Origin of the sequence: Nesterenkonia maliinae (assembly GCF_051262655.1) — a bacterium.
GTDB lineage: Bacteria > Actinomycetota > Actinomycetes > Actinomycetales > Micrococcaceae > Nesterenkonia.
This window is the reverse complement of sequence record NZ_JBIMEY010000001.1, coordinates 909,750-967,420: the sequence shown is the minus strand read 5'-3', so window position 1 is coordinate 967,420 and position 57,671 is coordinate 909,750. Positions and strand designations below refer to the sequence as shown.

At 64.1% G+C, this 57,671-nt stretch carries 49 protein-coding genes and 1 pseudogene (2 of these 50 cut by a window edge); 37 read left to right on the top strand and 13 right to left on the bottom strand.

Annotated features, from left to right (window positions below; all coding sequences use genetic code 11):
• The 11 genes from ACHAA4_RS04395 to dapF form a co-directional block, all read left to right on the top strand.
• Window positions 1-1,151: the 3' portion of an FtsK/SpoIIIE family DNA translocase gene (locus ACHAA4_RS04395; protein ID WP_435772944.1), read on the top strand. 2,191 nt of this gene lie to the left of the window's left edge; only the last 1,151 of its 3,342 coding nucleotides appear in the window; its start codon lies off the left edge, out of view; the stop codon is at window positions 1,149-1,151.
• Window positions 1,152-1,158: 7 nt separating this feature from the next.
• Window positions 1,159-1,848 carry a CDP-diacylglycerol--glycerol-3-phosphate 3-phosphatidyltransferase gene (pgsA, locus tag ACHAA4_RS04390; RefSeq protein ID WP_435772943.1) on the top strand — a complete coding sequence of 230 codons (690 nt, stop codon included), beginning with the start codon at window positions 1,159-1,161 and terminating at the stop codon, window positions 1,846-1,848.
• Window positions 1,841-2,494, top strand: a complete 654-nt coding sequence (locus tag ACHAA4_RS04385; protein ID WP_435772942.1) for a CinA family protein — start codon at window positions 1,841-1,843, stop codon at window positions 2,492-2,494. The genes pgsA and ACHAA4_RS04385 overlap by 8 nt, the downstream gene beginning before the upstream one ends.
• A gap of 96 nt (window positions 2,495-2,590) precedes the next feature.
• Window positions 2,591-3,037, top strand: coding sequence for a helix-turn-helix domain-containing protein (locus ACHAA4_RS04380; RefSeq protein WP_435772941.1), 447 nt, complete (start codon window positions 2,591-2,593; stop codon window positions 3,035-3,037).
• Window positions 3,038-3,238: 201 nt separating this feature from the next.
• Complete coding sequence (locus tag ACHAA4_RS04375) at window positions 3,239-3,769, top strand: MarR family winged helix-turn-helix transcriptional regulator (protein WP_435772940.1); 531 nt, start codon at window positions 3,239-3,241, stop codon at window positions 3,767-3,769.
• Complete coding sequence (locus ACHAA4_RS04370) at window positions 3,766-3,984, top strand: DUF3046 domain-containing protein (protein WP_435772939.1); 219 nt, start codon at window positions 3,766-3,768, stop codon at window positions 3,982-3,984. Before ACHAA4_RS04375 ends, ACHAA4_RS04370 begins: the two co-directional genes overlap by 4 nt.
• 328 nt (window positions 3,985-4,312) lie before the next feature.
• Entirely contained in the window at window positions 4,313-5,356 is a 1,044-nt protein-coding gene (gene recA, locus ACHAA4_RS04365) for a recombinase RecA (RefSeq protein WP_435772938.1), read from the top strand.
• Window positions 5,357-5,368: 12 nt separating this feature from the next.
• Window positions 5,369-6,469, top strand: coding sequence for a RecX family transcriptional regulator (locus ACHAA4_RS04360; protein ID WP_435772937.1), 1,101 nt, complete (start codon window positions 5,369-5,371; stop codon window positions 6,467-6,469).
• Between the two features lie 11 nt (window positions 6,470-6,480).
• Window positions 6,481-8,055, top strand: a complete 1,575-nt coding sequence (miaB, locus tag ACHAA4_RS04355) for a tRNA (N6-isopentenyl adenosine(37)-C2)-methylthiotransferase MiaB (protein WP_435772936.1) — start codon at window positions 6,481-6,483, stop codon at window positions 8,053-8,055.
• Window positions 8,055-9,026 carry a tRNA (adenosine(37)-N6)-dimethylallyltransferase MiaA gene (miaA, locus tag ACHAA4_RS04350; protein WP_435772935.1) on the top strand — a complete coding sequence of 324 codons (972 nt, stop codon included), beginning with the start codon at window positions 8,055-8,057 and terminating at the stop codon, window positions 9,024-9,026. Before miaB ends, miaA begins: the two co-directional genes overlap by 1 nt.
• A 75-nt stretch (window positions 9,027-9,101) precedes the next feature.
• Window positions 9,102-10,091 carry a diaminopimelate epimerase gene (dapF, locus tag ACHAA4_RS04345; RefSeq protein WP_435772934.1) on the top strand — a complete coding sequence of 330 codons (990 nt, stop codon included), beginning with the start codon at window positions 9,102-9,104 and terminating at the stop codon, window positions 10,089-10,091.
• 61 nt (window positions 10,092-10,152) lie between these two features.
• Here dapF and ACHAA4_RS04340 read toward each other — a convergent pair whose 3' ends face one another.
• Entirely contained in the window at window positions 10,153-10,770 is a 618-nt protein-coding gene (locus ACHAA4_RS04340; RefSeq protein WP_435772933.1) for a class I SAM-dependent methyltransferase, read from the bottom strand.
• 324 nt (window positions 10,771-11,094) lie between these two features.
• Here ACHAA4_RS04340 and hflX point away from each other — a divergent pair, with 324 nt between their 5' ends.
• From hflX to ACHAA4_RS04325, 3 genes are all read left to right on the top strand, one after another.
• The gene (gene hflX, locus ACHAA4_RS04335) at window positions 11,095-12,720 is read left to right on the top strand and encodes a GTPase HflX (RefSeq protein WP_435772932.1); all 1,626 of its coding nucleotides are present in this window, start codon (window positions 11,095-11,097) and stop codon (window positions 12,718-12,720) included.
• Between the two features lie 2 nt (window positions 12,721-12,722).
• The gene (locus ACHAA4_RS04330) at window positions 12,723-14,750 is read left to right on the top strand and encodes an ATP-dependent DNA helicase (protein ID WP_435772931.1); all 2,028 of its coding nucleotides are present in this window, start codon (window positions 12,723-12,725) and stop codon (window positions 14,748-14,750) included.
• Between the two features lie 130 nt (window positions 14,751-14,880).
• Entirely contained in the window at window positions 14,881-16,221 is a 1,341-nt protein-coding gene (locus ACHAA4_RS04325) for a CapA family protein (protein ID WP_435772930.1), read from the top strand.
• Window positions 16,222-16,245: 24 nt separating this feature from the next.
• Here ACHAA4_RS04325 and lexA read toward each other — a convergent pair whose 3' ends face one another.
• The gene (lexA, locus tag ACHAA4_RS04320) at window positions 16,246-16,965 is read right to left on the bottom strand and encodes a transcriptional repressor LexA (RefSeq protein ID WP_435772929.1); all 720 of its coding nucleotides are present in this window, start codon (window positions 16,963-16,965) and stop codon (window positions 16,246-16,248) included.
• A 235-nt stretch (window positions 16,966-17,200) separates the two neighbouring features.
• On the opposite strand from lexA, the gene ACHAA4_RS04315 reads away from it, so the two are divergent.
• From ACHAA4_RS04315 to ACHAA4_RS04290, 6 genes are all read left to right on the top strand, one after another.
• Complete coding sequence (locus tag ACHAA4_RS04315) at window positions 17,201-17,566, top strand: LysM peptidoglycan-binding domain-containing protein (RefSeq protein WP_435772928.1); 366 nt, start codon at window positions 17,201-17,203, stop codon at window positions 17,564-17,566.
• An 88-nt stretch (window positions 17,567-17,654) separates the two neighbouring features.
• Window positions 17,655-18,794: a histidinol-phosphate transaminase gene (locus tag ACHAA4_RS04310; protein ID WP_435772927.1), complete on the top strand. Its 1,140-nt coding sequence runs from the start codon at window positions 17,655-17,657 to the stop codon at window positions 18,792-18,794.
• 38 nt (window positions 18,795-18,832) lie between these two features.
• Window positions 18,833-19,450 carry an imidazoleglycerol-phosphate dehydratase HisB gene (gene hisB, locus ACHAA4_RS04305; protein ID WP_179442016.1) on the top strand — a complete coding sequence of 206 codons (618 nt, stop codon included), beginning with the start codon at window positions 18,833-18,835 and terminating at the stop codon, window positions 19,448-19,450.
• On the top strand, window positions 19,447-20,088 hold the full coding sequence (gene hisH, locus ACHAA4_RS04300) for an imidazole glycerol phosphate synthase subunit HisH (RefSeq protein WP_435772926.1): 642 nt from the start codon (window positions 19,447-19,449) through the stop codon (window positions 20,086-20,088). Before hisB ends, hisH begins: the two co-directional genes overlap by 4 nt.
• Window positions 20,089-20,205: 117 nt before the next feature.
• Complete coding sequence (gene priA / locus ACHAA4_RS04295) at window positions 20,206-20,967, top strand: bifunctional 1-(5-phosphoribosyl)-5-((5-phosphoribosylamino)methylideneamino)imidazole-4-carboxamide isomerase/phosphoribosylanthranilate isomerase PriA (RefSeq protein WP_435772925.1); 762 nt, start codon at window positions 20,206-20,208, stop codon at window positions 20,965-20,967.
• Window positions 20,964-21,866, top strand: coding sequence for an SseB family protein (locus ACHAA4_RS04290; RefSeq protein WP_435772924.1), 903 nt, complete (start codon window positions 20,964-20,966; stop codon window positions 21,864-21,866). Before priA ends, ACHAA4_RS04290 begins: the two co-directional genes overlap by 4 nt.
• A gap of 44 nt (window positions 21,867-21,910) precedes the next feature.
• Here ACHAA4_RS04290 and ACHAA4_RS04285 read toward each other — a convergent pair whose 3' ends face one another.
• From ACHAA4_RS04285 to ACHAA4_RS04275, 3 genes are all read right to left on the bottom strand, one after another.
• On the bottom strand, window positions 21,911-22,393 hold the full coding sequence (locus tag ACHAA4_RS04285) for a MarR family winged helix-turn-helix transcriptional regulator (protein WP_435772923.1): 483 nt from the start codon (window positions 22,391-22,393) through the stop codon (window positions 21,911-21,913).
• 166 nt (window positions 22,394-22,559) lie between these two features.
• The gene (locus ACHAA4_RS04280; protein WP_435772922.1) at window positions 22,560-23,210 is read right to left on the bottom strand and encodes a PepSY domain-containing protein; all 651 of its coding nucleotides are present in this window, start codon (window positions 23,208-23,210) and stop codon (window positions 22,560-22,562) included.
• A 342-nt stretch (window positions 23,211-23,552) separates the two neighbouring features.
• Window positions 23,553-27,458, bottom strand: a complete 3,906-nt coding sequence (locus tag ACHAA4_RS04275) for an FtsK/SpoIIIE domain-containing protein (protein WP_435772921.1) — start codon at window positions 27,456-27,458, stop codon at window positions 23,553-23,555.
• A 309-nt stretch (window positions 27,459-27,767) separates the two neighbouring features.
• On the opposite strand from ACHAA4_RS04275, the gene ACHAA4_RS04270 reads away from it, so the two are divergent.
• Window positions 27,768-28,079 carry a hypothetical protein gene (locus ACHAA4_RS04270; RefSeq protein WP_435772920.1) on the top strand — a complete coding sequence of 104 codons (312 nt, stop codon included), beginning with the start codon at window positions 27,768-27,770 and terminating at the stop codon, window positions 28,077-28,079.
• On the opposite strand, the gene ACHAA4_RS04265 is transcribed toward ACHAA4_RS04270, so the two are convergent.
• Entirely contained in the window at window positions 28,053-29,168 is a 1,116-nt protein-coding gene (locus ACHAA4_RS04265; RefSeq protein WP_435772919.1) for a tyrosine-type recombinase/integrase, read from the bottom strand. The two genes, ACHAA4_RS04270 and ACHAA4_RS04265, sit on opposite strands and share 27 nt — an antisense overlap.
• Complete coding sequence (locus ACHAA4_RS04260) at window positions 29,155-29,727, bottom strand: helix-turn-helix domain-containing protein (RefSeq protein WP_435772918.1); 573 nt, start codon at window positions 29,725-29,727, stop codon at window positions 29,155-29,157. The genes ACHAA4_RS04265 and ACHAA4_RS04260 overlap by 14 nt, the downstream gene beginning before the upstream one ends.
• A gap of 76 nt (window positions 29,728-29,803) precedes the next feature.
• On the opposite strand from ACHAA4_RS04260, the gene ACHAA4_RS04255 reads away from it, so the two are divergent.
• The 9 genes from ACHAA4_RS04255 (at window position 29,804) to ACHAA4_RS04215 (ending at window position 34,314) form a co-directional block, all read left to right on the top strand.
• The gene (locus tag ACHAA4_RS04255) at window positions 29,804-30,001 is read left to right on the top strand and encodes a helix-turn-helix transcriptional regulator (RefSeq protein ID WP_435772917.1); all 198 of its coding nucleotides are present in this window, start codon (window positions 29,804-29,806) and stop codon (window positions 29,999-30,001) included.
• Between the two features lie 95 nt (window positions 30,002-30,096).
• Entirely contained in the window at window positions 30,097-30,432 is a 336-nt protein-coding gene (locus ACHAA4_RS04250; protein ID WP_435772916.1) for a hypothetical protein, read from the top strand.
• Complete coding sequence (locus ACHAA4_RS04245) at window positions 30,432-30,671, top strand: hypothetical protein (protein ID WP_435772915.1); 240 nt, start codon at window positions 30,432-30,434, stop codon at window positions 30,669-30,671. Before ACHAA4_RS04250 ends, ACHAA4_RS04245 begins: the two co-directional genes overlap by 1 nt.
• Window positions 30,668-30,931, top strand: coding sequence for a DUF3039 domain-containing protein (locus ACHAA4_RS04240; RefSeq protein ID WP_435772914.1), 264 nt, complete (start codon window positions 30,668-30,670; stop codon window positions 30,929-30,931). Before ACHAA4_RS04245 ends, ACHAA4_RS04240 begins: the two co-directional genes overlap by 4 nt.
• Window positions 30,931-31,623, top strand: coding sequence for a hypothetical protein (locus ACHAA4_RS04235; protein ID WP_435772913.1), 693 nt, complete (start codon window positions 30,931-30,933; stop codon window positions 31,621-31,623). The genes ACHAA4_RS04240 and ACHAA4_RS04235 overlap by 1 nt, the downstream gene beginning before the upstream one ends.
• A 304-nt stretch (window positions 31,624-31,927) precedes the next feature.
• Window positions 31,928-32,095: a hypothetical protein gene (locus ACHAA4_RS04230; protein ID WP_435772912.1), complete on the top strand. Its 168-nt coding sequence runs from the start codon at window positions 31,928-31,930 to the stop codon at window positions 32,093-32,095.
• Window positions 32,096-32,105: 10 nt separating this feature from the next.
• Window positions 32,106-32,441 carry a hypothetical protein gene (locus tag ACHAA4_RS04225; protein WP_435772911.1) on the top strand — a complete coding sequence of 112 codons (336 nt, stop codon included), beginning with the start codon at window positions 32,106-32,108 and terminating at the stop codon, window positions 32,439-32,441.
• A gap of 8 nt (window positions 32,442-32,449) precedes the next feature.
• Window positions 32,450-33,193 (top strand): hypothetical protein, encoded by a 744-nt coding sequence (locus tag ACHAA4_RS04220; RefSeq protein WP_435772910.1) that lies wholly within the window; start codon window positions 32,450-32,452, stop codon window positions 33,191-33,193.
• Between the two features lie 740 nt (window positions 33,194-33,933).
• Window positions 33,934-34,314: a hypothetical protein gene (locus ACHAA4_RS04215; RefSeq protein ID WP_435772909.1), complete on the top strand. Its 381-nt coding sequence runs from the start codon at window positions 33,934-33,936 to the stop codon at window positions 34,312-34,314.
• Here ACHAA4_RS04215 and ACHAA4_RS04210 read toward each other — a convergent pair.
• Entirely contained in the window at window positions 34,309-34,743 is a 435-nt protein-coding gene (locus ACHAA4_RS04210; protein WP_435772908.1) for an HIRAN domain-containing protein, read from the bottom strand. The genes ACHAA4_RS04215 and ACHAA4_RS04210 overlap by 6 nt on opposite strands.
• 418 nt (window positions 34,744-35,161) lie before the next feature.
• On the opposite strand from ACHAA4_RS04210, the gene ACHAA4_RS04205 reads away from it, so the two are divergent.
• The 7 genes and pseudogenes from ACHAA4_RS04205 to ACHAA4_RS04175 all read left to right on the top strand — a co-directional run bounded on the left by ACHAA4_RS04205 (window position 35,162) and on the right by ACHAA4_RS04175 (window position 46,750).
• Window positions 35,162-38,347 (top strand): phage tail tape measure protein, encoded by a 3,186-nt coding sequence (locus ACHAA4_RS04205; protein ID WP_435772907.1) that lies wholly within the window; start codon window positions 35,162-35,164, stop codon window positions 38,345-38,347.
• Window positions 38,348-38,485: 138 nt separating this feature from the next.
• Window positions 38,486-39,460, top strand: a pseudogene (locus ACHAA4_RS04200) (TadA family conjugal transfer-associated ATPase); the annotation flags it as partial.
• Window positions 39,461-39,669: 209 nt separating this feature from the next.
• Complete coding sequence (locus ACHAA4_RS04195; RefSeq protein ID WP_435772906.1) at window positions 39,670-40,317, top strand: type II secretion system F family protein; 648 nt, start codon at window positions 39,670-39,672, stop codon at window positions 40,315-40,317.
• Window positions 40,314-41,258 (top strand): type II secretion system F family protein, encoded by a 945-nt coding sequence (locus tag ACHAA4_RS04190; protein ID WP_435772905.1) that lies wholly within the window; start codon window positions 40,314-40,316, stop codon window positions 41,256-41,258. The genes ACHAA4_RS04195 and ACHAA4_RS04190 overlap by 4 nt, the downstream gene beginning before the upstream one ends.
• Window positions 41,259-41,454: 196 nt before the next feature.
• Window positions 41,455-42,858 (top strand): tyrosine-type recombinase/integrase, encoded by a 1,404-nt coding sequence (locus tag ACHAA4_RS04185; RefSeq protein WP_435772904.1) that lies wholly within the window; start codon window positions 41,455-41,457, stop codon window positions 42,856-42,858.
• Between the two features lie 446 nt (window positions 42,859-43,304).
• A complete protein-coding gene (locus tag ACHAA4_RS04180) occupies window positions 43,305-44,678 on the top strand; it encodes a hypothetical protein (RefSeq protein ID WP_435772903.1) in 1,374 nt (457 codons plus the stop codon).
• 5 nt (window positions 44,679-44,683) lie between these two features.
• Window positions 44,684-46,750 (top strand): hypothetical protein, encoded by a 2,067-nt coding sequence (locus ACHAA4_RS04175; RefSeq protein ID WP_435772902.1) that lies wholly within the window; start codon window positions 44,684-44,686, stop codon window positions 46,748-46,750.
• 711 nt (window positions 46,751-47,461) lie between these two features.
• On the opposite strand, the gene ACHAA4_RS04170 is transcribed toward ACHAA4_RS04175, so the two are convergent.
• The 5 genes from ACHAA4_RS04170 to ACHAA4_RS04150 form a co-directional block, all read right to left on the bottom strand.
• Window positions 47,462-48,427, bottom strand: coding sequence for a toll/interleukin-1 receptor domain-containing protein (locus ACHAA4_RS04170; protein WP_435772901.1), 966 nt, complete (start codon window positions 48,425-48,427; stop codon window positions 47,462-47,464).
• Between the two features lie 189 nt (window positions 48,428-48,616).
• Window positions 48,617-53,602 (bottom strand): P-loop NTPase family protein, encoded by a 4,986-nt coding sequence (locus tag ACHAA4_RS04165; RefSeq protein ID WP_435772900.1) that lies wholly within the window; start codon window positions 53,600-53,602, stop codon window positions 48,617-48,619.
• 305 nt (window positions 53,603-53,907) lie between these two features.
• Window positions 53,908-54,204, bottom strand: coding sequence for a hypothetical protein (locus tag ACHAA4_RS04160; protein WP_435772899.1), 297 nt, complete (start codon window positions 54,202-54,204; stop codon window positions 53,908-53,910).
• A 481-nt stretch (window positions 54,205-54,685) separates the two neighbouring features.
• A complete protein-coding gene (locus ACHAA4_RS04155) occupies window positions 54,686-57,625 on the bottom strand; it encodes a type I restriction endonuclease subunit R (RefSeq protein ID WP_435772898.1) in 2,940 nt (979 codons plus the stop codon).
• A protein-coding gene (locus ACHAA4_RS04150) for a restriction endonuclease subunit S (protein ID WP_435772897.1) crosses the window boundary here: on the bottom strand, window positions 57,625-57,671 show its 3' end. The gene runs 1,228 nt beyond the window's last position; 47 of the gene's 1,275 nt are visible here — the last part of the coding sequence; its start codon lies off the right edge, out of view — the gene reads right to left on this strand; the stop codon is at window positions 57,625-57,627. Before ACHAA4_RS04150 ends, ACHAA4_RS04155 begins: the two co-directional genes overlap by 1 nt.

The window sequence follows — 57,671 nt, the reverse complement described above, 5'->3', positions numbered from 1 at the left end:
GCGACGTCGAGGACTCGATCGTGCGCATCACCCAGCTCGCCCGCGCCGCCGGCATCCACCTGGTGCTGGCCACTCAGCGCCCCTCGGTCAACGTGGTGACCGGCCTGATCAAGGCGAACATCCCCTCCCGGATGGCCTTCGCGACCTCGTCCTCCACCGACTCCCGGGTGGTGCTGGACTCCGTGGGCGCCGAGAAGCTGCTCGGACAGGGCGATGCACTGTTCCTGCCTGCGGGCCGGCCCAACCCGATGCGCGTGCAGGGAGCCTGGGTGAACGACTCCGAGGTCCACGCGGTGGTCGAGCACGTGAAGTCCCAGCTCAAGGCCCAGTACCGCGAAGATGTGGTGCCCGAGAAGGTCTCCAAGAAGATCGACGAGGACATCGGCGACGATCTCGATGTGCTGCTCCAGGCCACCGAACTGGTGGTCACCACGCAGTTCGGCTCCACCTCGATGCTTCAGCGGAAGCTGCGCGTGGGCTTCGCCAAGGCAGGACGCCTGATGGACCTGATGGAGTCGCGCGGCGTGGTCAGCGCCTCGGAGGGCTCCAAGGCCCGCGACGTGCTGGTCACCCCGGAGGAGCTCCCCGGACTGCTGGCGATGATGCGCGGCGAGGAGCCGCGCGCCGCGGCCCCGAGCGAGGCCGCGCCCGAGGCGTACGACAACACCGGGATCGAATACGAGCCCGGCCAGTCGGTCCAGACCGCCCCCAACGGGGTTCTCGGCGCGCGGGAGCCGGGTCAGGCTGCAGCGCCGAGCGCCGGCTACGCCGAGTCTGCCTACTCGGTGGCCTCCGGACACTCCGCCGCGTCGGCCCACTCGGCCCCCTCGGGGCATTCGACGGCCTCAGCAGTCTCGGCCGCCTCGGCGCCAGATGCTGCCGGCTATCCCGGCACCCAGCCCACCGAGATCCAGCCGGTTCAGCCGCGCGAGGGCAGCGACTACGCCGCCCACGGCCAGAACGAGCCCACCCAGACCGCCCCCACCCATGCTGTCGGGCAGCGCCAGGTCAGCCGGGCCTCGCTCTCCAGCGCCGATCTGATCGCCCGTGACCTCGCCGAACGCACGGCGGCCCTGCCGCAGGCGAGCGACTATCATGACGGGCACGACTCCACGTCCGGCGAGGACATGTGGGAACTGACGGGACGCTGAGAAGCTCATGACTGACACACCCCGCGAACGAGCCGCAGAGGGCGGGCAACGGACCGAACCGCCGCTGCTCAACATCGCCAACGTCCTGACCATGGTGCGCATCGCGCTGGTCCCGGTCTTCATCTGGTTCCTGGTCCTCGACACCGAGGGCCAGGTGTTCGGTCCAGGATCCGTCGAGGCCAGCAACGGCGGCTGGCGCTGGGCCGCAGCCGGGGTCTTCGCCCTGGCCGTGCTCACCGATAAGATCGACGGCGACCTCGCCCGCTCCCGCAACCTGGTCACCGACTTCGGCAAGATCGCCGACCCGATCGCGGACAAACTGCTGATCGGCGCCGGGCTGGTCATGCTGTCGCTGCTCGGTGAGCTGCCCTGGTGGGTGACCATCGTGATCCTCGCCCGCGAGCTCGGGGTCACCGTGCTGCGCATGGTCGTGATCCGCTACGGCGTCATGCCGGCCTCCCGCGGCGGAAAGCTCAAGACCGTGCTGCAGTCCGCCGGTCTTCTGCTGATGCTGCTGCCGCTGGTGGTCTTCGCCGGCTGGCTGGCCGACGTCGCTTTCTGGATCATGATCCTCGCGCTGGTCGTCACAGTGGTCACCGGATTCGACTACCTGTTCTCCGCGATCAGGATGCGCCGCCGCGTCCGGAAGGAACGCGCGGGTGCCGCCGATCCCGCCCGAGATCCCGACCATGACTGAAGCCTCCGGGGGGCTGGGAACGCTCTCCGGCGACGCCGGAGAGGTCGCCCGCACCGCCGAGCTCCGGACCCAGCCGCGCACCATCATCCAGGGCCTGGGCCACCGCGGACTCACCCTGGCCACCGCCGAATCGCTGACCGCCGGGGGACTGTCCTCCCGGATCGCGGAGGTTCCGGGCACCTCGGTCGCGCTGCTGGGCGGCGTCGTCGCCTATTCCAGCGCAGTGAAACGTAATGTTCTCGACGTGGACGCGGAGCTGCTCAGTGACCGCGGCGCCGTGGATCCCGACGTCGCGGCCGCGATGGCCCGAGGCGTCGCGTTCTGCACCGGAGCCGATATCGGCATCGCCACGACCGGCGTGGCCGGACCGGAGCCCCACGGAGGCAAAGACGTCGGCACCGTCTATCTCGGGCTGGCCTGCAGGAAGAGCGAGGCCGAGCGGCTCAGGCTGCGTCTGCCCGAGGGGTGTGAGCCCGCCGCCGCCGGCCTCGGCCCAGAGACCTCCGAGACGTGGCTCTCCGGTTCGCTGCTGCTGGATCTGACCGGGGACCGCGCCGAGATCCGCGCCGCCTCGGTGGAGGGCGCTTTGAAACTTGTCGAAGACTTCTTGCTCACCGAGCCTCACGGCATCGGGGATCCCGACTAGAGTAGAGACACATTAGGACCTGCAGCCACACCGGGAAGAAAACACCTGCGAAGACCGTTGACCACAGGTGGAACATACCGAAAGAGGAGTGAGTCCATGGTGAGACAACCAGTCACCGTCAACGGCGTGACCCGATGGAAAGATATGGACGTCGACGGCACTGCCACGACCCAGCCCCGAGAGTCCAAGGGAGTGGTCCTGCGCCAAGAGATCGGTGACGTTCTGCGCAGCATTCGTCAGGCCGAGGGCCGCACCCTCCGAGACGTCTCCCACGATGCGCGAGTGTCCCTGGGATACCTCTCCGAGGTGGAACGTGGTCAGAAGGAAGCCTCTTCGGAGCTGCTCGCCTCGATCTGCTCCGCCCTGGAGGTGCCGCTGTCCACGATGCTGTCACAGGTCGCGGAGCGCATCGCCACAGCTGAGGGCCTCCACGTCCCCGACACCGTACCTACCGAGTTCCAGCGCGAGTTCGGCGGCGGAGTCGTTCCAGATCGCGTGCCCGACGCGCTGACCCGCGAAGAGCTGGCCCGCAGCGGGTCCTGAAGGTTCTCAGGTCTGAAAGCTCGGGTCCAAGAGGTTCGGCTCCTGCAGGCTCAGGACGCAAAGCCACCGGCAGCCTGCGCGCCGACAGAGCAGGGGTATCGACGTCCGGGGACCACCGGAACCTGCGCATGAGAAGTCATAGATTCAGCTTGGGAGGGCGCCTCATGGGCTGCCCTCCCAAGCTGTCCTAGACTGTTGCTCATGGAAAGCTTCGATCGACGCGCCAAAGTCCACGAGCTGGAGCAGGAGTTCAACCGACTCTTCGTCCGGCGCCGATTCAACGCCTTGCAGCTGGCGCGTCAGATCGACTCGGAGATCGAACCCGCGTCCTACTCCGTGCTCGCGACGCTGCAGCAGATGGGCCCGCAACGCATGACGGCGATCGCCCGACACCTCGGGATCGGCAAGCCGACCCTGTCGCGTCAGCTCAGCACGCTGGAGAATCGCGGATTCATCGAGAAGGCCACCGATCCCGATGACGGCCGTGCGCAGATGGTCTCGCTCACCGAAGAGGGTCGCGCCCGGCTGGAATCCGCCCAGGGGGACAGGGCCGAGCGATACCTGCAGATGCTTACGCCGTGGCAGGAGCAGGAGATCGAGACGCTGTCCCGGCTCCTGGCCAAGCTCAACCAGTCCTATACCGAGTTCGACGCCGAGCACGATCCAGCGCTCGCCCAGGGGTCCACCGTCCCGGCCGCTGTGAACGTTGCAGAAGACAAGAGGGTCTCTTGAGAGAAAGCCGCTTCTGGTTCCTCATGGAGGGCGAGTTCGGACCGAACTACGCCCACGTGCTGGCCGATTCCTTGGTGCTGAGCAAGTACCAGCTGACCGTGAAGTCCTCGCTCGAGGCCGGGGTGAGTCCTCGCGACGTCTGGGACGCAGTCTGTGAGCAGCAGGATGTCCCCGCCGACCGTCGGCTCGGGCGAGACATCGTCCCCAAGAGCTGAGCCTCGCCGACCCGGTGGCCGCCCCGACCGTCGCTCGCTGACCCAGGGCGTCGCTCGCTGACCTGGGCGTTGCTGTCTGTCCGGGCCGTCGCTCGGGCGGGCGGACACTCGCCGGTCGGTGTTCTGTCGTGGGGGCGCCATCGGAGCGGACACGCCGAGGACGGCAGTCGAAGATATGTTCGACTCGATGCGCTAGAGTTTTCCCCAGAAGGCCCGTACCGCGGAGTGGATTCCATCGGATGCACATCGTCTGCCCGTGCACGTGGGCATGTCAGAGGGTCCGCCTAGTCTGGCACCACATACATACAACGAGTCATCGAGGTGAATCATGGCAGTCAGCAAAGATCGTGAGAAGGCGCTTGAAGCAGCGCTTGCACAGATCGACAAGCAGTACGGCAAAGGTTCGGTCATGCGCCTGGGTGATGAGACCCGGGCCCCGATCGAGACCATCCCCACGTCGTCGATCGCCATGGACGCCGCACTCGGCATCGGCGGCTTCCCGCGCGGGCGCGTCGTCGAGATCTACGGCCCGGAGTCCTCCGGCAAGACGACCGTGGCCCTGCACGCGGTGGCCAATGCGCAGAAGATGGGCGGCATCGCCGCCTTCATCGACGCCGAGCACGCCCTGGATCCCGTGTACGCCCAGAAGCTGGGCGTCGACACCGACGCGCTGCTGGTCTCCCAGCCGGACACCGGTGAGCAGGCGCTGGAGATCATGGACATGCTGGTCTCCTCCGGCTCCATCGACATCGTGGTGATCGACTCCGTCGCCGCCCTGGTGCCGCGTGCCGAGATCGAAGGCGAGATGGGCGACTCCCACGTCGGACTCCAGGCGCGCCTGATGTCACAGGCGCTGCGCAAGATCGCCGGTCGGCTCTCCCAGACCAAGACCACTGCGATCTTCATCAACCAGCTGCGCGAGAAGATCGGTGTCTTCTTCGGCTCCCCGGAGACCACCTCGGGCGGCAAGGCGCTGAAGTTCTACGCCTCGGTCCGCGTGGACGTGCGTCGCATCGAAACCCTCAAGGAGGGCACCAACGCGGTGGGCAACCGCACTCGCGCCAAGATCGTGAAGAACAAGATGGCCCCGCCGTTCAAGCAGGCCGAGTTCGACATCATCTACGGCGAAGGCATCTCCCGCGAGGGCGGTCTCATCGATGTCGGAGTCGAGAACGGCCTTGTGAAGAAGTCCGGCGCCTGGTTCACCTACGACGGGGACCAGCTCGGCCAGGGCAAGGAGAAGGCGCGCACCTTCCTCAAGGACAACCCCGACCTTGCCGATGAGATCGAGCGTCGTATCCGTGAGAAGCTCGGCCTGATCTCACCGCTGGAAGAAGAAGGCGGACCGGCCCTCAAGGCCGTCGACGGCTGATAGGAGGTCGCCATGGGTGATCAGCAGCAGAAGATCGAAGCTCTGCGGGCCGCCATGACGAGCATCCAGGAGCGGGATCCGGACGCACCGGTTCCTGACTTCCTGGTCGTCGACACCTCGGTGCCCGAGAAGCCTCCAGAGAGCACATCGACAGGCCCGGCCGGTGCCGCCGGCCCCAGCGACCCCGCAGCCTCCTCGGCCGCCACAGGCCCCGAAGAGGAAGACCCCGAGGAGGAAGACCCGGAGGACGAGGACGCCCAGGGGGAAGACCCTGAGGCCGAGGCGTCCGATGCTGATGAGTCGGCACCGGGCGACGTCGGGTTCGCCAGGCCCGTGTCCGAGGAGTTCGACTCCGGACCCCTCCGGTTCAGCGCCTCTCCTGAGGCTCGCCCCCTGGTGGACCCCAATCCGGCCCCCGACACGGTCGACGCCGAGATGGACGGCCCCGGCACTGACGAGGCTGAAACTGACGAGGCTGAAACTGTCGAGGCTGAAACTGTCGACCTTGGCACTGCCGATCAAGACCCCTCGAAGCGGACCTCGTCCGCCCCACTCGAGATCGAGCACGATGACGACGATGTCCCTGCGGGGGCTATGGCGGGAGTCAGCCCCGAGGAACAGTACGAGAAGGCTCGCGCCGTGGTGCTGCGCCGACTCACCGGCTCCCCGAAGTCCCGGCATCAGCTCGCCGTGGCCTTGAAGGAGAAGGACTTCCACCCCGAGGTCATCACTCGCGTGCTCGATCGAATGGAAGAGGTCCACCTGATCAACGACGTCGAGTTCGCCCAGACCTGGGTCAGGGGCCGTCATGAGCTCAAGAACCTCGGCAAGTCCGCACTGCGCCGTGAACTGCGCGAGAAGGGCATCAGCGAGCACGTGGCAGCGGATGCGCTGGAGCAGATCAGCGCCGAGGACGAGAGCGAGGCGGCGCGCGAGCTCGTGCGCCGCAAGCTCCAGGGCAAGACTGTGCCCACCGGCCCCAGCCCCGAAGAACGTGCCGAGCGGGACAAGCTCACCCGCCGGTTGGTCTCGATGCTGGCCCGCCGCGGTCACTCCCCGGGCGCGGCCTTCCAGATCGTGCGCGAAGTGATCGAGGCCCACACGGACGCGTAGAATCCTCAGCAATGAGTGATGCACTGATGGACCGCGCCGAGACCACCGCACCGGACCGCCCCCGCGCGGAGGACGGTGCCGCCGTCGTCGACCCGTCGGCGCGCCTGCGCACCTACGAGGTGCGCACCTTCGGCTGCCAGATGAACGTCCACGACTCGGAGCGGATGTCGGGGCTCCTCGAAGAGGCCGGCTACGGACCAGCCGAGACGGGCACCACCCCCGATCTCGTCGTCTTCAACACCTGCGCGGTCCGGGAGAACGCCGACAACAAGCTCTACGGTCACCTGGGAATGCTCCGTCAGACCAAGGCCGAGCACGAGGGTATGCAGATCGCGGTCGGCGGCTGCCTGGCGCAGAAGGACCAGGAGACGGTTCAGAAGAAGGCCCCCTGGGTCGACGTCGTCTTCGGCACCCATAACATCGGGTCCCTGCCCACCCTGCTCGAGCGCTCCCGTCACAACGCCGAGGCCGAGATCGAGATCCTCGAAGCCCTCGAGACCTTTCCCTCGACGCTGCCGACCAAACGCGAGTCCGTGCACTCCGGGTGGGTGTCCATCTCGGTAGGCTGCAACAACACGTGCACCTTCTGCATCGTGCCCTCCCTGCGCGGCAAGGAACGCGACCGCCGTCCGGGGGAGATCCTCGCCGAAGTCCGCGCCCTCGTCGCCGACGGCGCCGTGGAGGTCACCCTCCTGGGACAGAACGTGAACACCTATGGGGTCGAGTTCGGGGACCGCGGGGCGTTCGCCAAGCTGCTGCGCGCCTGCGGGCAGATCGACGGACTCGAACGAGTCCGGTTCACCAGCCCCCACCCCGCGTCCTTCACCGACGACGTCATCCACGCCATGGCCGAGACTCCCAATGTCATGCCCCAGCTGCACATGCCGCTGCAGTCCGGGTCCGACAAGGTGCTCAAAGACATGCGCCGGTCCTACCGCTCCAAGAAGTTCCTCGGAATCCTGGAGAAGGTGCGCGAGGCGATGCCGCACGCCGCCGTCACGACCGACATCATCGTCGGCTTCCCCGGAGAGACCGAGGAAGACTTCGAAGAGACCATGCGGGTCGTCGAAGCGTCGCGCTTCTCCTCCGCCTTCACCTTCCAATACTCACCACGCCCCGGCACCCCGGCCGCGACCATGGACCATCAGGTCCCCAAGGAGATCGTGCAGGAGCGCTTCGAACGCCTGTGCGCGCTGCAGGATCGCATCGGCGCTGAAGAGAACGCCAAGCTCGTGGGCACTTCGCAGGAACTCCTGGTCACCGCCGACTCCGGCGCAAAATCCTCTGAGACCGGTCGGCTCAGCGGACGGGCCCGGGACAACAGGCGCGTGCACTTCGCCGTGCCCGACGGAGCCCCCGCGCCGCGTCCCGGAGACTTCGTCACCGTCACCATCACCCAGGCAGCAGGATTCCACCTGCTGGCCGACCCGAGCGGACCTGCCGAGTACCAGCTTCGCCGCTCTCCCGCAGGGGACGCATGGGACCGCTGGCAGGCCGACTCCTGTGGCGTCGGCACCACCCAGGTCACCGGATCCACCCCGACCGCAGTCTCGCTCGGCATGCCCACGCGGCGCCCCGTCGCCTGATGACTGCCGTTCCAGACGCAGGTCAGCTCTCGGCGGCGGAGGTGGGCTCGACGTCGTCGACACCGCCGCTGATCGTTCTGGTGGGACCGACCGCCTCCGGCAAATCGGCGCTGGGCATCGAACTCGCACAACGCCTCGACGGTGAGATCATCAACGCCGACTCGATGCAGCTCTACCGCGGGATGGACATCGGCACTGCCAAAGTCAGCGCAGAAGAGGCCGGCGACGTCCCCCACCACCTCCTCGACGTCCTCCACGTGACACAGGAGTCCTCGGTCGCAGACTTCCAGGACCAGGCCCGCCGGATCATCGGGGAGATCCGAGACCGGGGCAAGACCCCCATCATGGTCGGCGGATCAGGGCTCTACGTCCGCGCCGTCATCGACGTGATCGAGTTCCCGCCCACCAACCCGGAGCTGCGCAGCCGACTGACGCTGCGACTCGACGACGAGGGGGCCGCCCCGCTGCGCCAGGAGCTGCGCGAGCTGGACCCCGAATCCGCAGCCGTGATCAAGGATGACCGACGCCTGATCCGCGCCCTGGAAGTCGTGCTGCTCACCGGCCGGACATTCTCCTCCTACATGCCGCAGCGGGCCCATGAACCGAGCCTGGAACCGGTCGTGCAGATCGGACTCGACGTGGACCGCACCCTGCTTCACGAGCGCATCGCACGTCGCGTGCAGCGCATGGAGGACCAGGGCCTGCTCGATGAGGTGCGCACACTCGACGGCGCCGGTCTGCGTCGCGGACGCACCGCCTCCCGCGCCATCGGATACCAGCAGTTCCTCCAAGTCCTCGACGGCGAGCTCACCAGCACGGACGCGATCGAGGCCACCACGGTGGCCACCCGCAAGTTTGCCCGCAGACAAGAGACCTGGTTCCGCGCCGACCCGCGCGTCACCTGGCTCGCGGCACCCGCAGAGGACCTGGTGCAACAGGCGTTGGAAGCTATCACCCGACTTCGGCGTTGAACACCAGGACGGCTGGCGCATCGGCGGCGGACGTCCTCAGCATCGACGAATCCCGAGCATCGAACCCCAGCAGCAATGAAGGAGAACCGCGTGGCTCATCACCTCACCGGCCTGGAAGCCCTCACCGGCACCACCATCACCAAGGCCCATGCCACCGGCAATGACTTCGTCATGCTCTCCGACCCCACGGGGGAGCAGGCCCTCGAGGCGCACCAGGTGGCCGCGCTCTGCGACCGGCACCTGGGGATCGGCGCCGATGGAGTCATCCGCGCGGTCCCGGCGCATCTGGTGATCGGTGACGCCGTCGTGTCCCGGCTGCTCGCCGAGACGGCCGAGCTGAGCAGCACCGACGACGCCCCACTGTGGTTCATGGACTACCGCAACTCCGACGGCTCGGTGTCGGAGATGTGCGGCAACGGCGTGCGCGCCTTCGCCCACTTCCTGATCGCCGAGGATCTCGTGCAGCTCAGCGATGGGCAGGAACTGCCCGTCCTGACCCGAGCGGGTCTGCGCACCGTGCGCAAGGTCCCCGAGGGCTACGCGATCGGCATGGGCGTATGGTCCTTCCTGGACCCCGAGCAGGCCGCCTCCAACGCCTCGGACGCGCTGGTCATCGCCGCCGGACTCGATGAGCCCCGGCCAGCCCTGAGCATCTCCATGGGCAACCCGCATACCGTCGTCGCACTCGGGGATGAAGCGACCCTGCATGACCTGAACCTTCACGAGGCGCCGAAAGTGGACCCGGTTCCGCCGGCAGGCACGAACGTCGAGTTCGTCGTGCCGGCCGAGCCGCTGGTCACCGAGGATGAGGACGGCCAGGCCGTGGGTCGGGTGCGGATGCGCGTGCACGAACGCGGCGTCGGGGAGACCATGTCCTGCGGGACCGGGGCCTGCGCCGCAGCCGCCGCGGTCCGCGTCTGGGCCGCCGACGACAGCGTCAATCTCTGGAAGGTCGATGTCCCCGGCGGACAGGTCACTGTCCGGTTCACGGCCCGCCAAGACGGCGCAGAGGACGTGGAACTGGCAGGTCCGGCAGAGCTCGTGCTCACCGGAACGCTCGCCTGAGCCGCTGAGCCGCTGAGCCGCTGAGAGTCGCCAGACCTGCAGCCCGGCCGCGCAGGCGTGGTCAGTCGCGGGTGATCCGCAGCAGCCGGAACCCCTTCGCGGTCTCGGCGCGGGCGCTGGAGAACTGTCCCGCGGTGCCGGTGAGCATCGTGGTGATCCAGGCCAGCAGCGAGTCCGCCCCGAGGTTCTTCTGCACGACCAGCCAGGCGGTGCCTTCGGGGCTGAGCCGGGGGAGCCAGTGCTCGAGGAGTCCATGCAGCACCTCCTTGCCGACACGGATCGGAGGATTGGACCAGATCGTGTCGAACTCGATCTCCGCGGGCACATCCTCCGGAGCCAGCACGCGCACATTGCTCAGCCCGAGTGCTGCCGCGTTCTCTGCACAGAGGACGCGGGAGCGTTCGTTGACATCCACCGCCCAGACCGTGGCCTCCGGGGAGCGCATCGCCAGGGTCAGCGCCAAGGGCCCCCAGCCGCAGCCGATGTCGAGCAGGTGGCCCTGGCTCGACGGATCCGGAGCGTGCTTGAGCAACACCGCCGTGCCCTTGTCCACCCCGTCGGGGGAGAAGATCCCTCCAGCGGTGGCCACGGAGACCTCGTGCCCGTCCAGGGTGACGTTGACCGTGCGGCGGGTGAAGGGCCCCTCGGGGGAGGCGGAGAAATAATGCTGGGAGTTCACAGGGTGAATCGTAGTAGACTCTCCTCTATGTGGATTCACCTGACGTACTCCCGCCCGCGCGGTTGAGTCACCCCCTCACCATCTGGCCGGCGCTCTGAGCCGGCAGTGTCGTTCGCCCGCCACCGGTGTTCCCCTTGAGGATCACGCCGCTGCGATCCCTCTGCGGATCCGCAGGACCGGCTGAGCACACATACTCCACACCCCTCGAACAAGCCCCGCTTGATCTCCACAGCGGACCCGCGCACTTAACCGTGTCCGTGGTCGAACGTAGGATGGAGATCCACGGCGGGCAGGGCCAGGCCGAAAACTGGTCCTAAGGAGATCATGACCAAGCAGAATCACACGCCCGAAGCTTCAGGCGAGACCCCCGAGGACTCCACGGCGTCAGACGCACAGCAGTCCTCCGTCGATGCGACCATCGAGCGGATCCTGGCCGCTGACCGCGCCCGCGAAAGTGCACCGGCGAGGACCACCCGATTTGAAGCCGAGCCCAGCTTCAGGCGTCGCGGCATCCTCGGCGAGCAGGCTCGCGAAATCGCTGGTGAGACCGCACACTCGGAGTCCGACGGCGAACAGTTCGAACTTCTGGAACGCCGATCGCTGCGCCGTGTCGATGGGCTCTCCACCGAACTCGAGGACGTCTCAGAGGTCGAATACCGGCAGCTGCGCCTCGAGCGCGTCGTCCTCGCCGGGCTCTGGGGCGAGGGCACCGTCGCCGAAGCCGAATACTCCCTGCGCGAGCTCTCCGCGCTGGCCGAGACCGCCGGTTCCACCGTGCTCGACGGCTTCCTGCAGCGTCGCGCCAAGCCCGACCCCGGAACGTTCTTCGGTTCCGGCAAGGCCGAAGAGATCCGCGTCGCGGTGGCCGAGCTCGGCGCCGACACCGTCGTGGTGGACTCCGAACTTGCGCCCTCCCAGCGCCGTGGCCTGGAGGACATCGTCAAGGTCAAGGTCATCGACCGCACCGGCCTGATCCTGGACATCTTCGCCCAGCATGCGAAGTCCCGCGAGGGCAAGGCCCAGGTGGAACTCGCCCAGATGGAATACATGCTCCCGCGCCTGCGCGGCTGGGGCGAGTCGCTGTCCCGCCAGGCCGGTGGCCAGGTGGGCGGCGCGAGTGCCGGCATCGGCTCCCGCGGTCCCGGTGAGACCAAGATCGAGCTGGATCGCCGACGGATCAATGCGCGCATGGCCAAGCTGCGCAAGGACATCGCGGCGATGAAGCCCGCCCGTGACGCCAAACGGGCCAACCGCAAACGCAACGCCGTGCCCTCGGTCGCGATCGCCGGATACACCAACGCAGGCAAGTCCTCGCTGCTCAACCGACTCACCGACGCCGGAGTCCTGGTGGAGAACGCGCTGTTCGCCACCCTGGATCCCACCACCCGCAAGGCGGTCACCCCGGATGGGATCGGCTACACCCTCTCCGACACCGTCGGCTTCGTCCGCCAGCTGCCCACGCAGCTCATCGAGGCCTTCCGCTCCACCCTGGAGGAGGTGGCCGACGCCGACCTCATCCTGCACGTGGTCGATGCCTCACACCCCGAGCCCGAGGGTCAGATCAGCGCGGTCCGCACCGTGCTGGCCGAGGTGGACGCCCACGAGGTGGACGAGATCATCGTGCTCAACAAGGCCGACGTCGCCGACTGGGACGTGGTGGAACGTATCCGCCGTCGTGAGCCGCACACCATCGTGGTCTCGGCCCATTCCGGAGAGGGGATCGAAGAGCTGCGCGAACTCATCAGCAGCTCCATTCCGCGCCCGAGTGTGCCGCTTGATCTGATGGTGCCCTACGCGCAGGGTGACATCGTCTCCAGGCTCCACGCCGAGGACGCCGAGATCCTCTCCACCGAGTACCTGGAGGAGGGCACCTTGTTGAAGGTGCTGGTCCGTCGGGACCTCGCCGGAGACCTCGCCGAGTTCCAGGTCCAGGCAGAGCCGACGCCTTGAGCGTGAGCACCAGCCGTTCAACGGGATACCGGGAGACGACCGACCTGCTCGAGCGCGCCGTCACCGCGATGGGCGGGGTCAAGCGCGAGGGACAGGTGACCATGGCCGAGCATGTGGCGATGGCGCTGCGCAAGCGTCGGCACCTGCTGGTCCAGGCGGGCACCGGGACGGGCAAGTCGCTGGCCTACCTGGTGCCTGCCGTGGTCCATGCCCTGGATGCCGAGAAGCCGGTGCTGATCTCCACCGCCACGCTGGCGCTGCAGGCCCAGATCATGGGCCGAGACCTGCCCCGGCTGCTGGAGAACATCGCCGAACATGTCGAGCGTCCGGTGGACGTCGCCCTGGTGAAGGGGCGTGCGAACTACGCCTGCAAACACAAGATGGACGGCGGCTTCCCCGAGGACGACGACGAACAGGCGCTCTTCGCCTTCGCCGATGAGCCCACCGGCGGGGTCACCGCCTTCGAACCCGGCTCCCAGCTGGGCAAGGAGATCGTGGCGCTGCGCGAATGGGCGCAGGTCACCGAGACCGGTGATCGCGACGACCTTCCCAACGGGGTGACCGACCGGGCCTGGCGCCAGGTCTCGGTCAATGCCGTGGACTGCATCGGCCCGCGCAAGTGCCCGATGGCCGCAGAGTGCTTCTCCGAGCGCGCCCGGGAGAAGGCCAAGGACGCCGACCTGGTGATCACCAACCACGCGATGCTCGCCATCGACGCGTTCGAGGGTCTCGACGTGCTCCCGGAACACGACGCCGTGATCGTCGATGAGGCCCATGAGCTCGCTGACCGGGTGACCTCTGCGGTCACGGCCCAGCTCTCCGCGCAGATGATCAAGGCCGCCGCGTCCTCCGCCCGGCGGCACACCGCCATCAACGTCGAGGCGCTGCAGAGCTCCGCGGTCGCCGTCGAGGCAGCCTTCCACCGGGTCGACTCGGGGCTTCTGGCCCGCGGGCTGAACCCGCAGCAGCGCGAGGCCGTCGAGCTGGCCCGCAACGCTGCACGGACCGCACTCTCGGACTCCAAGCCCACCGGCGACGCCGAGGCCGACCCCGGGCGCAGCACCGCCAGGTCCCGGATGCAGGCCGTGCTCGACACGGCCAACCGGATCCTGGAATCCCCGGACACTCCCGACGTGGTCTGGCTGAACCGACCCGGCGCCTTCGTGCCGGGACGCGGCTATCAGGAGGCTGACCTGGATGAATCCCCGCTGATCTACGTCGCCCCGACCTCGGTGGCCGGACGGCTGCGCGAGGGGCTCTTCGGCGATCGCACCGTGGTGCTGACCTCCGCGACGCTGACCATCGGGGACAGCTTCGACCCTGTCGCCGGGTCCCTGGGTCTGGCGGGGGAGAAGGCCCCGGCCTGGGACGCCGTGGACGTGGGCAGCCCCTTCGACTACCCCAAGCAGGGGGTTCTGTACGTGGCCAAGCACCTGCCGCCGCCGTCGATGAAGACCGCCCAGGCCCAGCGCGACGAGCTGGCCGGGCTCATCGAAGCGTCCAAGGGTGCGACCCTGGCGCTGTTCTCCTCCCGGCGCGCCGCCGAGGAGGCCGCCGAGGATCTGCGGCAGCGCCTGGACATCCCGATCCTCTGCCAGGGCGACTCGACCATGTCCTCGCTGGTCCGCGCCTTCGCCGAGGACGAAGAGACCTGCCTGTTCGGCACCATGAGCCTCTGGCAGGGCGTAGACGTCCCCGGGCGCTCCTGCCGACTGGTCGCGATCGACCGGATTCCGTTCCCCCGCCCGGACGACCCGCTGGTCAGTGCCCGCAGCCAGGAAGTCACCAAGCACGGAGGCAACGGGTTCATGCAGGTCGCCGCAACCCACGCCGCCACCCGGCTGGCCCAGGGCGCAGGGCGACTGATCCGGACCGGCGAGGACAAGGGAGTGCTGGCCATCCTGGACTCACGCCTGGCCACGGCGCGCTATGGCGGGTTCCTCAAGCAGTCGATGCCCGACTTCTGGCCGACCGTCAACGGGGACCTCGCTCGAGGGGCTCTGGCTCGGCTGGCGGAACGAGACAAGTAGCTGGACCTCAGCTTCGGCAACCGCCTCCCCACAGGTGACCACCGAGCATCGGCAGCAGCATCAACCAGACGCCCACGCTCAGGGGGCGCTTCGATCAACACCTCGGGTGGCCCCAGGAGGCACACAGACCATGCAGCATCCCGAACGCACCAGACGCCCACGCCTCGTGCACGCCTTCTGGGTGCTCACGGCAGCGCTTACGCTGGCGGGCTGCGCCGAGAGCACCGAAGATGACCCGGCTCAGCCTGCCCCCGACACCGCACAGCCTGACACCGGGGAGCCTGACTCCACGCAGCCCGGCACCGCGCAGCCTGATGCCGGCAACGAGGCAACCAGCCCGGTGGAGACGGACGAACCTCAGTCGACGCAGTTCACCATCGCTGGCACTGGGGACATCCTCATCCACGGTCCGCTGATCGACACGGCAGCCGCGCTGGCCGAGGACGCCGACTACGCCTTTGCGCCGATGATGGGCGGAGTCCGAGACCTCATCAGCGGCGCCGACCTCGCGCTCTGCGGGCTGGAAGTGCCGATCGCTCCAGAGGGCGTGGAGCCGAGTGGATACCCGGTCTTCGCGGCCCCGCCGGAGCTCGCCGGAGATCTCGCCGCGGTGGGCTTCGACGGGTGCTCCACCGCCAACAACCATTCCTTGGACCAGGGAACGGCCGGTGCGGAACGCACACTCGAGGTCTTCGACGCCGCCGGCCTGGGACATGCGGGCACGGCACGCACCGAGGCCGAAGCCACCCGACCTCAGCTCTACACGATGGAACGCGGCGGGCGAGAGGTCACCGTGGCTCACCTGGCCACCTCGATGCTGCACAACCAGCAATACCGGCCGCAGGACGATGAACTGTGGCGGGTCTCTGATGTCAGCCCTCAGGAGCTCACCGATCAGGCGACGCAAGCCCGGGAGGACGGCGCCGACATCGTCGTCGCGTCTGTTCATTGGGGCGAAGAGTATGTTGACGCGCCCAATCAAGAGCAGCGCGAGTACGGTGAGCAGCTCGCCGCCGATGGCGCGATCGACGTGGTCTTCGGCAGCCACTCGCACACCCCCCAGCCGGTGGAGCAGCTCGACGGTGGCCCGTCGGACGAGGGCATGTGGGTGGTGTGGTCCATGGGCAACTTCCTCTCCAACCAGGACGAGGCCTGCTGCGTCGTGGAGACTGCCAGCGGGACCGTGGTCTACGCAACGGTCGAGGCCACGGATGACGACGCACGCGTCACCGGGTTTGACTGGCTGCCCGTCACCGTAGATCGAGGCCCCACCGATGAGGAGCTGCACCGCGGGATCTGGCCCTTGCAGGAACTCGCGGAGGGCGACGTCCCGGAGCGCGTGCAGCTCAGCGAGCGGACCGTTGACGAACGATGGTCGCGGCTCCTGGACGTCATGACCGAACAGAACCTTCGTGAGCACCCACCCACCCCCACGGGTGCGGAACCCACGGTCGTGCCGCGCGGGGACTAGGCGGCCGCCGAGATCTCCAACGGCTCAGAGGCTGCGCAGCACCGTGACGACCTTGCCCATGATCGTGGACTCGTCGCCCAGGATCGGTTCGTACTGCCGGTTCTGCGGCAGCAGCCAGACATGTCCGTCGCGGCGCTTGAGCGTCTTGACCGTCGCCTCGTCATCGAGCAGCGCGGCGACGATGTCACCGTTCTCCGCGGTGCTCTGCCGCCGCACGACGACCCAGTCGCCCTCGAAGATCCCGGCCTCGATCATCGAGTCACCGCGGACCTGGAGCATGAACAGCTCGCCCTCGCCGGTGAGCTGCCGCGGCAGGGGCATGATGTCCTCAACCTGCTGATCGGCCAGGATCGGTCCACCGGCGGCGATCTGTCCCACGACGGGGATCTCAGAGATCCTGCTGTCCGACTGTGTGCGGTAGCCCTGCAGGTCCACCACGGAGTCGCGAGCCGCAGCTTCGGCCTCCTGGGCCTGTTCGCTGAGCACCGGGGCGCCGGCTGAGTCGCGCAGCACCTCCATGGCGCGCGGCCGTCCGGGAACTCGTCTGAGGTAACCGAGCTCCTGCAGGCGGGCCAGCTGGTGGGTCACCGAGGACAGCGAGGCGAGTCCGCAGGCGTCGCCGATCTCTCGCATGGACGGCGGGTAGCTGCGCTCGGCCAGCGACTCCTGGATGACGTCGACGATCTGCCGCTGCCGATCAGTCAGTCGCGGCGCTGCCGATGAGTCCTTGGTGTTCTGCGCCATTGCTGCCTCCATAGTTGTGCCGAGCCGTCCGCCGCATCCGCCCTGTGTCAGCATCCATGTCAGACCCTGCTGATGGACTGTTCACAGTGAGATTCGCTTCGAAGATCACTTCGAACTTGGCGCTCAGGTTACTCGAAATCGTAGAGAGATTCCATTGATTCTGCGGCGAGTCTGGTCAAGATTCGAAACTATGTGCTAGAAATAGTACACACGTTCGAATGAGAGGTTCTTCCCCATGAGTACAGCACAGCTTGCACTTGCACCTGTCGACTCCGCACCGGCTCCGGCAGTGCACCTCACTCGCCGCGGTCGCTTCCTCCTGCTGGGCCTTCCGGTGCTGGCAGCCCTGGCCATCGCGCTGCTCGGAGCGCTGATGCTGGCCACCTCGCTGCTCAATCAGGCACAGGCGTCATCCGGTGATGTTCCCGGGGTGGACGCCCAAGTCGTCACCATCGGCGCGGGGGACACCCTGTGGAGCGTGGCAGCTTCGGTGGACTCTGACGAGCACACCCAGGTGCTCATCGGTCAGATCGCCGAGCTCAACGATCTCAACGGTTCCGAGCTCACCCCCGGCCAGGAACTCTTCGTCCCGGTCGACTGAGTCGACTGACCAGTCCCGTCCGGGCTGCCCCTCTGGGCCCCCGGCTCGGAGCCCAGATCAGCACGGCCCGCCCGGCTAGAATGTCCCGGTGACTTCATCCCGCTCCCGGAACCTGTCCCGTCTGCCGCTGCGTGAAGAGCTCCAGGGTCAAGAACCCTATGGAGCCCCGCAGCTGAGCGTGAAGGCGATGCTCAATGTCAATGAGACCACCTACGACGTCCCAGCAGACGTGGTCGACGCCATCGGCAAGGAAGTCCGCGCCGCGGCCGCCCAGCTCAATCGCTACCCGGACCGGGAGTTCTCGGTCCTGCGCCAGAAGCTCGCCGAGTACCTGAACCGAGACCTCGCCTCCGAGGGTGAGCCGGCTGAGCTGACCGACGAGCACATCTGGGCGGCCAACGGCTCCAACGAGATCATGCAACACATCCTGCAGGCCTTCGCCGGCCCCGGCCGTTCGGTGCTCTCCTTTCCTCCGACCTACTCCATGTACCCGCTCTACGCCCGAGGCACCTACAGCGAGTACATCGCCGGCACCCGCGCCGAGGACTTCACCCAGACGCCCGAGGATGTCGCGGCGCAGATCCGCGAGCACCGCCCCAATGTGGTGATCCTGTGCTCCCCGAACAACCCCACCGGCACCGCCCTCTCCCTGGAGACCGTGGAGGCGGCCTACGCCGCGGCACAGGAGTCCGACACCATGGTGGTGGTGGACGAGGCCTACGGCGAGTTCCGCCAGTCCGGAACCGGCTCGGCCCTGGCCCTGCTGCCCGGACGGGAGCGTCTGATCGTCTCGCGCACCATGAGCAAGGCCTTCGCGCTGGCCGGGGGTCGACTGGGCTACCTGGCCGCGGCCCCTGAGGTCACCGACGCCATGCGGCTGGTCCGGCTGCCCTATCACCTCTCCGCCGTGACCCAGGCGACCGCCGTCGCCGCCCTGGACCACTCGGCCACGCTGATGGCCAATGTGGAACGGATCAAGGAGCAGCGCGACCGCATCGTCACCACCCTGGAGCAGATGGGGCTGCACCCGGCGCCCTCGGACGCGAACTTCGTGTTCTTCGGCGGACTCACCGATGAGAAGGCCGCCTGGCAGCACCTCCTCGAGGACGGCATCCTGATCCGCGACGTCGGCATCCCCGGACACCTGCGCGTGACCGCCGGCACCGAGGAAGAGACCTCGGACTTCCTGGCCTCACTCAAGCGATTCATCACCAGGACCACCGCGTAGACTGAGACGTTGGCGTACCCCACCACCAAGCAGGAGTTATGGGAGCAGAATTGATCTCCGGGCGCATCGCCCAGATGGAACGTGTCACCAGCGAGTCCAGCGTCAAGGTCCGGATGGACCTCGACGGGACCGGCACCTCGAACATCAGCACCGGTGTGCCCTTCTATGACCACATGCTCACCGCACTGTCCCGGCACTCGCTGATCGACCTCGACGTCGAAGCCTCCGGCGACACCCACATCGACGTGCACCACACCGTCGAGGACACCGCCATCGTCCTGGGCGAGGTGCTGCGCGTCGCGCTCGGGGACAAGCGCGGCATCCGCCGCTTCGGCAATGCGACCATCCCGCTGGACGAGGCGCTGGCCCAGGCAGTGGTCGATGTCTCAGGCCGGCCGTACCTGGTCCATTCCGGGGAGCCCGAGGGGCAGCAGTACCACCTCATCGGGGGACACTTCACCGGATCCATGACCCGCCACGTCTTCGAGGCGATCACCTACCACTCCGGGATCTGCCTGCACATGACCCTGCTCGGCGGTCGCGACCCGCACCACATCGTGGAGGCCCAGTTCAAGGCCTTCGCCCGCGCGCTGCGCGAGGCCGTGGAGTCCGACCCGCGCACCGATGAGATCCCCTCCACCAAGGGTGCCCTGTGAGCGGCAAGCCCGACGTCGTCGTCCTGGACTACGGGTCCGGCAACATCCACTCTGCGGTCCGGGCGCTCGAGCGCGCCGGTGCGGACGTGACCCTGACCAAGGACACCGACGCCGTGCTCAACGCCTCCGGGCTGGTCGTGCCCGGTGTGGGTGCCTTCGCCGCCGTCATGTCAGCGCTGCGCGAGATCGACGGGCCCCGCTGGATCGGACGCCGGATCGCCGGGTCGCGCCCGGTACTCGGCATCTGCGTGGGCCACCAGGTGATGTTCGACCGCGGCGTCGAACACGGCATCCCCGCCGAAGGGCTGGGGGAATGGCCCGGAGAGGTCACCGCGCTGCCCGAGGACGCGGTGGTCCCGCACATGGGATGGAACACCGTGCGCCCACCCGCGGACAGCGTGCTCTTCGACGGGCTCAAGGACGAACGGTTCTACTTCGTGCACTCCTACGCCGTGCAGTCCTGGGACTTCGACCAGTCCATCGAGTCCATGAACCCGCCCAAGGTCACCTGGAGCCACCACGGCACCGACTTCATCGCCGCAGTGGAGAACGGGCCGCTCTCCGCCACCCAGTTCCACCCGGAGAAGTCCGGTGACGCCGGGATGCAGCTGCTGCGCAACTGGATCCTGAGCCTCTGACCCTGCATTCCCCGCGGACCGGAACTCCGCGCAGCCCGACCGCTGCGGTGCACCCGCCAGCCCGTTCCACACCGCCGTCCCGACCCACCAGCCATACCTCCAGCCGAAAGAAGATCCATGACTGAGCCCTCCGCGCCCACCGCCACCGTTCCCGCCCTGGAGCTGCTGCCCGCCGTCGACGTGGCCGACGGCCAGGCCGTGCGACTGGTCCAGGGGGAGGCCGGATCCGAGACCGGCTACGGCGATCCGCTGGAGGCCGCGCTGAACTGGCAGCAGCAGGGTGCCGAGTGGATCCACCTGGTGGACCTCGACGCCGCCTTCGGCCGCGGCGATAACCGCGACATCATGGCCCGCGTGGTCAAGGAGCTCGGCGTCAAGATCGAGCTCTCCGGCGGCATCCGCGACGACGAGTCCCTGGACCGCGCCCTGGAGCTCGGCGCCACCCGGGTCAACCTCGGCACCGCGGCCCTGGAGGACCCGGAGTGGACCGCCCGCGCCATCGAACGCCACGGTGACGCGATCGCCGTCGGCCTCGACGTGCGCGGCGAGACCCTCGCCGCCCGCGGCTGGACCCGCGAGGGCGGGAACATCTGGGACGTGTTGCAGCGCCTCGAGGACGCAGGCTGCCCCCGCTACGTGGTCACCGACGTCACCAAGGACGGGACCCTGCGCGGACCCAACACCGAGCTGCTCGCCCAGGTCTGCGCCAAGACCAACAAGCCCGTGGTCGCCTCCGGCGGCATCTCCTCCCTGGAGGACGTCGCAGCGCTGGCCAAGATGGTCTCCCTCGGCGTCGAGGGCGCCATCATGGGCAAGGCCCTCTACGCCGGGAAGTTCGAGTTCCCCGAAGCGCTGAAGGTGGCCGCAGCCTCCGCATGAGTCTGAACGCCGCCTCCAGCAGGGATCTGCCCGGTCATATCGCTGCGCTGCTGCAGCGTGCACCCCGGGATGCGCAGGGCCGGCCCGCTGACTCCGCCGGGGTCCCGTGGGCGGACCGCGACCTCTCCGGGGACGGCAACCCGCTGCACACCTTCGACGGCGACGACGGCCTCGCCACCGCCGCGGTCAGGGTCGCACGGGAGCGGCTGCTCGCCGGGGAGCTCGACGAAGCGGGGTTCGTCGGGGCCCTGGCCGGTCAGCGGCTGTTCGTCCCGGTGCTCGCCGAGCTGGCCGAGGAGGCCGAACCGGCCCCCGGCGGCAAGCCCGGTGAGCCGAGCGCGCCGGTGGGGGACAAGCAGGCGGACATCACCTTGATCAGCATCACCAGCCGCGACGGACGCCAGACCATGCCGGTATTCACCTCCGTGGAGGCGCTCACGGCCTGGCATGACAAGGCGCGTCCCGTGGCGGCGGAGACCGAGCGGATCATGCTCGCCGCCCTGGCGGAGGGTGCCGAACTTGCTGTGCTGGACCCCGGCGCGGAGCTGACGTTCGTGCTGCGGCGGCCCGCGGTGGAGGCCCTCGCGCAGGCCAGCCGATGGGTACCCTCGTATCAGGACTCTGAGCTGGCCGAGGCGCTGGGCGGCATTCTGGACCTCTGCCCCGGCGTCGCGCAGCTGCAGCTGCAGCCCGGCGACGGCGTCGGCACCCGCACTGCGGCCGGGGACGCGGTGCCCGGCGGCGGAAGCGGTCCGGAGCTCAGCGTCGGGATCGTGCTGGAGCCTGGACTCGATGAGGTCGATGCCCGGCTGGCGCTGGCCAGCTTGCAGGCCGCACTGGGTGACGTGTCGATGTTGCGCGAACGCGCTGACTCGGTCCAGCTGAAGCTGGTTCGCTGAGCCACCCCGGGTGATGCCCCGCTGGAGTCGTCAGGGCGTTGCCCTCAGGCCTGGTCCGCGGCGGCGACAGTGTCCTTGATCTGCTCACAGATCTGGCGCAGCGTATCGGCCTCGGCGTCGTCCAGGGCCGGGTGGAAGAGCTGCCGGATGTGGGTGCCGTGCAGCCGCGAGGCCTCTTCGAAGACGCGGTGCCCCTCGTCGGTGAGCTGCGCCGTCATGCCGCGCCGGTCCTCGGCGTCGGCGAAGCGATCGATCAGCCCGCGCTTCTGCAACGACTTGACCTGGTAGGAGAGCCTGGAGGGAGAGAAGACCATGCCCTCGGCGAGTTCGCCCATGCGCAGCTGGTGATCCTCCGCCTCAGCCAGGAGCAGCATCAGGTTGTAGTCGCTGAGCCGCAGTCCTGTGCTGGAATAGAGTCGCTTCTCCATGCGATCGCTGATGATCGCGGAGGTCTCGAAGAAGGACCGCCAGGCCCGTGCCTTGGGGGAGAAGCCGGTGAGGTCATGACGGCCGCGCTGATCACTCATAGCGGCAGACTCCGAGGTCTCATCGGCCATGTCGACGCGAGGGTCCTCTGTGCAGACCTGCGGTGTCTGCTCCGGGTGGTCACCGGTGGTGTCACTGTGGCCCGCCGTCACGACGCCACCTCTTCTCTGCCCTAGACGACTGATGTTTCGATCAGCCCAGTCTATGTCAGCTGCCTGAGTCGACGACCTCCCCGGTGGCGACATCCACGTAGACCTCCGTGCCGTTGTCCAGCTCGATCTCCCATGTCACCGTCCCGTTTTCGTCGTCCAGATCGGCCTGTTCCGGGGTCCCGCCGCCCTCTTCAGCGGCGGTGCGCAGCGCCTCGGTGAACTCCACCTGCACGGCCTCGGCATTGCGCTGATCATCCGAGTCGATGTCGTCCTCCTGGGTGTTCATGATCTCGAAGCTCTCACGATCCACGTCGAGCTCCCACTCGGCTCCGCCGTCTAAAATCGTGAACTCGTAGTAGCTGCCCTCTGTCTCGAGATCCAGGACGACGGAGTCCGGGTACTCCTGCTCGACGGCGTCCACCGCCTGGTAGAGCGGGTCCCCGTCTGCGGCTGCGGAGTCGTCGGTCGCCGGATCCGCGGTCTCGGACGCTTCGTCCTCGGGGGAGTCTGTGGACCCCTCGGTGGGTTCAGCCTCGGTCGCGGCGGGGTCCGTGGGCTCCGCCTCGACGGTCTCGGTCACTGTCGCGGTGGGCTGGGCGTCGTCGTCCTCGGAGTCCAGCTCGTCGCTGGCGCAGGAGCTCAGCGCGAGCGCGGAGATGGCGGCCACGGAGAGCAGGGCCGAGGAGTTGTTCCAGCGGGAGTTCATGAGCGGGTCCTTCGTTCGGGGCCGGGGGACTATCGACTCCCTATTGGTAGTCCCCTTACCTGCGGGAATCCTGAAAAAGCGAGAGAGGCCTCAGCGCTGAGGTCGACAGCCCTGCCGGCTCGGAAAACTTCCCGCACTCTCCGTCCCAGCCTCCGGGAGGCCCTTTGGCGGCTTATCGACGTGGCCTCCTGTCGGGGCGGGTGAGGGCGGAGTGGGCGAGGTGTGGGCCGCGGCCACCAGATCCCCTGAGATGGGACGGGCGCGGGGCGCGGAGGTGGTTTGGGACACCGGCGGGTCAGTGGCATGGCCGGGAGCTTCCCATAGTTGACGTGGTGTGGCTCATCACGCCGATTCCGGATGCTTCCACCATTGGATGATCCGCGGGCCCTCTGGTCCGATCCACACTGCCCGCCCCGGAGTGTGACGTTGAAGCGTTGGCACCGAGAGCCCGAAGGCCTCTCCCTGAGAGCGGGTCAGCGGACTGAGCACGAAGTTCGCGGCGCCCCCACGAGCTCGATAGGACCACGGAAGTCTGCTGAAGACGTTGAGCTGGGGAAGCGCCGTCGCCAGCACCTTTCCGCCAGACTCCAACCAGGCCTCGATGCTGCGATGCTGCGCGGGGGTGCACCGCTCGGCGTCGTCGATGAGAAGCAGCGTGGCGGCCTCCTCAGTGTGGTTGCCCGATCCGCCCGCCACGGCCAGATCCGCCAAGGTCCAACAGTGCCGTTGAGCGGCGACCAGGCGCAGTGCATTGGTCTTCCCGGTCTGGGCTGCTCCGAGGATCAGCCCAGCCTGCCAGGAGCTGTCCTCGAGCGTGGCGGGAGAGTGGGTGAACTGGTGCAGTCCCAACGACAGTGTTGTTGAATCGGAACCCAGCACTGGCAACCCCACCGATAGTGGCAGGGGATCGACTCTGAGCATCGTAGGACTCAGAGGTTTTTGGTCGCTGTTCACCGGGGGCTCGGTCCTCTGTTCGAGGACTCCAGTCACCAGCTGGACGCTCAGTCCGGGAAGGGGCTCGTCGGCGGATACGAGGACTCCGCGACCGGGCAGGGGATCCGTGGCACGCAGTTTGGGCCATAGGTAGCGGACCTCCTCAGACACCCCATAGGGGAGATACACCTTGCACGTGAGGCGGGAGCCCAGCTTTCCGAGGGCGAGTTCACGGCCTCCCACGACCACCATGCTGAATCCGAACCCAGCGCCTTCATTCGTAAGAAGCCCGAGATCAGACTCCAGGTCTCCGCCGCCCATCAGGCTGCCGGACCGCTGCCAGCGCGAGTGCCCGGACATGACCAGGACCAGCGGGATGCGTTCCGGAGGTGGGGAGGTCCTTCGTCTGGTCACCAGCCGGTGAAGCTGAGTGATCAGGTACTGGGCCTCCTGCAGGTGATCCGTGGTGACCCAGGACCCGATCCGTGGGTGGTGCCGGAACTCCTCCAGACAGTGATCACCATCCAACAGGTAGACGTGGACCTCGCTGGGGTGAGCGAGGAGCTGACGCACCATCGACTGCAGCGCTGCGGTGCCACCGGAGGCAGTCTCACCCAGCACCGCGGTGCCCGCGCCCCCATTCAGGTTCAGCCGCAGCGGCCGCTGCGTCTGCCGGGCCGGGTCGTCGATGAGGCCGAACTGGATCTCGGTCGCGCCCAGCGGAGCACGCAGGATCTCCGGCAGCGGGGGACACAGCGGCGTGTGGGCTCGGCGACTGCTCGTGACCCGAAGATGCCTCTCCAGCGCCTCGACCAGAGCCGGAGTGGAATCTCGCCACCCGATCGCTGGGGGCGCCGGTACCCGTTCGGCGCGCGCCGTGATCTTCGCTGAACGGTCCAGCAGCTGGACTGCCTGGAACGGGCGGGCTGTTTCTCCGGGGCGTTGGATGATTCCGCGGCCCGGCAGCTGCCGTGGCAGATGGGCCGGTTCGGTGGTGCCCACCAGGTCGCGTGCCTCTTCTTCGCTGCGCAGACGCAGGCAGATGATGGTGCCGATGTTCGCGCGGATGTCCGCTGTCACCGCCCCCTGCGGGCGCTGGGTGGCGAGTATCAGGTGCAGACCCAGGGATCGGCCAAGAGTCGCCAACCGCATGAGTTCGTCCATCGCGCCCGGCAGCGTCTGGGTGAAGATCCGGAATTCGTCGATGACCACGAGCATGCGGGCCAGTGACTCGGCGGGGCGGGCTCTCCGAAAATCTGCATAGTCGGCGACTCCGGATTCGAGGAACAGCCGTTCCCGCCGGGTGAGTTCAGACTGAAGGCCTTCCAACGTGCGATCGGACTGGGCCTTTGTGAGATCCGTGACCAGCCCTACCGTGTGTTCCAGCCGAGCCAGGTGTTGAAAGCTTGACCCGCCCTTGAAGTCGAAGAGCAGAAGGTTCAGCTCCCGCGGTCCATATCTCGCCGCCCAGCCCAGGAGCATCGACTTCAGCAGCTCGGACTTGCCGGCTCCCGTCGTCCCTGCCAGCAGGATGTGGGGTCCGTCTGCGACCAGGTCCAGCAGCTCTTCGGCCGAGGAGCCCTGGCCCAGCAGCGTCTCCAGCCTCAGTCGGGCGTTGCCGGGCATCAGTGGAGACGGCAGGGATGCGGTGACGAGCGGCGGGACTCCCGTGTCGGTGCCCGACCCCGAGACGTGGCGAAGGCCCAGCCTGAGGTGTTCGTGCAGAGTCTGCCGGGACAATCCGTCGGGGACCAGTCCTGTCGCGACCCTTCGCGCAGTGCCTGACTCGATCCGGTGAAGTTCTCCGGCGTCAAGGTTCACCCGCCACCCGTCAGCGCTCGTCGGCGGCATCTGCCTGGCAGGCGGAGGTGCTGCTGGTCTTGACGAGATGTCTGATCCAGAAGTGGAGATGACGTGCCATCCGGCGCCGAGCGCGGTCCTGACGGGGCCGGAGTCGAGCGGAACCGGGCTGATCAAAACGGGTGCCGGGGTCGACGGTGAACCGGGTGACCGATCACGCAGCGCGGCTTCCAGTCCCGGCGGCTGCACTACGCCGACGCGCCGATAGTCGCGCAGCTCCGTCGGGTCGAGAAGGTTGCGTACATCGCACGCCCGAGCCCTGCCGAGCGACTCGAGGTCCGGTGCGAGCAGGACGTGAGGACCTGCGTCGACATGATGCGTCAGCTGAGCGAGAATCCAGCGCAGGACGCTGAGCTGTTCCCGGGGCGAGCCTGAGAGCACAGTGTGTTCCGAGCCTAGGAGACTCCACGCCGTGGCGGTGAGGACGCGGGATTCATCCAGAGCCTCGAGCTGTCCGGACTCGCCCGGGCAGTCCAGCTCAGCATCGATTCGCGCCTCACCCACCGTCACGACGACGCCGCCTGGGTCGTGGAGACCGAGCGAGCTCCTCGGGCGTGCCCGTGCTCGTAGAGCTCTGACGGCACGTCCCGGCGTGGGGAACAGAGCCCTGCGCTGGTCGGCCCACTCAATGGACGCCGCGCGCACGGAGCGACGGAAGCGGCGACGCCGGCGTCGCCCATCGAGGAGCGTGATCACAGCGAGGACTGCCGAGGCGGCGCTGAACAGCAGGAAGATCCACATGCCGGTCACGAGCACCAGCACGACGCCGACCGCCAGCGGAGCCAGGGATACCAGCAGCATCGTCCGGTGGCGCCCGGACGGCGGCTGCTCCGTGACCTTCGCCGGGGGCAAGGGCCAGTTCCGTTGAGGGACAGGAGGTGGGGGCTCTTGGACCAGTTCCACGCGGGACCGGCCGAGCCTGACCGGGGCATCGGCGTTCAGCGAGGTCGGGGCCGTCCCGGGACGGGCAAGCTGCACCTGCGTCTTGCTGACCCGGATCGTAGCGTGTGAGCGTTCCAGGTGGGGGTCGTTGATCCGGATATCTGCCGTGCCGCGATGCCGGGTGCCCCGCCCGAGCATGTGGACGCCGCGCGGGAGCCTGACCATCCACCCAGAGTCAGGCCCCGCGCTGATGCAGAGTCGCAGCGGTGGTGCGGATCGGCTGGGCACGGTTCTGGAGGTCGAGGTGTGCAGCACGACGACCATCCCGTGGTGAATGGAGGGGGAGTCGGCGGCATGTTCCTTCAGCGGTGTCCCGTCCAGGACTGCGACCCAGCTCGGGTGGGCACCGCCCGAAAGTCTCGCCCGGAGAGGTGGTTCTGCGCTGACGCTGCGGATCCAGGATCCCAGCGCGTCATCGATCTGAGCCCCACTGGGAGCGGCCGCGCCGTCGAGGAGGATTCGGAGTTCGTGCGGGTGGGTGCCTCCGGCTTCGATCCGCAGCCGATTCCACAAAGTCTCGGGTACCGAGCCTGGAGCGTGCACAACCGTGCAGGAAAGAGCGGTCGGTGGTGCCGAGGTCAACTGTGTCCCTCCTGGTCTGATGCGATTTGGGGCGTGTGCGGGACGCGCGCCCGGGCCGGTGCTGGTCTGAGGCTAGATCCGAGGGAAAGGCTGCTCCGCGACAGGTCGTCAGCTGTGGAGAACCTGTGATCGTGGCCCATTTTCCACAGGTTTTGAACAATCTATGGTCAGGAGCTATCCGGCTGGCTATCGTGATCTCACCACACTGGAATCAGGGACGAGGCCGAGCCTGTGGATGCTTTGACGATCGTTGAAGATGAGGTGCGGGAACAGATCCGGCACCGCGGGCTGGACCCTGCAGAGAACCCGATCGGTGTCCAGGAGCTGGTGGAGGCAGCCGTTGCTGAATACGACCGCCGGTCGATGGTGACCGCCTTGCCGCTGATCGGACCGGTCCAGCAGGCGGTCAAGCACGTCGTCAACGCCGTCGCCGGTTTCGGGGAGCTCCAGCCGCTTCTCGAGGACGAATCGGTGGAGGAGATCTGGATCAACGCCACCATTTGGACATCGCCCCAGGTCAGAGGCTCAGCTGTTGGTCTGAGTCCTCAATGAGTCCTCACCAGGGCTGAGGACAGCGTCCATGAGGCCCTGCGCAGCGGCCCGCGTGGTGTCCTCGCTGGTCTCCCAGAGGTGGCTATAGACGTTCAGCGTGACGGATGCAGACTTGTGCCCCATGGCGTGCTGCACGGTCACCACGTCACAGCCGGCCGCGATGAGCCCGGAGGCGTAGAAGTGTCGCAGACTGTGGAACTTCGTCGTCAGCCCCGCAGCCTCCCTGGTCCGTGTCCAGTGGTAGTCCACCGAGCGCGGCCACGCGGGGCCACCATCTCGACCGGGCATGAACCAACCGTCGTCACCGTAGAGGCCGATTTCGCCCATGTGCTGCGAGAGAATGCTCAGCAGCCCCTCGGGTGCCGAGATGGTGCGGAAGGACTGATACTTGGGCGCCCGGACCTCCAGCGGCAGGTTAGAGCGGCGCTGCACCTGCCGATTCACCTTGATCGTTCGGCGTAGGAAGTCCACATCTGAGCCCTGCAGTCCGTTCACCTCACCGATCCGCAGGCCGGCGAACGCGCCGAGCGCGATCATCGGCTTGAACCAGTCCGGAGACGCGCCCAGGAGCTTGCTCACTTCGTCGGCGGTGGGAATGGTCATCCGCTCCGCCTTCGGCGCCAGGCGAGGCGTCCTGACCCCGGCAGACGGGTCGATGGCGAGGTGCTGGTCTGCGATGGCGGCGCGGAAGATCGTGCCGGCCCAGCCGAGCCGATTCTTGATGGTCTGCGGTGCGAAGTTTTTGGAGTCCATCGCCTTCACCCACACCTCGACGTGTGAGCGCTTGATCTTCGCCAGCGGCATGTCTGAGAACCCGGCCTGCTTCACCACCAGATCGAACCCCTCGCGGGTGCCGGACTCCCAGAGCTGGTGCTTGCTCCACCGGTCATAGAAGCCCCGGAACGTGACCAGGCCGGCAGCGGGGGAGACGTACTTGCCGGTGAGCATGTCCGACTCGACGGAGGTCTTGAATCGCTGCGCGTCCAACTTGCGCGGGAAGTGCTTGGCGTTCTGCTTGCCCGACTCATCACGCCACCGGACGCGCCAGGTGACACCAGACTTGAGAGACCGCCGATCAATACTCGCCATTGGTATCCCCAGAGGCTTCGTAGTTGGTCAGCCAAGACTCTGCCCGAGCTCGATGGATGAAGGACTCTAAGCCACCCTCCACGTAGGCCTCCAAGCTAGACCGCGCACGCCGTATCTCATCCCACACATCGTCCTCGCCAACAAGCTCATCCGATACGTCATCGAGAGCACCAATCGCCTCAGCTCCCTTGGAGAGCAGGCTCAGCGCTCGGTTGATCGCCTGTGTCATGTCATCGAGGCAACCATCCAAGCCTTCAGTCAGATCGAACAGGCCATTGATGGCAGCGACGTGATCCGGGGGAGTGAGCAGGTGGCCCAGGGGAACCTTGAGCGCGTCGGCTATCTGGATAGCTTCACGCAGCTTCAACGGCCGAGACCCGTTCTCCATGCGGGAGAGCGTCGTCTGATGCATCCCCTTCACCCCGCGGTCACGCAGGTAGGTGGCGAATGCGCCTTGGGTCATACCCCGGCGGTCGCGCTCTTTGAGGATATTCCGCACGAAAGCCTGTTCTTGCGCTTGCGTCGGGTCCGTCGATGTCTCTGCCTGTTCTTCGTGCATGTTGTAAGCCTACACCTGTCAGATTGTGTTATGCTCAGTTGTGAGCGCAAAGCTCGCAGAATGAGAGGAGTGAAGCATGAGTGATCCACGCCTGAGGAGCATCGAAGATTTCGCCGAGATGACGGGCGTGCCGGTGGCGACCATCCGGCACTGGCGAATCCGAGGGGAAGGTCCCCCTGCGGTCCGGCTCGGAAAACGGCTCTATTGGAAAGAGCAGGACATCCTCGACTGGATCGAGGGGAAGTTCGAGGAACAGAAGCAGGTGAGCGCATGAAGATCACCCCTGACACAGAAAAGCGGCCCGACTCTCCCGGCAAGGAAAACAGTCAGGCCGCTCCAGAATCAGAACCCCACGAAGGAGAACCGATGATGTCTAAGTCTACAGCTAAGGCCCACACCTTCACCCCTGGCGACCCGGTAGATATCTGGGAGACCACGACCGATGTCGATGGCGAGGTGTACGGCGGTGAACGTCTGGACCTCATCAGCGCACTGATCTTCGGCACCGAAGCTTGCGAGGAGATCGGCTCCGCCCACACCTACACGATCCGCGACGACGAGGGCACAAAGAGCCCCGCGATCAAGGTCTTCCTGACAGATGAGATGAAGCACGTGGCGGAACTGACACTGATGCCGGATGAGCTGCAGCGGATCGGTGAATGGTTCCAGGAGCAGGCGCAGAAGTTCCAGGACGGTGACCGGTGATGGACGACTACCTGCACGTATACCGCCGCGAAGACCTCGCAGAAGCAGTGCTGGAGGACAAGCTCACCGGAGCCTGCGGCGCTGACCTCGAACCGCCTATAACGCAGGGCGGGATACCGATCCGCCCAGCATCGCGATCGCGGGCGATCTGCCTGGACTGCCTGGAGGCGATTGGACCGGACCGGGCGCTCAGCATTCTCCAGCGCCAGCAGTCGAAGGTGAAGGAGGGCGCCCAGTGAGCCAGCTCCTTCACTTCTACGAGAAGCACCGCGTCACCGAAGCCGCCGTCGAAGGTGGGGACGTGCTGGCCCTCTGCGGGGTCGCGGTCGAACCGAGGATCGAGGACGCCCACATCCTCCCGGTGAAGCAGACAAACAAGGACCAGTGCGGACGGTGCTTCACCATCCTCAGGGCCAGAGGAGGCGCATTGCAGCACAACCGCCGCAAGTGGGCACGAACCATGAGTCTCGCCCACGCAAAGGACCCCCAGGAGGGCTGATGGATTCCCGATTCCCCGCGCACTACTTGATGGACCGGAGGGTGCTCAGGACCAGCGCTCCAGCGTTCCGGCAGTTCGTGCTCGGGACGGCCTGGTCGGTCTCCAACATGACGGACGGGGCCATCCCGTACGAGGACTTGCCGTTGGTCACGTTCTCTTCGACGGACTCTGCAGCAGAGCTCGTGAAGCTGGGCCTCTGGAACACGACCAAGGACGGCTACCAGATCGCGGACTTCCAGAAGTACCAGACCTCGGCAGCAGTCGCGGAGGCAGTGCTGGAGAACCGGCGCAAGGCGGATCGGGAACGACAGGCCCGCAAGAGGTCCAAGGAGAAAGAGGACCAAGAACCTACAGAGTCACAGGGACAGTCACGTGATGGTCACGTGACATCTGAAGGAGAGGAAACGCAAGAGCAAGGAGAGGAAGATCTGGGTGCTGGTTCTTCTGAAGAAGTAGACACTCAGACCGGGGAAATTACATCGACCTCGGATTCGGCTCCGATTTCGCCGCCGGACGCTCGCGTTTCAAACGCGACCTCACCGGACGATGGTCGGATCTCAGATCAGGGCAAGTCTCCTGGCCCCTCGGAACTGTGGGGAGATCCGCCGACGAGCTCCGACGGTGACGGTCCCAGGACGTTCGACTTCAACACCTTCCGCAATCCGGAGATGAACTGGGAGGAGTCGGCGTGAAGGTCTGCACAGATTGCGGATATCGCACGTGCGCCTGCGGCTACATCGCCAGCTTGGCCCCTGGTGGATCGTCTGCAGCTTTGGCCCCGGTAGCGGCTCAGATGATGGGCCAGCCTCGACCGCACCGTGGCCCGACTGAAACCTCTTGTCCGTGTCCTGGGTGCTGGTCGCTCCGGGCAGCTACCTGGAAGGTCTGAAATGCCTAGACCGATCGTCAACGCGAACGGCGTAGTCGAGGGGCCTCTGCCCTGGACGCCGGCCATAGATGAGGACCACCTGAACTATCCCCGAAGGAGCGACGACCGTGCCACAGAAACACGACATCGGTTTTCAGAAGAGGGCCAAGAACGAACTGGCCGTGAAGCTTCGCAACGACGCCCGAGCTAACCGGGCCGAGCGGAACAAGCTGCGAAAGCAGAAACAAGAGACCCCTGCATGGGTTGAACCAATGATCTACACCAACAACAAGTAGGAGACACACAATGCCACACCTCCCGAAGAACAACCCCGTCCGCTTCCTGGTGGAGTCCGCAGCCAATGGCCGGAAGCTCACCGAGAAGGATCTCCAGATCTTGAAGAACGCGGACCTGCCTCGCGGTGAATCGCTCGACAGCCTCTCCGGGCAGGTCTCGCGGGCTGCAGAAAAGGTAGCGGCCGCCGGATCTGGCGGGGCGCGCAATGAAGCTATGCGAGTCGCAGAACGGGAATGGGGCAACATCGCCAGCTTCATGACCGAGGACCAGAGTGCGATCAGCACCACCGAGAGCGCCGAACCTGAGTCCCTGAGCTCCATCGGCAGCCGACTCTTCGACCAGTAAGGAACACCATGTACACACAGAACAAACGAACCACGGTGGGCACCAGCACCGGCGACACCCTGCTTCGGTCAGTCGGCAACCTCGAGGACATCGGGGTCACCATCCCGAAGGCCACACGGGAGAAGCTCAGCGAGCTCGAGGAACGACGCCGGGACATCACGGCCAAGCGTCAGGAGAGCAACCCGGAGAGCGCCGCACAGCAGGCAGCACAGGCCCTCGCAGATGGCACCGGCACCATCTCTGACGTGTTCAACGGGGCCGCGGCCAAGACGATCCTCGGAGCAGGGCACGGCAGCGCGGTCGCTCAGATCTTCGAGAAGGCTATGGCGATCAACTCCCGACAGATCCACAAGGAACTCGCGGCCCTCGGTGACACATGGGTCACGAAGATCCTCCGGCCCGAAGTGAACAAGCGTGTGGCGTTCATCCTGAAGGCGTTCAACAGCACGATGGAACTGGACCCGAAGCTGAACCCCACGCAGGCCGACTACCTCCTGCACCACAACGGAGTACCGGAAGCATGGGGAGATCTCCGGGCTCTGCACGACTCAGCCGGACACTTCCGGGCATACCGCGTCATCCCCTCCACCGACAGGCGGAGTGATGACTATGAGTTCACCGGACCCTTCCCCTCCAAGCGGGGGATGATGGCGCCCACCCTGACGTGGTTCCTCTGGGCTGAGCAGCAGGGAATGAAGGCAGGCATCTATACCGAAGCCGAAGCAGCAGCACACGAGGAGGCAGCAGCATGACGCAGCAGGTACGGCTCACTCAGCCCCTAGGTGGCAAGCCCCAAGGCTCCATCATCGACGTGATAGACAGCGTGGCTGACAGTCTCATCAATCAGGGCAAGGCCACACCAGTAGTCAGGCCCAGCAAGTAACCAACAGACCAGGACCACAGCACTCACCATCGGGTCCGGAGTGCTGTGGTCCTTCTGTGTCCACCTGTTAATGTGGAAGTGATGATGATGTCTTCTGACTGAGAGGATTCACCTCGCTTCTTTCCGCATCATCATCAACCATGCAGAGCGGTCGGCGCTGGTGATCTGACACATCAGCGCCGACGCTTGCACGAGATCGCTCACGAAATTGCGAGCTGAAGCGTCGCCAGTTCTCAGACGGTGGGGGGTGCCTCCCCGCCGAAATCTCCCCGCACCGCCGGGTAGCAAATCCTGTAAAGCTAGGTGACTTTGGGGCATTTGAGAGCCATTTGGTGTCGTTTGGTTTTTTGTTCCCCCCCCACGTTTTGAGCCACTTCCCTGTAATTACAGTGATTATCCGTAACGCACTGCTAGAATAGGGTTATGGATAGGGCCTGCAGCGAGTGCGAAACGCCGCTCAATCTGCACCGAGAAGACGCCAAATTCTGCTCTGACGCGTGCAAAATGAGGGCCTATCGCCGTCGCCAACGCGATCTAAGAGCCTTCCCTGAGTCCATGCGCAGGGAATCCCGCTGGGTCCGCAGAACGGGGCGGAAGGCCCCCCTGACGGTGGCAGGACGCAGCGCCTCCGTCACCAAGCCGGAGTCCTGGGCCAGGTACTCCGAAGCACTCCACTCAGAGGCCGGCGTCGGTCTCGGTTTCATGCTCGGAGGCGGGTTTGCCTGCATTGACCTTGACCACTGTTTCGAGGATGGCATCCTGCTTCCCTGGGCGGCTGAAGTGGTGGCCGCGAACCCTGACACCTTCACCGAGATCTCTATGTCGGGGGAGGGCCTGCACATCTTCGGGATGCTCGATGAAGCGAAGGGCGACAAGATCCGGGATGGCCGAAATATCGAGGTCTACAGCCGTGAACGATACATCGCCCTGACCGGCAATCGCTTCAACAGGGCCCCCTTGAAGCTGGCCCCGCTGAGCGGGCCTCTATAGCCGGCGCTTGAGGTGAGCGAGGATCTCAGGCGTGGTGACCAGGACACTAAAGGGAGGGCCGTCAACAGAACCGCGAGGACTCCCGCGTAGCGCAATTGCTTCCAAGGTTTCGCCGGCGTCCAAGCGCTTGGCCAAGGCTGCGGCCTTCTGCTTATTGACGTACCCCGCGGGCCGCTTCGAGCCGTGCGAGCATATGGCGACGGCATTGGAGTCATAAGGGTTATCCGGCTCTCGCAGCAGCGTCACAGGTCGACCCGCTGAGAAGCTCCCGGCTTTCAGTGCGGGGAGGTAGTTGCTGCTTCCGCGGACCCCAAAAGCGAAAATGCCCAGTCGTCGGAGGTTCCCGTTCTTCGGCGGGACTAGATGCCTGCCGCTGTCCGTGACGAGCCACAGCTCAGCCCCACGCTTCGCGAGGTGCAGTGGGGGCATTCCGTCAGGCCCCAGAACCAAGAGCTCTTTAGCAGTCTCCGGACTGATGTATGGGCTCTGTGAACGCTGCCTGGCTCTTGCTACGGGCGGAGGGTTCTCCGGCGCCACCTTATTGCCTTCCGGATTCGGCGCGCTGGACTTGGGCGCACGCTCCTGGCCTGCGCGTCTGATCCATTCCAAGAATCCCATGTGTAGCACCCTCCGTCGGTGTTTCGGGTCAGCCTACAAGTGGGCGAGAAGATGCCCAGCTAAGACCTCCCTATTTGGCTGATATATACCTGCTACTTCCGCGAAATTCCGGGGTTTTCGAGGTACAATTTAGGCATGACTAAACCTCAGCGCGAACCGGGTGACCAGCATGGCTGAGCGCACGATAACGCTCTCGCTTAAGGCCCGCGTAGATGGTCTCGTAAACGGAGTGAAGACCGCGCAGCGAGCCGCCACCGATGCCGGCAAGCAGCTCGACAGCTTCCGCCGGAACAATGAGCAGACGTGGAACGCCGCCGGTCGGGGCGCGATTGCGTTCGGCACCGCAGCGGTGGCCGGTATGGGGTTCGCCGCAAAGGCCGCCAGCGACTGGGAATCTGCCTGGGCCGGGGTGACCAAGACCGTAGACGGCAGCCCGGAGCAGATGGCCGCGCTGGAAGAGGAGCTGCGCAATCTGGCGACCACCCTGCCGCTGACACACGCCGAGATCGCGGGTATCGCAGAGGCAGCGGGGCAGCTCGGCATCGCACGCGAAGACATTACCGGCTTCACGAAGACGATGGTCGATCTCGGGGTCTCCACGAACCTCACCGCTGAGGAAGCGGCCACATCGATCGCTCAGATGATGAACGTCATGCGGACCGCACCGGAGGATGTGGATAACCTCGGCTCGGCGCTGGTCGCCCTGGGCAACAACGGGGCGTCCACGGAGAAAGACATCCTCATGATGGCCCAGCGGCTCGCGGGCACTGGTCAGCTGATCGGAGCCTCTGAGGGTGAAGTGTTGGCCCTGTCGAACACCCTGGCATCACTGGGCATCTCCGCTGAGGCGGGTGGCGGGGCAATGTCGCGGGTCATGCAGGACATCTATACCTCCGTGCAGGACGGCGGGGAATCACTGGAGGGCTTCGCAGAGGTCGCCGGCATGACGGCGCAGGAGTTCTCTACAGCGTTCCAGGCAGATCCAATCGCGGCGGTGGATGCCTTCACCCAGGGGCTTGGCCGGATCGGGGAGGAGGGCGGCAACGTTGTCGGCACGCTCTCCGAACTGGGCATCAAGTCCACCGAGGAGACGCGGGCACTGCTCGCTATGGCCGGTGCCAGTGGGATGCTCGCCGACGATCTCAAGTTGCAAGGTGAAGCCTGGGAGGCCAACACGGCTCTGACCGAGGAGGCCGGCAAGCGTTACGCCGTCACCGAGGAGAGGGTCAAGATCGCCTGGAATGGGATCAAAGACGCTGCTATCGACGCCGGGGCGGTCCTGCTCCCGATGATCGCTGGCACGGCTGAGTCGATCGCTGACCTGGCCGGAGTGTTCAGCAGCTTTTCACCAGAGGCACAGAGCGCGATTACCGTCCTCGGCGGACTCGCTGGCGTCGGCGCGGTGGCTGGTGGCGGGCTCATGTTGCTCCTGCCGAAGATGCAGGAGAGCTCACGGGCGCTCCGCAGTCTGGGCAAGGGCGGCGAGATCGCGGACAGGGGCCTGCGGAAGGTCGGTAAGGGTGCCGCTGCAGCTGGCGCTATCGGCGCAGTCGGGCTCGCCCTGGCGAAGATCGTTGAAGCCGACTACATGAACGATATCGATGACGGGATGGGTCGAGTCAGTGAGACACTGATCGATCTGGCGAATGACGCACCAGGCGCAGGAGTCGCGCTGGATGAGCTGTTCCAGAACATCGACGGCGAAGCCATCACCGGCGAAGTGGACAGCATCGATGATGCGCTGCGCCGGACCTTCGACAAGGACAAGGGCGAGAAGTTCAATGACTGGGCCGAGAACATCATCAACGGTGTGACCGGCATCGAGGGGTCTAGTCAGATCCTCGAAGGCTCCTGGGATCGGATGGACCAGGGCCTCGCGGCCTTGGTCTCCGAAGGCAACACTGAGGAAGCCGCTCGAGCCTTCGCAGAGATCCAAGAGGCGGCAGAGGCACAGGGCGTCTCGGTGGAGCAGCTGGCCGCGATCTTCCCGCTCTACGGGGACGCGCTCAGCGGGGCCGCTGCAGAGCAGAGCACGGCCGCCGGCTCAGGTGAGGAGCTGCAAACGGCTCTCGGTGACGTCGGACTCGCGGCAGACGGCACCGTCGAATCCCTCGGTGACTTCATCGACAAAATGTTCGAGTCCGGGCTGGCGACGATGACTGCCCGTGAAGCCTCGGCCCGGTTCCAGGAGTCCATAGACGCAGCCGACGCGGCAGTGCAGCAGATCATCGAATCGCAGGGCGCAATGGGCGCCACCCTGAACCAGTCGAAGACAGACTTTGACCTCACCACCGAAGCGGGCCGGCTGGCGAACGGGGCCTTCCAGGACATCACCCGCTCAGGGTTCGACGCGGCCACCGCGATGGCAGAGAACGGGGCCTCCCAGGACGAGGTGCAGGGCAAGCTCCGCAGCACCTATGACTCTCTGCTCACCGCGGCGGAAGGGTTCGGACTCTCGGAGGCCAAGGCGCGAGACCTCGCCCGCGAAGTGCTCGGAGTCCCAGACGGCGTCACGGTGGACTCGTGGATGTCCACGGAGGCTGAGAACACGGCGGAGAACCTCAAGGAGAGCATCGACAACGTACCGAATTCGAAAGAGGTCAGTTCGTGGATGTCTGACAAGGCATTCCAGACGGCGCTGGAGACACGGGCGGCGATCCTGGGAATCCCGCCGGAGGACGTGGTCAGCTCTTTCATGTCATCTGCGGCACGTGATGAGGCGGACGCGACCACCGCCGAAGTGCTAGGCATCCCCCCAGGAGCCTCGATCTCGTCTTTCATGGAGGACGACGCGAAGGTCGAGGCGTGGGCCACTCAGGCCGCACTCGACCGGATCGACACTCAGAAGACGATCCGAATCACCACGATCCGCGACTTCGTGCAGGGATCGCTCAACAACGCATCGTCGCCGCTGCCCTCCTGGGCCAACCCTGGAGGGGCGACCGGCGGACGTGCGGGTCGCGACTTCGGTTACCCGAAACTCCGAAATGGCGGCCGGCTCCCATACACGGGGCTCGGCACGGACATGATCCTGGGTGTGAACAGCCAAGGTCGCCCGATCGCTGATGTCGATGACGGCGAGTGGGTGATCCGTGAGCGGTCCGCGAATAAGTACGACAGTGTGCTTGACCGGATCAACCGGGACCACCCTTCCGTGCAGCACCTTGCGGGGTACGCGGAGGGCGGCAGGGTGAACAGCGGGGCTCACCAGGCGCAGCAGATGGTCATGGCGGCGGCACCACCACAGCAGGCGGCAGCGGGAGCGGCTGGCCCGTCCTTAGAGGACATGCCTGCAATGATGAACTCGGCAGTCCGAGACGCAATCCAGGGCGCGCAACTGAAACTCGGCTTCGGACACGAGGCAGTGCTGGCAAAAGTCGTCCGGGTCGGAGAGAAGAAAATCTCGAGGCTGTAGGTGTGGTCTGTGGACACACGGAGTCCTCACCAGGTCCATACACCGGCCTAAACGTCCGGCAAAGATAAGCGTCTACATCCCTTTAGATAAGCGGAAGTAGACAGCAATCAACATCTACCAACACTAGGCCGGGCGTTCTGGATCAACGGTCCCAGCGCCGTGTTCGTGGCACGCGCCGGCCGGTCTGAGCTGACCTCGATCACGATGAGTGAATCTCGCATCCGTGACCTTGTGGAACGGATGCTCAAGAGTTCAGGACGTCGCCTGGACCTCTCCTCGCCATTTGTCGACGCGTCGCTGCCGGATGGTTCTCGGCTGCACGTCGTGATGGGCGATATCACCAGGCGCCACTGGGCGGTCAATATCCGGAAGTTCATCGCCCGAGCCCAGACGCTCGATGATCTGGTCCGTCGGGGTTCCTTGACCGCATCGGCCGCGGACTTTCTGGAGGCCTGCGTCGACAGCGGATTGAACATTCTCGTGTCGGGTGCGACGCAGTCTGGGAAAACGACGTTGTTGAACTGCCTCTCCGCCGCAATCGGCCCCCGAGAGCGGGTCGTCACCGTGGAGGAGATCTTCGAGCTCCAACTCCCGCTTCGCGATGTGGTGGGAATGCAGTGTCGACAGTCCAACCTCGAGGGGGAGGGCGAAATCCCGCTGCGGCGGCTCGTGAAGGAGGCATTGCGAATGCGTCCTGACCGGCTGATCGTCGGAGAGGTTCGCGAAGCCGAAAGCCTCGACATGCTCATCGCGCTGAACTCAGGCATGCCGGGCATGGCCACTGTCCATGCCAACAGCGCCCAAGACGCGCTCACCAAGATCTGCACCCTGCCGCTGCTGGCCGGGGAGAACATCTCCAGAAGCTTCATCCTGCCCACTGTCGCCTCCTGCCTCGACCTTGTCGTGCATTGCGTGCGCGAACGGGATGGAAGCCGCCATGTCGGCCAGATCATGGCGGTAGGGAGCAGGGTTGAAGCCGACACCATCGAGACGACCCTGCTCTTCGACGCCGCCGAGGGTGAACTCGCCGTCACTGACTCCGCGGTCTTTGAGCTTCCCAAGCTCGCACCACAGCACCAGATCCGTTTCGCCAGGACGGGGATGCTGGGATGAGCCTGCTGCTCGGACTGGGACTTGGTTTCGGGCTGCTGCTGGTCTATGCCTCCTTTTGGGAGCGCCCACCCCGAGCGGCAGGGCCCCGATCTCCGCGGCGGGGGAGGGTCCGCAAGCTCCTCGATGAGGCTGGACATCCGAAAGTCCCGGTCACGGGAGTCCTCACGGCCATCATGATCTGTGCGGTGGCTGCGTTTCTGGTCGTCCTTGTGCTCACGGCCGCGATTCCTGTGGCACTGTGCTTCTCCCTGTTCGCCGGCATGGTGCCGATGTTGGCACTGCGTTGGCAGGCGGGGAAGCGGCGAGCGCTCTTGCGCAACATCTGGCCGGACGCCGTTGATCACCTGAGGTCAGCCGTCAGGTCCGGGATGTCGCTGCCCGAGGGTCTCATGCAGCTCGGCGTCTCTGGTCCTGAACCGCTGCGCGAACCGTTCACAGAGTTCGGAAAGGATTATCGCGCGGGACAGACCCTGGGGATTGCACTGGGAAGGCTGAAGCTGCGCCTGGCTGACCCGGTGGGGGATCGGATCGTGGCGGCGCTGGTGATCACGCGCGAAGTGGGCGGCTCGGACCTTGGCCGACTGCTCAGCACATTGGCGGAGTTCCTGAGAGAGAACGCGAGGACGCGCAGCGAGTTGGAGGCTCGCCAATCCTGGACAGTCAACGCCGCGAAACTGGCCGTGGCGGCTCCCTGGATCGTGGTGCTGCTGCTGTCCCTGCAACGAGAGGCCGCCGCGGCCTACCAAGGTGCGACGGGCATGGGGGTCCTCGGCGCAGGTCTGATCGTGTCCCTGGTGTGTTACCGGCTGATGCTGCGCATCGGTGCTCTGCCTCGAGAGGCGCGGGTGCTCGCATGAATGAAGCGATCATCGGGTGGGCGCTCATCTGTGGTCTGTTCCTGGGTCTGGGGCTTGTGCTCGTCCTGCGGGCCCTGCCGATGAACAACCAGCCCAACTTCTCCGCCCGGGTGGCGCCCTACCTGCGCTCTAGGGACTCGGGCTTCGAGCTGTCAGAGCCTGGATCGCAGCCACCGCTAGCCCTGGGAGCCCTGGCGAGGATCCTCACTCCGGTGATCCAGCAGGCCGTGCGGCAGCTTGACCGGTTCAGCCTCGACGCCGAGCAGCTTGGTCACCGTCTCGGGCAGGCGAATTCTCGACTCAGTCCCAATGACTATCGTCTTCAGCAGCTCGGGCTTGGAGTCCTCGGTGCCCTGCTGGGAACGGTGCTGAGCCTGCTCGGGGTCTGGGCCGGAAGCGTCAACGGATTCTCAGCGACCGTCATCGTGCTCGGGCTGGCGGGGCTGGGCGTGGCACTGCGCGACAACCTGCTGACCAGTCAGATCCGTCGCCGACAGGCGCGGATGCTCACCGAGTTCCCGACCATCGCCGAGATGATCGCACTGGCGGTCAGCGCCGGGGAGGGTGCTCCGGGCGCGTTCGCCCGCGTCGGGAGACTGGCGCGGGGAGAACTTGCGCTCGAGCTGACCCGGGTTCTGCACCAGACCCAGGCCGGGACCAGCTTCTCCACGGCCTTGAAACAGATGTCGACTAGGGTCGGATCTGCTCCGATCTCCCGGTTCCTCGAAGGAATCATCGTCGCCATGGAACGCGGCACGCCGCTGGCCGAGGTCATGCACGCCCAGGCTCAGGACGTGCGGGAGCTCGCCCGACGCGACCTCATCGAGACGGCGGGCAAGAAGGAGATCGGGATGCTGGTGCCGCTGGTCTTCGGCGTGCTGCCGCTGACGGTGCTCTTCGCGATCTACCCGGGACTCTCTCTGCTGGAGATCGGGATCTGACCCACCGTTCACCACCGACCACGCAGGACTACCGCACCACCGGACAAGGGAAAGCACATGTCACACATGGAAGAACACCCCCACGAGGCGGCACGCGCCGCAGACTGCCTGCACGAAGAGGAGCGCGGCGACGTGCCGCCCTGAATGCGGCCCTGATACATTCTGCAACAGATTTGTACCTGATACTCTCTGCGGCATGGGACCGGAGCGAGACGAGTCTAAGCGGCACAGTCTTGGCTCGGCGGGGGGTACCCACTCATCCGGCTCTCCTACGTACGCTGTGTTTGTACCCGCACCCGAGAGTGCGCAACGACTTGTCCTGCAGGCGTTCGGTGATAATCATCGACTTCTCCCTGCTAAACAAGGAGACCTGTTCATAACAAGAGATGGTTTCCTCCCGGACACCGCAATCCACCGGTGGGTTTCTTGGTGTGGCGCAACGCTATCGCTAGAGACCCGACGCCAGTACTTCTACGAGATCTCCAAGTTCCTGAACTTTTTGGAGGAGCTCAATGCGACGTGGGAGAGCGCGAGGGACCTGCATTTTGTAGCCTACAGAGACAGCAGGCTGCTTCCAGGGGGTGGACTGACCAATTCCCGTTCCTGGGCCAAATCGTCTTCGGTCATAAAGAACTTCTACAAGTACCAGCTGGCGGTTGGCACCATCACAGCGTTGCCTTACACCGTCGTAGGCTCCCACACCGCGCTTGATATTCGGCATCGTAGCCAAGTGCTACCTCGCCGTGCGCTCTCTATGGATGAATGGAAAGCTTTCGTCCGCCATGGGTTGCAGGAATCCCCCGAGGTGCAGGGGCCTGTGCCGCGTTGGCCTAAACGAGACATCGCAGCTGCGATCTTGATGTTGACGACGGGTATGAGGATCGGTGAGCTAAGCAAACTTACCGTTATGGATCTACGCGACGCCGAAGAATCGGACGGTGTGCTTGAGCTCGGAACTATCTCTAAGAATCAACGCCACCGCATAGTGCGTTTGACGCCGCAAGCTAGAAGGGCTCTCCACGTCTATACGCGGACTGAGCGTCATTGGCAGGCGACCACTCTCAGAGGTGCTGACCACGAACGCCTGTTGGAGGATGACCACTTTCTAGTGACCAAGCACCAAGGAGGTCGAATCACCGGCGGAAGCTCGAGCGGGAAGTGGAGTGGCAGAGCGTCAGATCTCCCCAGAAGACTGCGAGAACGGGCAGTTCTCATCGATGAGGACGGCCGGTTTGAACCAGCTGCGCTCTTTCTTGGAGGGTCTGATGGGTCTGCCATGAGTCCAGATGGTTGGCACAAAGTCTTCCGGCGAGCCAACCAGCGCATGCAAGCCATAGATCCTCAGTGGCGCGCCATTCGCCCACATGACTTGAGGCGAACCTTTGCCAGCATCACGGTAGACGCCGTCATACGAACGAACCGTGCAAGCGAGTTGTCGGATGACCTATCCTTCGGCGCGATTATTGCGCGAGACCCCGTGAGCGTCGCCCAGCGGGCCCTCGGTCATGCCTCTCCGGCAACAACGGCCATTTACCTTGACTCCACGTATCGCTTGCCCCCAGAGCTCAGTTCAGCTTTGGACGATTGGAGTCTAGATTGAAAACAGTGTCCTACTCGTTGTCCGGACGGCCCGAGATCACTCCAACGAGGTCCACGCTACGTTTCGACGGTCCAGGTGGATCACGGCAGGTGTCGATTGCCAGGGCTACTTCTTACTGCGGTCAGCTGAGTGCCGATCTTGCGGAGGAGTGGGCTTGGCACTCGTACCATTCAGACCACTCACTGAATTCAGCATCCGGGTACCGAAGTTCCGTGGCGCAGTTTCTAAAATTTGTAAATGCGAGCACTGAGCACGCGCTAAGTCTTGTCGAAAATGATGACAGGGTTGCAGATCTATTTTATAAGTGGGAGCTTCATTGCACGAATCATTACGGTGGAGATTCTGTTGAAGGAAAACGCACAGTCAACCGTGTGCTGGCAATTCTCCGTTTTCGACGCCTGAACGGGCGGCCCCTGGGGCCCATCATGTCCAAGAGGTCCGAATCGATGGCCGCCTTCGGTGATCGGCATCGGGAGAAAAACCTTCCCGAGTACCCGCGAGATCAACTGCAGCAGATTCTGAAACAGGCCAAAAGTGATGCTCGATCCACCGTGCACCGACTTACGACGCCCCCTGCACAAAGGTTTCCGGAGGGTGGAGACCACTCGGTGCCGCCGGACGTACTTGATCTTCTCGACAGAGCACGGAGCGGGGTGCTTCAGGGTTCTAGTATCAAGCAACTATATGAAAATAATCGGGACCGCATACCCCCCTCCATAAGAGAGTGGGGTGCTGAAATGGGTATCGATGTTGTCCCCAGTGGAAGTCGAGTATGGAGCACTGCAGCCAATGTATTGTATCGCTACGTCAACATCACGGAACTTGATCTTGTCCCGTTCTTTGCGCTGGTTGTCTACTACTCTGGCCTTACAAGTGGAGAGCTGAAGACGATCCGCCGCTCCAGTCTCGAAATCACCGAAGTCGGGATCCGCTTCGAAGTCTTCAAAGATCGTTCCCATACAGGTCGAGAGATAGTCCTGGATCGAGATACAAATCGAACCCTATGTAGTGTCCTAGAGGACGCGGAGCGAGTGACACGGAGTGTCCCTGAGGCGTCACTTGACCATCCCGCCAGTGACTTGCTGTGGTCCTGCTTCTACTTGAGCAATGGAAGACGCCATATCAAACCTGCTGAGTTCCACAAGTTCAGCATTGGTCACTGGATGACGTTAAGGGGCTTGACTCTGCCGGGGCCTCACAAGTTTGATCGGCTCAGAAAAAATCATAAGAGTGTGCGGACTCAAGCGTCTGCCGGTCTGCACGGGGCAGTCGTGGACCACTCGGAGCAAGTATTTCTACGTCACTATGTTTCGACTGACACCCTACTGCGACGATCAGCTGGAGTGGTCAGCGCCGCTCAACGCGATATTTTCGACAAGGTTATCTCTCGGGGCCCGACCGTCATCCCATCTGCGCTCCAGAATGACCATGACACCTCTCCGGAGATTAGAACCCTTGCGCAACAGCGAGACGAACAATCGTCCTTGGATCGCTCATTGAACGTAGGGATTTGCGCTGCCCGGGAAGATGAGCCGTGGGTGAAGAACGGGACCTGTGTTGACCCTGTCGCAAAGTGCATGGTTTGTAGAAACTCTGTGATTTTCGCGGAGCACTTGCCGCAAGTCATCGTCCTGGAGCAGCACTTGGAGCAGCTCCGTCTTGATATGGAGCCCGCTGACTTCCTTGAGCGGTACGGTGCTTCCCTCTCCAATGCGAGAGAAGTCATTTCGATGTTCCCTCAGAATGCGGTGTTGACGGCGAATGAAAAATTGGCGAGGACTGAGGAGCGGCTTTTGGTTCCCTTGGAGATGCACAAGTAGTGGATATGATCGCGCGACCCACGCCCACCGCGACAAGCGTGGAAGGCGAGCGTTCCTCAGAATGGGCTGCGGGATGCTCGCGCTTTATATCACCTTCAGAGGTTGTCCTCCAGTCGATGCTCGGCGAAGAATCAAGTAATCCGGTTATTTTCTCGGACGACACTTGGGACGTAACGGGCCTCAAGAAGAAGCCTTCACCAATGGATCGGGTTCTCCTGCGGTTCGACGCTATACCTTTGAATTGGCGGCTTCGTGTGAAGGAGCTGCTGTTCTACTGCATTCACCCCAATCATCCCGTGCTCATCCGTACCGGACTGTCGGGCAGACGCAAGTCTGTAGCCCCTCTGACGGCACGAAGTCTCCTCGAATCGTTTCGTATCATTGCGACCTGGGCTGAGGGATACGTTGCAACGCCCGTCACCGAGTGGGGACCATGCGAAGCAGAGAAGTTTCTCATGCACGTTCAGTCGGCGAGTGGGCCCTCAATGAGCCATGCACGCGTGGGTGCGTTCCGCTTGTTACATAGTCACCAGGAAGTCCTTACAGATGGGGGCATGCCGCAAATTCCTTGGCCCAAGCAACTGAGCAACTCGAAGATCGTCGGGTACAAGGTACAGTCGGGATCGCTTCAAACAGTTCCAATGGCGCCTGAGGCTTGGACGAGGAATATCTCAGCCGCGTGGCGGTTCCTTGACGAACTTTCCGATGACATATTGGCCGCGCGAGACGTGTTCGAAGGGTCCTGCGTTAACACCGTCTCCCTCAGCAATGAGCGCCAGGTAGCGGCTTCGCTTCTATCTCTAAGAGAATATCCCGTGAGTTTTCGCGGAGAAGCGCAAAATGCTGACTTTTCCGTAAATCACCGATTAGTTTCTCAGATGGCGTTGGGGAGACCTGATGGACTCGATGATGCGAAAGCCTCTATACGGCATGAGGTTAGGGGTCGAGCGAAAATTATCGGCGTCTATTCAGACTGTGCATTTGAACACGCGAAGCGAGTTGGGCTCCCGATCGCGGACTCATGGGTGTCAAGACAATCGTACAGAATGGTGACGCACCTTCAGAAACACCTGCTCACGGCTTGTTATCTGGTGACCGCTGCATTCACCATGATGCGGGACAGTGAAATTCGCGGAATTGGACCGGGTTCGATACAGGATCACTATGGGATTCCGGCGATCCGCAGCACGAAGTTTAAGAGAGACCAGTCGGGCAGAGACTACTACTGGTGGATCAGTGAACCTGTGGTCCGAGCTATCGACGTCGTTGAACGGCTGACCGGAAGACGTGAGTATCTTTTTGGTTCTCTCAGTACGACCAGTACTTGGTCTGAGAGCCGTTCCGGCCCTGGGTCAATGGCAGGAAAGAGCATTCCAAAGTTTGTGAATTTTGTGGCGCAATACGGGGCCGAGCTTGATCTGCCCCCAATGTCGCTACCCCTGAACGCGCGTGTCCTGCGCAGGACTATGGCAACAATTGTGGCGAACGGAGAGGACGGTCAGATTGCTCTCGCGTTGCAACTGAAGCACGCAACGAACTACGCCGTAGCGAACGCTCTGACTTCTGCCTATTCCGAACCTGATAGCCGGTGGGCACGTGAGGTTATGGGGTCGCGTCATGCCGCTGCGGTGGAGTCGATAGTCGACAGCTGGGGAGCAGGTAGACCTGAACACGCCTTCACCGGCCCTGGGAGTGGACGTCTGGCTACTTCGTTTGGGCGTGAGGACACCGAGCGTCCAACTATCGGGGACGCCCAGACCCTGGCTCGATGGCTGGCCGGGAGATTCCCGCAGATTAGGTTGGGGACCATCAACCACTGTCTCGGTGACAGCAGCGTAGCCGCGTGTCTAACGCCCGCTGGGAGGGAACGTGGAGACGTCCCCGATCCAACTTTCTGCAAGCCCGCGCACTGTCAAAATTCCTTCTCCTCCGAGGAGCACCGCATCGTGATCGCAACTGAGCTAGAAATGATCCAAGACCTTCACAAGCGTCAGCGGGCGTCCCCAGCGACCAAGAAGAAATTAGTGACCCGGATGCAGGAGTTGGAACGGATGATGGAAGGCCCCAATTGACGAGCCGTCGAAACGCAGCTGAGGCTTCTCTAATTAGGGAGCTGGAGCGTTGCAGTTCTGACGTGGAGTCGGCTGGCAAAGTTACTATCGCAGAGCTGGCGGCCCGTGCGGGAGTGAGTCGCTCGAGCGCTTACAGGGCGAAGAGGTTTCTCGAGCTCTACGACGACTGGTCGCGGGGTAGCATGCTCGGGACTGACGCTAAATCAGGATGTTCTTATGAACTCAAAAATTCCCTTAGTTCCGCCGATTCAGAGCCGAGCGAGTTGATTTCCGAATTGGCACATGAGGTGGAGCGCTTGAAGACTGAGAACCATGCTCTTAAATCGCTGATTCTAAAGAACTTCCTCGGCGAGGATGCGGAAAAGCAGTCTTCGTAAGGAATTTTATCACTGGAGAGAACAACATCGACTGACGCGAGATGAGTCGCGTCGAAGCTGTTTCGCTCTCCGCAGATGGGGGTGTACAGCCAGAATCCGTACGACGAAGTCTTCGCTCCTGAGGTGGTTTGATCAGTGCTGGGCTCTTCGCGGTGCCGTGGTCGATCGGTGCTGATGCACCCGTTCGACCGTGCGGCGCGCGATACTGGTTTCGATCGAGAGGCTAATTGCCGCGCGCCGCTATGCTGCACAAGACCTAGGTCACGAGTGGCCACTTGCAACGTATGCCGCGCGACGATGTAGACATCTGGTCTGCGCGTTTGTGTTGAACGTTCTACGCACAGTTGTCGATTCCGAATTCGGGGGAGGGCACTGGCGGGATCACGTAGTTGAAGGTCACCTGCGGCTCTCCGGTTGGTCCGGTGTCGCGGTTATCAACCTTGTTGATGAACACCGCCGCCCAATGGTCGTTCACGTTCCGAAGGATTACCGCGTCACCTACGCGCGCGGTCCGATGCCGCGAGGAGGCGTCGTAGCTCGACGCGTCTCCAACTTGCTCTGGCCCCGTGACTCCTCGGGCGAGGGCGATGGACTTGATGTCGGATGGATCCGAATACACGTGGATTGAGCCGTACCCGGCGCTGCTGAACCTGACGGTGAAGGACCGGTCGCCAGCGCCTATGACATAGCAACCGTTGTTGTTGTCATAGTTGAAGGTCACCGTCTCAACGAGCGCGGGCTCGACATACCGCGCAGGGTCGTGGCGTAACGCGCCACCCCAGTCCTCAGATGAGATTGCTGCGAACGGGTTGCGTCCCAGTCGCGGCTTTGGTGTGGGCTGGAGTCCGTGCAGCTCATGCAGAAGCTCGTAGTACTCCTTTTCGCTGTACGGCTGGTCACGAAAATCAACATACTTCGCCGCACCCAGGAAGCGAGGTAGCGTTCCGTCACCATTGTCGCGGAGTACGGGTACGACGCGGTTGCTGTGTAGGTCGGCCATTAGGCTCGGAGTAATCATCTTTCGCTCGTAACCCACCCCACCCTCGGCAGCGTCTGCCTTTGCGACGTATCGCGCGGTACAGATAGCGACTACGCGGTACTCCGTGTCTGCGGCACGCTCCATGAACAAGCTAAGGTCGCTCCCGAGCTCTGTATCCCAGCGATCGAGGACGACATCGACGCCGTTGGTTCGCAAGCGGGTCGCCACTTGTAACACCCAATCCGTATGCCCCTTGCTATCCCACGAGTACGAAACGAATACACGCGGCGCTCGGTCACCGTCACTCGCCGTCGTCGTCATCAATCAATCCTTTACCGAACCAGGGTCGCGTGCGACCGATCCTACCCTCGTGGCGCCAGCGGTCGCCGCGGCAGACCCGTCTGAGCGCAGACAGACGGCGTCACCCGCGCCAGTAATTCTCGGGAGGTCGGGTACACCGGATCGCTCGCGCTGCTTACCCGAACAGCGATCGAACCGATCTAACGCACTTCAGCGTGAGTACGGTGCGAGGGTGCTGTTGCCGGCGTACACCAGACGGTCGACGAGGTCGAGCCAGTCGTCTCCGGCCCCTCGTGTGTCGGCTTCGGCCTTGATCTCCACCAGCCATTCGTCCATTGGAGGGTAGGAGCTGAGCTGACGGTCGGCACGCGAAAGACACAGCGTGTCTACCCAGACCAGACCATTGCTGAGCTGTGTCTCGATCGGGAGCTGGCGTAGGAATCGGATGAGTTCGAACAAGCACGAGGACCTGCCTGCCGCGTGTGGGAGCCACCGCGGAATGAACTCCACGAGTTCGTCGGGGTTCACCCACTCGAAGGTGCGGCGACCGGACTCGTCGTGAAGTCGCTGGGCAGTCCCAGGGTCGTTCGGAAGGAGATGACTCAGCGCGTAGTCGTTGAAGCTATCAGGTCTGTCATAGATGGCCATGTTCGCCTCTACTTGGTTCAGGGCGTATGCGAATAGGGTGGGCCACACTGCTCTAGCCGCGTCAGCGAGCTCTTGGGTTTCCGTTCCAACTGCTGATAAGTCCCGAAGGAACGAGCTGAACGCGTGGCTCGCGGGGGCGAGGGTTGCGACGTACTCGAGTAGCAGGTCGTCGCTTGTGCCGACACGAGACCGGTCGTGTAGCAGCGCCCGTGCCGCGGTCATGGTCTGGGCACCGTGGTCGTCGATGGAGTAGCCGTTTTCAGACGATTCCTGACTGACCATGGCGTGTGCTTGCGCCTGGAGAAGCGATCTCAGGTCCCGTTCGGCGGTCTCGGCGACGCAAGCACCCGATGACGCTGCGCGTCCGCACGCTCTAATTGGCGCGCTGAGGCGAGAAGTGTCTAGCCTGTCCGGCTGAATCTCCGCAAGCCGGGGTATGACATCGCCGGTGATGAGGACCCGGGGGTGGCGCTCAAGCCATTCGTCGAACTCGCCGATTTCGCAGAGCCGGGCGAGGTCGAGTGCCCACTGATAGACGGCGAAATGGATACACGGGTCACCCGAGCACGGATGCGCCCAAACGGTGTCGCAGCCGCGGGCGAACTCTAGACAGGTGTCGGTCGATGCGAAGGGTCCGAGGCTGGCGGCCGTCGCCGCGACGTCGTCCAGGGTCGCTCCGGCTTTTTCGAGTTCTCCGGCCAGTTCGGGAAGCAGTAAGTGCGGGATGGCCGAGGCGGCCGCTCCTCGTGTTCCGACGTCGTTCTCGAACCTAGGTGCGCCGTCGTTGTCCGCAGCAGGTTCGAGGATCCCGAGAATGGAAGTAATTGCGAAGGGGGCGTCTTCCCCGAGTGCTTCGGGGTGTCCTGCAGTAGCGCTGCGGACTGCGGCTGCCGCGACGTAAGCAATTGCGAGGTACGGGTCGGATGCTGCGAGAGAGGGTGGATTGTCGTGCAGGTCTTTCACCAGTTTGAGATCTTCCGCAATCTCAACTGGAGTCGGCGGTTCCCAACCTTCCTTCCGGTGTCGTGCCGGAATCCAATACTTGTTCTGGACCCCGTTGAGAAGGTCGCCGCGGATCATGTCAGCTCTCCTCGGAGCGAGCGCTACTTCGATGTCGTCAGGCTCCTTAATCGAGACGAGCACTCCGTCCACTACGGGTTTAATCGTCAGGTTGTCCGCATCCAGCGCGGCTGCCCAGCGTCGGACGGTGGGGTCGGATACGCCGATACGAGCAGCATTTGCGAGGAGTTGGGCGCCCAGGTCCTTGAGCTCTGCTTGGCGCTCTGGATCGGCGCGCAGGACGAGGAGAGCGACGATATCGTGCAGTTGCCGCTTGCGTCGTTCGGGGTTGGTGATGCCGTCATCGGGCGCACGCATGAACCCGATGGCCTCATGACGGACGCGGATGGAGTCGAGTGCCCAGATGCGTGGCTCGACGAGATAGGCGTCCAATGCCTTAGGGTCTGGGCCGAGATGGCGAATGGTGGCGCCAATGATGAGGGCAGGCATGGCCAAGTTCTCACACCCGTTGAGCAGCGTAGCCGTCACGTCTGCTACCGCCGCCCCGTCATCGACCATACGGTCGACCCACCGTTCGATGGCTTGGAGTGCGCTCATGCATGGGTACGGCCCGTTGGTGTCACCGCGGTACCACCCCCACACGTTGCTGTTCCCGACGTAGGTTCGTTCGGTACCGTCGATGGCGAGCGTGACAATTGAGTCGGGGTCGATAGGTTCCGCGCCGTTCCCCGCGCGGCAACGGATGTTCGCTGCGTGGTTGAGTATCCGGTTCACGACGGGAATCCAGTCCTGGGGTGGACAGATTCGGGTCAGGAGCCAGAACGGGCCGTAGTCGTGGTGGTAAGGCACCCACGGGCTGCGCGGCTGATGGTCGCGAATGCCGGTCCAACGTCTCTGGCTTCCAGTGTCTTGGTTGGCAATGTAGTACGTCTCCGTGAGCTTGAGAAGGAACTCAGGATCGTAGGAACCGAGACCCCAGGCGCTCCAGTCGAGGTCGACCGCTGGCTGAAGGCGTGAGGGCGAATCCGCGGCGACTTTGGAGAGGCATTCACGTATATCGGTATCGATATCGGGACCGAGGAGCGCGAACAACTGGATGTACCGGTCCTGCGTGGTCCGCCAGCTCAGGGTCTTATGCCGCTTCTTCTTCGCGTAGCCGTCAAAGACGTTGAACACGACCTCCTCCGCGGGCTCGTCAGGGTAGTCGCGGGGAGTGGCGGGCGGGTTGTGGGTCCGCCAGTGGTCCAGCAAGAGCTCTCTGAGCGCCATCCGGGTCGAGTTGCCCGCAGGTAGTCCACTCAGCAGGGCGGAGTTGAGCCACTCGGTCACCAAGCGGAGCCTTTCGTCCTCCTGGCGCCAGAGTTCATTGACCTCCTCGATAAGGAGGCGTACCACCGGCTCCCCCCGGGGTACGTCGATCATGCCGTCGTACCGTTGGTGAAGCGAAACGACTCTGACGAAGGTCGCAAGAACGTCGTCCGAACTGGCAGCACTAGAGGCGAACATGTGCCGGAGAAGGTCGTACGCGTTCGGCATCTCCAGCGCAGCCTCGAGAGGCACGTCCTTCCAGCGGGGGGTGGACTCGTCGCCAAGGGCTCCGAACTGGGCCACCTGGGAGGCAAGCTCAGCGTGTGGGTCGTTAGCATCGGCGAGTTTGCCTTTGCACGTGAGCTTGGCGGCGGACATTGACCATCGTGCCGGACCGGATGCCTTCAAGGTCTTTGTGAAGGATTCAGTTCTTATCAGCCGAACAGCCGTCGCTAGGCGACGGACTTCGTCGTGCGCGAATTCGGGTTCGGCTTTTCGCAGGTTCTCTGGTGCCACCAGAAGGTCGGATCGAAGAGCGTCGAGCGCCCCGGGGTCGGGGCGAGGGTAGGATCGATCTGCCTCCGGAAGTTTGAGTTCTGCCTCGCTCATTGCCAGCAGAGCGTCGGTTCGTGCGGCCACTGACTCCCCGCTTGTCGAGCGGCCAACAAGGTTCTTCCAAATCAGCTCAAGACAAGCCCAGTCGTCAAGCGGCGTCGCTACCGTAATACCTGTCCGAGCCAGAAGGTCGACGACCGCCAAACGCCGATATAGCGACTTGGTCGGCAGGTTGCGCAGTGCGCCGGCGATTGCGGGCACTGCATCTCGCACAACGCGCAGTTCGTCGTCGCTGAGGCCTGGGACCTCGAACCGCCTTGGGGCTGGGTAGATGTCGACGATAGTGGCGGCAGCGTCCTCAACTGCGGTTTCCGCGGTGACCAGGGCCAGACCGACTTCGGCTGCTTGTGCGGCTGCGGCGAGTTCTCGGAGGAGCGGGCCGCGTCCTTCGAGTGCTGCCTCGGCTGCGTCGATGATAAGGACACGGGAAGGGGCGGACATCTCGCGGAGTACGTCGGTGAGCGGCATTTTGAGGGCTGCGGACAGAGCTGCCACGCTGTCGGGAGTCCTACGCAGGTTGAGGAATACACACTGGAAATCGCCGTTGGCTTGGGCAAGCGTCGTAGCCGCCGACATGGTCAGGGCGCTCTTACCGGTTCCAGACTCGCCCGTAAGTAGGACCGCGCCCGGGGGAGCCCCGGCAATGGTCAGCTCAGTTTGCACTGCAGTAAGCAGCCTCGTGCGAGGCAGTTCGACAACTCCGCCCAGGTCGTGGCGAACCGCGACCATCGCCGAGTTCTGTTCCAGGTTCAGCTGTTCCCAAGCGACCTTGGACCTTCCGGCGTCAGACGCCAAAACTGAGTAGATCTTTCGTCGGACAAGGGACTGGTCGACTACCGTGCCTTTCTGGTCGAACTGAGTCGCACACGCCGAGTGAAGATCGTTGCGGACATCAGCGCCACTCTTTCCGTGCCGCGCGAGTGGCTTCAACCGATTGCCGATCTCGGCCCAGTCCGAATCGTCGTCGGATTCAACGCGAAAGCCCAGTATCCAGAGTCGTTTAAGGAGCAACCAGACCTGGCCCCGGAGGTCGTCCTCGGTTCGGTCTGGTCGTGCGTTCTTCACCAGACCGGTGAGCTGCTCGTACCGGTTGGCATAATTGCTGTGGCGCCCCGGCTCGTGTACCTGCGCATGGAACTCAGCCTCGGTCGAGTTGTCCCTGGCGAGCGAAGCGAGACGCTGGACCTCTCGATGAGCGTTCGTCATTTCTGCCAGCGCAACCGCAACGTACGCATGATCAGCATCGTTGAAGGTGTCAACCTGGTCTAAGAGCGTGCCCACCAGCTTCACGGTCTTCGGGTGGCTCTTGACGAAACGGGGAGAGCGCCGCACCGTGATGTGAACTACCACTCTGTCTCCGTTTAACCCGGCCTCTACGCGCAGGTCGTCGACAGGGTCCACCGGGTTGGTCTGGAACGCTACTTTCACCACGGGCAGCTCGTCGGTCTCTGGGCGCGTGGCCCCCAGTAGCAGGTCGGCGAGGTAGCTGGTTGCGACTCGATGACCGAAAGTGCTACCGCCCCCTCCACCGGCGTACGGACTGATAACCGCGACGTCGTCCCCTTCTTGAGTCGCCGCTTGTTCGCTCTCGCCATCATCCGTCATGCCCTAAGTCTCCCAAGTCAGGCCGAATTGGTGAAGTCGACTCACTTGCCAACGGACACGCCGGGATTCTTCACTCGGGGAGGAGTCTGCTGAACGGATGGGCGACAAATTGCCCGGACCGTGCGGCAGCCCCGTATAGCTTCGCGGGCACCGCTCGAGTTCGTTGGCCTTGGGCACCGCTGCTCGGAGATCCATCGTGGGCGGCGTAGGAGAACCTCGATAGGCTGGAGTTGCCTACCCGAGAGGTGTGTATTCCGTCGTGCACTGAGGTGGTCGTGGAGTCGGAGACCTTTGGCCTGGGACGTTTAGCGGGGGAGGGTAGCTGAGGAATCCGGGCGTGAAAAATAACGCAGAGCAGCTCGCATAGCAGCTTTCACCCTCGGGTCGGTGCGATCCGGAAGTTGGTGCGGATCGTCGTGGTGAGCGGCGTCCATCATCTCCTCATGGGTCGGGATCTTCATCTCAGCGATACGACGCACGCGAGGCTCGGTAGGAAGCCCCATGAACTCGTTGCGCTCCAGGATCGCCCTAGACTCCACGATCTCCAGGCGCATCTGGTTGAAGCCCTGCCACGCCCCGCTCGGCTCACGTTGTTCTGTCATGGGCCAAGTATCCGGCAGAAAGATGCTCATGGACACCCCCGTGTTCCACAGTTTCGCCCGTCAAGTGGAGTGGAAGGCTGCCCGCTGCAGCCGTTTCCGGGGTCCAGCCTCGAACATCGCCCTCCCGCGTTATGAAGCGTCCCAGGTCCTCTGCCGCCGTTACACGGGCTGCGGCTCACTCACATTAGCTGCGTAGTAACTGCGCTCGTAATCTGCCGGGGTGAGGTTCCCCCGCGTCCCGTGAAGTCGACGGTTGTTCCACCAAACGACCCAAGCAGGTGCGGCAGGCCACCGTTGAAGCTGGATCCGCACCAGGGATCGGTGCTGTTCTAGGCTCAGGATTGTTGGTCGCTTCAGTCCTCAAGAGCTCTAGCCCAAGGACGCATCGGACGCTGCCTGACTTTTAGAGAGTGTCACTACACCCGCAGAAGCGGCGAGCCCGCAAAGCTCCCAGCGTCCTCGCTACCGACCCTCCATTGGACTAGGCGCTTTTCCGGTAAGTTGCCCCGAACACCCAATCGGCCAGCCAACGCTTGAAGCTGCTGTTGTCCTGGTACTCCTTGAAGAGCTGCGTGTCGTCAGCTATGAGGCGCAGCATGGCCTGGCTGAGTGCGCGATCACTCTCGACGCGTGCGTTCACAGGATCGTCATTGGCCTGCGCGTTCTTGTAACTCTCATCCTCGGCCACGAGTCGTGGGATCTCTTCGGTAATGAAGCGCTCGACGCGGTCTTGATTGTTCCACTCGACGTTACCGAAGTGGTCATTGAAACTTCTCACAATCGCAGAGAGTCGTTCGAGCTCAGGGTCGGCTCGTTGTCCACCGCCGCCAGCCGGGGCGGCTTCCAGAGTGCCGTCCTCGTCGTCCAGCACAATCTTCATCGCATTGAACTTTTCGGCACGGTACGACTCCAAGTCAATGTTCTCCAGGATTCCAGCCGCGAGGTCCTCTTCCTTGGGAGCGGGTAGCTTTTCCACAAGATGATCGAGGAAGATAGACCGCTTCTCCCAACCGCTACTGCCGTATGGCAGGATCGCAGAGAGAAAATTGTAAGTACGCAGGAATGCCTTCGCATCGCCCTTGAACTTGACCTGGTCATCTTCGTCGAGACTTTCGATGTACTGAACCACGCTGGTGTCGAGCAAGGGGTCGAGTCGGTCTCTTGACTCGCCTGTCAAATAGCGGTCGACGAATTCATCGACTTGTTCTGAGGTGTAGATTCCGATCGCGTCGAGATCGTTGACCAAGTTGTGAAGCTTATTGGCGTCGGTCTCTTCGGCCAGGATGGTCGTTCGGTAGTAGGGCCCAAACGCACGTTGGATGTCGTCAGCATCATTGGCGAAATCAAGCACGAACGTGTCGTGCTTGGCGGGGTGCGCCCGGTTGAGACGCGACAAGGTTTGTACTGCCAGCACACCTGAGAGTGGCTTGTCTACGTACATGGTGTGAAGCAGCGGCTCGTCATAGCCCGTCTGGAACTTGTTCGCGACAACGAGAATCCGATACGGATCGGTCTTCACCTGGTCGGCAATCGCGCTGGAGGGGAAGCCGTTCAAGCCCGCCTCTGTGACCTTCAAACCCTTGTATTCGTGCTCGCCGGAGAACGCGACAACCACCTTGTACGGGCTCCTCCGCGACGCGAGCGCGTCTCGGATCGCATGGAAGTACTCAATGCACCGGGCTATCGATGACGTGACGACCATCGCGCGCGCCTGACCCCCGATCTTCCGTTTCGCGACCACCTGGTCGAGGTAGTGTTCGACCATGATGCCGGCCTTCTGCGCGATCGCATGCTCGTTGCCTTCAACGTAGGCACGGAGCTTTTTGGATGCGCGTTTCACATCGAACTCAGGGTCGTCTTCGACCGTTTTCATGAGCTTGTAATAGCTGCCAACGGGAGTGAAGTTCGCAAGGACATCGACGATGAAGCCCTCCTGGATCGCCTGCTTCATCGTGTAGGAATGGAAGGGCCGGAAACCGGTACCTCCGTCTGGCTTCGCAACTGCCTCCCCAAACATCTCGAGGGTCTTGTCTTTTGGAGTGGCTGTAAACGCAAAGTAGCTCGCATTGGGGAGCATCTTCTTGCCCTCGATGATCCGGTTGATCCGGTCCTCGACCGTATCCTCTTCATTAATCTCCACACCCGAGAGCGCGCGCGACACCGCAGCTGACGTCTTCGATCCCTGAGATGAGTGTGCTTCATCGATGACAATCGCGAAGGTGCGTTCGCGGTGGTCGGCGCCGATGTCATCAAGAATGTATGGGAACTTCTGTACCGTGGTGACGATTATCTTCCTACCCGCCGTGATCGCACGACGCAGGTCTCCGGACCGGTCGGCGTGGACCACGGTCGATCCCACTTGGAGGAACGACTTGATCGTTTGGGTGAGCTGGTTGTCCAAAATGACACGGTCGGTCACCACGATGATCGAGTCGAACGCGATCCGGTCCTCGTGTTTAGCTTCCGTCAGCTGATGGGTGAGCCACGCGATCGAGTTTGACTTCCCACTGCCCGCGGAGTGCTGGATGAGGTAACGACGACCCGCGCCTGAGGCCTCGACATCGGCCAGGAGTCGGCGGACTACGTCGAGTTGGTGGTACCGGGGAAAGATCGCCTTCGACGTCTTCTTGCCCGTCTTCGGGTTTTTCTCGACAACGATCTGGGCATAGTTCTCGATGATTCCCGCGAGGCTCCGCGGAGCGAGCACGCGCCGCCACAGAAAGTCGGTCATCACTCCATCGGGATTAGGTGGATTCCCAGCTCCATCGTTGAAGCCTTGGTCAAATGGCAGGAACCACGATGAAGTCCCCTTGAGCTGTGTGCAGAAGCGCACGCGCTGATCGTCAAGGGCAAAGTGCGCGATCGTCCGCCCGAACGCGAACAGCGGCTCGCGAGGGTCGCGGTCGCGTTGGTACTGCTGCACCGCGTCTTCAACCGTCTGTTTCGTGATGTTGTTCTTCAGCTCGAACGTGAACACTGGCAAACCGTTAACAAGCGCCACGAGGTCGACAGCGTCTCCCCTGTTGCTAACGCTGTGGTGCACCTGCCGAGTGACTACGAATCGGTTCGCGGTGAAATGACCAACCGCCTTGGGATTGCCACTCGCAGGTGTTGGGTAAAAGAGGTCGATGTGGTGACCGTGATGGTCAATACCGTTGCGCAGCACATGGACGACTCCGCGCCGCGTGATCTCACCCTGGAGCCGAGCGAGGAACTTGTGACGCGTGGGTGTCTCTGTTAAAAGCCCGAGTTGTTCGACTAGATCGGGCTGGGTCGACTGGATGAAGGCTGCGAAATGCCTGAGATCGAGCGCATAGGAAGCATCGTATTCATCGTACGCGCCCTCGATCCAGCCTCCTTTGCACAGCTGGGCCACGGCGAGTGCTTCCAGGCTCTCCTCATTGAGTCGCTGCGTCTTCATTAGTCGCCTTTCGTCAGTGATCCAACGACCTCTTCGTCCAAGGAGA

Excerpts from the sequence above, each read along its gene's own strand:
- priA (WP_435772925.1), top strand. The coding sequence starts at position 20,206 with ATGACTGAGCCCTCCGCGCCCACCGCCACCGTTCCCGCCCTGGAGCTG.
- ACHAA4_RS04380 (WP_435772941.1), top strand. The coding sequence starts at position 2,591 with ATGGTGAGACAACCAGTCACCGTCAACGGCGTGACCCGATGGAAAGAT.
- ACHAA4_RS04290 (WP_435772924.1), top strand. The coding sequence starts at position 20,964 with ATGAGTCTGAACGCCGCCTCCAGCAGGGATCTGCCCGGTCATATCGCT.
- ACHAA4_RS04285 (WP_435772923.1), bottom strand. The coding sequence starts at position 22,393 with ATGAGTGATCAGCGCGGCCGTCATGACCTCACCGGCTTCTCCCCCAAG.
- ACHAA4_RS04190 (WP_435772905.1), top strand. The coding sequence starts at position 40,314 with ATGAATGAAGCGATCATCGGGTGGGCGCTCATCTGTGGTCTGTTCCTG.
- recA (WP_435772938.1), top strand. The coding sequence starts at position 4,313 with ATGGCAGTCAGCAAAGATCGTGAGAAGGCGCTTGAAGCAGCGCTTGCA.
- ACHAA4_RS04255 (WP_435772917.1), top strand. The coding sequence starts at position 29,804 with ATGAGTGATCCACGCCTGAGGAGCATCGAAGATTTCGCCGAGATGACG.
- ACHAA4_RS04260 (WP_435772918.1), bottom strand. The coding sequence starts at position 29,727 with ATGCACGAAGAACAGGCAGAGACATCGACGGACCCGACGCAAGCGCAA.
- hflX (WP_435772932.1), top strand. The coding sequence starts at position 11,095 with ATGACCAAGCAGAATCACACGCCCGAAGCTTCAGGCGAGACCCCCGAG.
- ACHAA4_RS04175 (WP_435772902.1), top strand. The coding sequence starts at position 44,684 with ATGATCGCGCGACCCACGCCCACCGCGACAAGCGTGGAAGGCGAGCGT.
- ACHAA4_RS04250 (WP_435772916.1), top strand. The coding sequence starts at position 30,097 with ATGTCTAAGTCTACAGCTAAGGCCCACACCTTCACCCCTGGCGACCCG.
- ACHAA4_RS04220 (WP_435772910.1), top strand. The coding sequence starts at position 32,450 with ATGTACACACAGAACAAACGAACCACGGTGGGCACCAGCACCGGCGAC.
- ACHAA4_RS04160 (WP_435772899.1), bottom strand. The coding sequence starts at position 54,204 with ATGACAGAACAACGTGAGCCGAGCGGGGCGTGGCAGGGCTTCAACCAG.
- ACHAA4_RS04325 (WP_435772930.1), top strand. The coding sequence starts at position 14,881 with ATGCAGCATCCCGAACGCACCAGACGCCCACGCCTCGTGCACGCCTTC.
- ACHAA4_RS04360 (WP_435772937.1), top strand. The coding sequence starts at position 5,369 with ATGGGTGATCAGCAGCAGAAGATCGAAGCTCTGCGGGCCGCCATGACG.
- miaB (WP_435772936.1), top strand. The coding sequence starts at position 6,481 with ATGAGTGATGCACTGATGGACCGCGCCGAGACCACCGCACCGGACCGC.
- ACHAA4_RS04315 (WP_435772928.1), top strand. The coding sequence starts at position 17,201 with ATGAGTACAGCACAGCTTGCACTTGCACCTGTCGACTCCGCACCGGCT.
- dapF (WP_435772934.1), top strand. The coding sequence starts at position 9,102 with ATGAAGGAGAACCGCGTGGCTCATCACCTCACCGGCCTGGAAGCCCTC.
- ACHAA4_RS04385 (WP_435772942.1), top strand. The coding sequence starts at position 1,841 with ATGACTGAAGCCTCCGGGGGGCTGGGAACGCTCTCCGGCGACGCCGGA.
- ACHAA4_RS04180 (WP_435772903.1), top strand. The coding sequence starts at position 43,305 with ATGGCCGCCTTCGGTGATCGGCATCGGGAGAAAAACCTTCCCGAGTAC.
- ACHAA4_RS04210 (WP_435772908.1), bottom strand. The coding sequence starts at position 34,743 with ATGCCCCCACTGCACCTCGCGAAGCGTGGGGCTGAGCTGTGGCTCGTC.
- ACHAA4_RS04375 (WP_435772940.1), top strand. The coding sequence starts at position 3,239 with ATGGAAAGCTTCGATCGACGCGCCAAAGTCCACGAGCTGGAGCAGGAG.
- ACHAA4_RS04185 (WP_435772904.1), top strand. The coding sequence starts at position 41,455 with ATGGGACCGGAGCGAGACGAGTCTAAGCGGCACAGTCTTGGCTCGGCG.
- ACHAA4_RS04280 (WP_435772922.1), bottom strand. The coding sequence starts at position 23,210 with ATGAACTCCCGCTGGAACAACTCCTCGGCCCTGCTCTCCGTGGCCGCC.
- ACHAA4_RS04235 (WP_435772913.1), top strand. The coding sequence starts at position 30,931 with ATGGATTCCCGATTCCCCGCGCACTACTTGATGGACCGGAGGGTGCTC.
- ACHAA4_RS04225 (WP_435772911.1), top strand. The coding sequence starts at position 32,106 with ATGCCACACCTCCCGAAGAACAACCCCGTCCGCTTCCTGGTGGAGTCC.
- lexA (WP_435772929.1), bottom strand. The coding sequence starts at position 16,965 with ATGGCGCAGAACACCAAGGACTCATCGGCAGCGCCGCGACTGACTGAT.
- ACHAA4_RS04155 (WP_435772898.1), bottom strand. The coding sequence starts at position 57,625 with ATGAAGACGCAGCGACTCAATGAGGAGAGCCTGGAAGCACTCGCCGTG.
- ACHAA4_RS04245 (WP_435772915.1), top strand. The coding sequence starts at position 30,432 with ATGGACGACTACCTGCACGTATACCGCCGCGAAGACCTCGCAGAAGCA.
- pgsA (WP_435772943.1), top strand. The coding sequence starts at position 1,159 with ATGACTGACACACCCCGCGAACGAGCCGCAGAGGGCGGGCAACGGACC.
- ACHAA4_RS04170 (WP_435772901.1), bottom strand. The coding sequence starts at position 48,427 with ATGACGACGACGGCGAGTGACGGTGACCGAGCGCCGCGTGTATTCGTT.
- miaA (WP_435772935.1), top strand. The coding sequence starts at position 8,055 with ATGACTGCCGTTCCAGACGCAGGTCAGCTCTCGGCGGCGGAGGTGGGC.
- ACHAA4_RS04265 (WP_435772919.1), bottom strand. The coding sequence starts at position 29,168 with ATGGCGAGTATTGATCGGCGGTCTCTCAAGTCTGGTGTCACCTGGCGC.
- hisB (WP_179442016.1), top strand. The coding sequence starts at position 18,833 with ATGGGAGCAGAATTGATCTCCGGGCGCATCGCCCAGATGGAACGTGTC.
- ACHAA4_RS04165 (WP_435772900.1), bottom strand. The coding sequence starts at position 53,602 with ATGACGGATGATGGCGAGAGCGAACAAGCGGCGACTCAAGAAGGGGAC.